Below are 47,861 nucleotides of genomic sequence, written 5' to 3' on the forward strand. Positions count from 1 at the left end.
AACAGAACCGTCAGGTCGCCGCCGGTGCCCTGGGTGCTCCGCCTGCCCCCAATGCGTCCAGCTTCCAGCTGTCGGTCAACACCCAGGGCCGTCTGGTCACTGAAGAAGAGTTCGAAAACATCATCATCCGCGCAGGGGATGATGGCCAGATCACTCGCCTCAAAGACATTGCCAGGATCGAACTGGGCTCCAGCCAGTACGCGCTGCGCTCGCTGCTGAACAACCAGCCGGCGGTGGCGATCCCGATCTTCCAGCGCCCCGGCTCCAATGCGATCCAGATCTCCAATGACGTTCGCGCCAAGATGGCCGAGCTGAAGAAGGGCTTCCCCGAAGGCATGGACTTCGACATTGTCTACGACCCGACGATCTTCGTTCGTGGTTCGATTGAGGCGGTGGTCCATACCCTGTTTGAAGCACTGATCCTGGTTGTACTGGTTGTTATCCTGTTTCTGCAAACCTGGCGCGCTTCGATTATCCCGCTGGTCGCTGTGCCTGTATCGCTGATCGGTACGTTCGCAGTGATGCACATGTTTGGCTTTTCGCTCAACGCGTTGTCGCTGTTCGGTCTGGTACTAGCCATCGGGATCGTGGTGGACGATGCGATTGTGGTGGTGGAAAACGTCGAGCGAAATATCGAGCTGGGGCTCAACCCCGTGGACGCTACCAAGCGGGCCATGCGCGAAGTGACCGGCCCGATCATCGCCACTGCCCTGGTGCTGTGCGCGGTGTTTATTCCGGCTGCATTTATCTCGGGCCTGACCGGCCAGTTCTATAAGCAGTTCGCCCTGACCATTGCCATTTCCACAGTCATCTCGGCCTTTAACTCGCTGACGCTGTCCCCGGCACTGGCCGCGGTATTGCTCAAAGGGCATCACGCACCCAAAGACCGCTTTACCCGCGTGCTGGATCGCCTGTTCGGCAGCTGGCTGTTTGGTCCGTTCAACCGTTTCTTCGTCAAGGCCAGTAACGGCTATGTGGGCACGGTGCGCCGGATCATTCGTGGCAGCGGTATCGCCATGCTGGTGTATGCAGGCCTGATGGCGCTGACCTGGGCAGGTTTTGCCCACACGCCGACCGGCTTTGTACCGCCGCAAGACAAGCAATACCTGGTGGCCTTCGCGCAACTGCCGGACGCTGCAAGCCTGGATCGCAGTGAAGAAGTGATCAAGCGCATGTCGGAGCTGGCCCTCAAGCAGCCTGGCGTTGCCAACTCGATCGCCTTCCCTGGCCTGTCGATCAACGGCTTCACCAACAGCCCGAACAGCGGCATCGTGTTTGTTGCGCTCAAGGACTTTGATCAACGCAAAGACCCGAGCCAGTCCGCCGCTGCCATTGCCGCCACGTTGAACGCAGAGTTTGCCGACATCCAGGAAGCCTACATCGCCATCTTCCCGCCGCCTCCGGTACAGGGGCTGGGCACCATTGGCGGTTTCCGCCTGCAAGTCGAGGACCGCGCAGGTCTGGGCTATGACGAGCTGTACAAAGAAGTGCAGAACGTGATCACCAAGAGCCGCAGCGTGCCGGAACTGGCCGGGTTGTTCACCAGCTATCAGGTCAACGTACCGCAAGTCGATGCTGCCATCGACCGTGAAAAAGCCAAGACCCACGGCGTGGCCATCAGCGACATCTTCGACACCCTGCAAATCTATCTGGGTTCGCTGTATGCCAACGATTTCAACCGCTTCGGTCGTACTTATCAGGTCAACGTGCAAGCCGAGCAGCAGTTCCGCCTGGAGCCCGAGCAGATCGGCCAGCTGAAAGTGCGTAACAACAAGGGCGAGATGATCCCGCTGGCGACCTTTATCAAGGTCAGCGATACCGCCGGGCCCGATCGCGTGATGCACTACAACGGCTTTGTCACCGCAGAAATCAACGGCGGCGCGGCACCGGGCTACAGCTCGGGCCAGGCAGAAGCAGCGATGGAAAAACTGCTGAAGGAAGAGCTGCCCAACGGCATGACCTTCGAGTGGACGGAGCTGACGTATCAGCAAATCCTCTCGGGCAATACCGCGCTGTTCGTGTTCCCGCTCTGTGTTCTGCTGGCGTTCCTGGTACTGGCCGCCCAATACGAAAGCTGGAGCCTGCCACTGGCGGTGATCCTGATTGTGCCCATGACCCTGCTGTCAGCCATTACCGGTGTGATTCTGTCGGGGGGTGACAACAACATCTTCACCCAGATCGGATTGATCGTCCTGGTGGGGTTGGCGTGCAAGAACGCGATCTTGATTGTGGAGTTTGCCAAGGACAAACAGGAAGAAGGCATGAGCCCGCTGGATGCGGTACTTGAAGCCTGCCGCCTGCGTCTGCGGCCGATCCTGATGACCTCTTTCGCTTTCATCATGGGCGTGGTGCCTCTGGTGCTGTCCAGCGGTGCAGGTGCAGAAATGCGCCACGCCATGGGTGTTGCGGTGTTCTCCGGGATGCTCGGGGTGACCTTCTTCGGCCTGCTGCTGACGCCTGTGTTCTATGTCTTGATCCGCCGTTATGTGGAGCGCAGTGAAGCGCGCAAAGCGGCCAAGCACCTCAAGCTGGAGTCGCAACAATGAGCGTGAAAGTTTTTCTGCCGAGTCTGTTGGTGCTGGCCTTGAGCGCTTGCGCCGTAGGCCCGGACTACAAGACCCCGGCCACAGAGCCTGCCCATATCAGTGCCGATAACCTGAAGGGCTTTGACCGGGCGCATTTTGAAGGGATCTGGTGGCAGCAGTTCGACGACCCGACCCTCAACCAGCTGGTGACTCAGTCACTGGCCGGCAACCGCGAGTTGCGCGTGGCCTTTGCCCGCCTGCGGGCAGCCCGGGCGATTCGTGATGACGTCAGCAATGACATCATGCCGACCATCACCAGCCGTGCCAGCAGCGATGTCGGCAAGGGCCAGATTCCGGGCCAGACCGAAAAGCGGGTCAACAGTGAACGCTATGACCTGGGCCTGGACATGGCCTGGGAAGTCGACCTGTTTGGTCGTATCCAGCGTGAATTGGAGGCCAGCGACGCCGACGAGCAAGTGGCTGCAGCGGATCTCTACCAGCTGCAAGTGACCATGATTGCCGAACTGGTGGATGCCTACGGTGAATTGCGCGGCGCCCAACTGCGTGAGCGGATTGCCCTGGCCAACTTGAAGAACCAGCAGGACTCCAAGGCGATTACCGAAAGCCTGCGTGACGCAGGTGTTGGCGATCAACTGGACGTCATGCGTGCCGACGCCCGCCTGGCCGCGGTTGAGGCCAGCGTGCCGCAACTGCAGGCCGAGCAGGTGCGTGAGCGCAATCGCATCGCCACTCTGCTGGGCCAGCGCCCTGAGCAGCTCAGCGTTGACTTGAGCCCGGCGCAGTTGCCGGCCATTGCCAAGGCACTGAACATCGGCAACCCCGGCGATTTGCTGCAGCGCCGGCCCGACATCCTGAGTGCCGAGCGCAAGCTGGCAGCCGCCACTGCCCGGATCGGGGTGGCCAAGGCCGATTTGTTCCCTCGGGTCAGCCTGAGTGGTTTTCTCGGTTTTACCGCCGGACGCGGCTCGCAAATAGGCTCGGCTGCAGCCAATGCCTGGGCGCTGGGCCCGCGCATTACCTGGCCGGCGTTTGACCTGGGCAGCGTGCGTGCGCGTCTGCGCGGTGCCGGTGCAGAGGCTGATGGCGCACTGGCCAGTTACGAGCAGCAGGTGCTGTTGGCGCTGGAAGAGTCCGAAAACGCATTCAGCGATTACGGCAAGCGCCAGCAACGTCTGGTCTCGTTGATTCGTCAAAGCGAATCCAGCCGGATCGCAGCGGATCTGGCTGCTATTCGCTATCGCGAAGGCACGGTGGACTTTCTGGTGCTGCTCGACGCCCAACGGGAGCGCCTGGCCGCAGAAGACAGCCAGGCCCAGGCCGAGGTTGAGCTGTATCGCGGCGTAGTAGCGATTTACAAAGCACTGGGTGGTGGCTGGCAAGCCGAGACCGTCGCCAGCGCACACTGATTCAAGAGCTCCTTTGGTTGGCCGCAACCAACCAATTTTTAGCCCCGCGCTCATTCGGTCGCGGGGCTTTTTTTTGGTTCTTCACGGATTACCGGGAAAGATGCTCTTGATCTTCATGAAAAAGAATTCGCTGTCCCGGTAACCGTACGCCATCCGCTTAATGACCTTTATTCGATTGTTTATGCCTTCCAACTGACCGGTGTGCATTGGCCAGCGAACCCGGCTGACGATGCCTCTCCAGTAACCCTTTAATCGCTTTGCAAACTGGATCAGAGCCGGTATTTCACTTTCTTGAGCATGGCGTAGCCATTGCTTCCAGGCTGATCGCCAGCTCCAGGCGGTGCTTGGCGTCCAAAGCGTTTTGAGTTCAGCCTTCATCAAGTAGACCGTCATCAATGCTTGGTTGGCCGCCAGCAGATCCTCCAAACGGACCTGTTGCTCGGGCGTTTTCAGATTCTGCGGATTACGCAGCAACAACCATCGCGCTTGCTTGATGACCTTACGTGCAGGCTTGTCGTGACGTAGCCGATTAGCTTCGTCGACGCGGACGCGATCGATGACCTCCCGGCCATATTTGGCCACCACATGAAAGAGGTCGTAGATCACTCGCGCGTTCGGACAGTGTTGGCGAACCTCCAGATCAAAAGCGGTGTTCATGTCCATCGCCACCGCTTCGATGCGAGCACAACCTTCTGGCCCCAGCTCTTCGAAAAATGGCCTGACCGCCGCCCGGCTGCGGCCTTCGCCGATCCACAGCACGCGTCGTGTATCGGCATCCAGCACGACACTGGCATAGCGATGCCCTTTGAACAGCGCAAATTCGTCCATCACCAAGCGCCGTGGCTGCGCCTTCGGCAAAACACTCAAAGCCGTTTGTAAGGCTCGACGTTCCAGCAACCGAACGGTGTCCCAATGCAGCCCAAACATCTGGGCCACGTGCAGGGTTGGGAGGCGCTCACAGGACTGAATGACCGCATCGGCCAAGCGGCGCGTCATGCGGGCATAGCGATCCAGCCAACTGACGGCCTCCATGCGTTTGCCGCAGTCACGGCAGCCAACACGCCTGAGCAAAACGCTGAGGCGTACAGCGCGACCGAGAATGGGAAGATCCCGAACGGTTCGCTCGCAATACTCATGTGTGGTTGAACAAGGTCTTTGGCAGCCACCACAGGAAGGGAATCGAGTGGCGTGGGGAATCAGATCGATCTTTAGGGCGTCACCATCAGGCTTGATCGTGACGACAGAAAAGCCCTCCCAAAAAGGAAGGAAAGTATTAATATCACGCATAAGAACGCCGGTTTGTTAGATGTGTTTGCTCGCACGAACATCATCAATCAAATCGGCGTTCTTGTTTCTGTGTTTCCCGGGATTCCGTGAAGAACCTTTTTTTTACCCGTAGTAGCTGCCGAAGGCTGCGTTCGGCGACGCAGTCGTCGTAAACCCTGGCAACCGGGGTTGACTGACACACCGAAGTGTCTGATTTTGCGACGGCTACGCCGCCGAACGCAGCCTTCGGCAGCTGCTACAGGGTCTGCGTTTGACTCCAGCCCCCGACTCACCCACTCTTGCACCCCATACGCACGCATGCTTCTGGATATTGGATGACCCAGCCTCGCCGCTACCTCGCAATCAGCTTTCTGTCAGCGCTTATCGCTGCCGGTCTTTGGTATTCGATGCGCCCTGATCCAGCCGTTCCCACGCAATCCGTCAGTCAACGATTCTCCATCGCCCTGGACATGGCCCAAAACGGCAAGCCCGGCGCCGCCCGTGTGCTCTATCAGCAACTGGCCCGCAAGGACTTGTCGGATACCCGGCGCGCCAGCCTGCATGCCGAGCTGCCCAATTACCCAAGCCCGCTGGCACTGAAACTGGCAGACGCTGACTTGCATAACCCCTCGCCCCTGGTACGCATAGCCGCGATCCAGAGCATTGTCGGCCTGGTGCCCAACGCCCAGCGCACGTTACTGCTGGGCCCGCTACTGGATGACACCGAACAGAGCGTGCGCTTTGCCGCCGCCAATGCCCTGCTCGGCCTGTCGCCCGACGAACAGGGGCTGTACTTCGGCCCGTTGCAGCAAGTGATCGACGAATTCGAGCGCGACCTCAAAACCAGGCCCGACGACCCGCAGGCACAGGGTCAACTCGCCCGTCTGTATTTGCACGAAGGTCAACTGGACGAAGCCCAGGCCGCACTGGAGCAAGTCACCCGCCTGGACCCGGACAACCTCAAGGCAGTCGTCGCGCAGGTCGAGCTTCTGGAAAAACGCGGCAAGGCCGAGCAGGCGCGACAGATGCTGGCCAGGCAGCTTGAAGCCCATCCCTATTCCGCGTACCTGCAACATGCCCTGGGGATCTGGCTGCTTAACCATGGCCAGACGGAATACGCCCTTCTGGGCCTGGCCAAGGCCGTTGAGCTGGAACCGGACAACAGTGATTACCGGTACAAGCTGGCGACCGCCCTCCATGACCTGGACCAGCTTGAAGCCGCGCAACGCCAGCTCGAAGAGCTGCTGCAACGCCAACCGGCCAATCGCAAGGCGCGCGTATTGCTGATCGGCTACTGGAAAGAAGCCGGGCAATTGCAGAATGTGCAGGTGCTGCTGGCGCAGCTTGAGCAGATGAACCCTGATGACCCGTCGTTGCAGCAGGGTTTGTGATTCATATCACCTGTGGGAGCGGGCTTGCTCGCGATGGCATCACGTCGGTCTGGCTGAATGACCGAGTCGCCTGCATCGCGAGCAAGCCCGCTCCCACAAGATTTGGGCATTCAGGCCAATAGTTTCTGGATCTGCTCTTGCAGGGTATCGAGGTCGAACGGCTTGGCCAGGATCGGCGCCGTCAAGGTGATCGGGCTGCCCGTATCACGGATCTCGGCAGGGTAGCCGCTGATAAAAATAACTTTCAGGTCAGGCCGCAGCTTCAACGCTGGCTCGGCAATCTGCACCCCGGAAATTCCGCCCGGCAGGCGGAAGTCGGTCACCATAAGGTCCAGATGCGGCTTGCTCGCCAGAATCTCGAACGCCTGTTCGCCGTTTTCGGCCTGCAATACCCGGTAGCCTTCGCCGGACAGGTAGGCGCTGAGGACCATCAGGATCGAGGGGTCATCTTCGACAATCAAAACAACATCTTGCGCATCTTCACTCATGGGAAACCTTAATTCATGCCGTCGCTGCCAGTATGACCCCGAGCGCGGTCATAGGTTGCGCCGAGTTTAAGTCTTTTGTGCAAGCGGCAGGCAAACCCTGAACAAGGCGCCCTCACCCAGTTCGCTCTGCACGCTGATGGTGCCGCTGTGTGCCGCGACAATCTGTTCCGAGATAAACAACCCCAAACCAAGCCCGGCAGCCACCTGACTGGCTGAAACCCGCTCAAATTGCTGGAACACCCGCTGCTGGTTTTCCTGGCTGATGCCGATGCCCTGATCGCGCACATCCACCACAGCTTGATCGCCGTCTATGTAAACAGACACATCAATGGGCTTTTTAGCACCGTAACGCAAGGCATTGGTCAGCAGATTGGAAATCACTTGCTCAATTCTGAACTCGTCCCACTGCCCCACTACGGGTTTTTGTGCAGTGAAGCTGACACTCGATTGCGCAGCGCTGATCTGGGCCGTGAAATTCTCCAGCAATTGCCCGACTGTACGGGCCAAATCAAACTCGGCAGGCCTGATCGACAGCTTGCCGGTGCGGATACGCGACACGTCGAGCATGTCTTCGATCAGGCGGATCAGGCTCTGGATCTGGCGCTCATCACGATCGACCATGGCGTGCATCTTTTCCAGGGTGAACGCCGCCGCGTTGTCGCGGGCCAGGTGCATCTTGCGCAACTGGGTTTCCAGGATCAGCCCGTTGAGCGGCGTGCGCACCTCATGGGAGACGATCGACATAAAGTCGTCACGCATGCGCACCGCGCGCTCAAGCTCGACCTGGGTCAGTTGCAACTGCGCAAGCAAAGTCTCCTGCTCGCGACGGCTCTGCTCCAGGGCCTCGACCTGCTGCTTCATGGCCTTGCTCTGGCGATAAAGCTCGACGAAGACATTGACCTTGCTTTTGACCGCGTGGATATCCAGCGGTTTGTGCAGAAAGTCCACCGCACCGCTTTCATAGCCCTTGAAGGCATAGTTCATCTCGCGCCCTGCGGCACTGACAAACACGATGGGGATGTTTTTGGTCTTGGCGGTGCCGCGCATCAGCTCGGCCAGTTCAAAACCGTTCATGCCGGGCATTTGCACGTCAAGAATGGCCATCGCAAACTCATGCTGCAACAGCAACGACAGCGCCTCATCCGCAGACAAGGCCTTGTACACGATGCGATCTTCGCGCTTGATCAGTGCTTCGAGCGCCAGCAGGTTTTCCGGCAGGTCATCGACGATCAGCAGCTTGGCTTGAATTTCGTTTAGTAGCATTGGCTATGTTCCAGCTCGACAAGCAGACGGCCAATGCCGCGCAATGGAAGAATGCAATCCGGTTGAAAAAGGTCCAGTGCCGCACGGGGCATGGTTGCAACCTGTGCCTCGTCAGGATCCTGCACAATGGTCAGACCGCCCGACTGCTGGACCACGCTCAGCCCCTGGGCACCATCCCGATTGGCGCCCGTCAGCAAAATGGCAGCCAGACGCTGTTGATACACATCGGCTGCGGATTCGAACAGGTAGTCAATGGCAGGTCGCGAGTAATGCACCGGCTCCTCCTGGCTCAAGGAAAAACTGTGATCCTGCTCAATCGAAACGTGATACCCGGGACCTGCAAAGTACAGGGTGCCCGGCACAATCGGCTGTTTGTCCTGAACCTCCCTGACCGCCAATGGCAAGCGCCGGGCAAACACCTCGGCCAACTGGCTGCGTCGCTCTTCAGGCAAGTGCAGCACCACGATAATCGGCAGCCGGAAGCCAGGCTTGAGCTCGGAAAAAATAGTCAGCAACGCTTCAACCCCGCCCGCAGACGCACCGATCACCACCGCCTCGACAGGTCTGGGATCGGTCAGGTAACGGTCATGGTTTTTCATAGCTTGCGGTAGATCCGTTCTTGCTTGAGCACGGGGGAAAACTGTTTGCTGTAGTCCGAAAAATCCAGCGTCTCCTTGCTTCCAAGCATCAGAAATCCGCGATGACACAACGATTCCTCGAACAGACCAAAGGCTCTGTTTTGAAGATTTTTATTGAAATAAATCAATACGTTACGGCATGAAATTAAATTGGTTTCTGAGAACACGCTATCCGTCGCCAGGCTGTGATCGGCGAAGGTCACGTTCTCGCGCAGCGTCTTGTCAAAAATCGCGTAGTCATAGGCGGCGGTGTAGTAATCGGCAAACGAACGCTGACCACCGGCCTTTTGGTAGTTGTGGGTATAGGTCCGGATATTGTCCAGGGAGAAAATCCCCTGCTTGGCCTTTTCCAGAGAGCGCGGATTGATATCGGTCGCATAGATGATGGTGCGATCCAGCAGGCCTTCTTCACGCAACAGGATGGCCATTGAATACACCTCCTCGCCGGTGCTGCACCCCGCAATCCAGATCTTGAGCGACGGGTAGGTCTTGAGGATCGGCACCACCTCCTGGCGAATGGCCAGAAAATGCTCCGGGTCGCGAAACATCTCGCTCACTGGAATGGTCAGGAACTGCAGCAACTGCATAAAGGCCGTCGGGTCATGGAGGATGCGCTCCTGAAGGGCCGAAATGGTGCTGCAGTCAAACTGACGCAATGCATGATTGACCCGGCGCTTGATCGAGGCGCCGGAGTAATCGCGAAAGTCATAACTGTATTTGAGATAGATCGCTTCGATCAGCAGCCTTAACTCGATGTCAGTGTTTCGTTGCACTTAGAGTCGTTCCATTTTCGGTAGCCAGACCCGGATCAACGAAAACAGTCGATCCAGATCAATCGGTTTGGCCAGGTAGTCATTGGAACCTGCCTGCAGGCAGCGCTCCTGATCGTCCTTCATTGCCTTGGCCGTGACCGCAATGATCGGCAGCTTGCGCCAGCGCGGGTTTTTGCGGATTTCGACGGTCGCTTCGTAGCCATCCATCTCGGGCATCATCACGTCCATCAACACCAGGTCGATATCTTCCACTTCGTCCAGGCGCTCGATGGCTTCGCGTCCATTGCGACCGATGACCACAATCGCGCCCTTCTGCTCCAGCGCACTGGTCAGGGCAAAGATGTTTCGTACATCGTCATCCACCAGCAAAATCTTGCGGCCCTCGAACACCTTGTCGCGGCTGCGAGCGGTCTTGAGCATCGTTTGCCGATCATGGGACAACTGAGATTCGACTTTGTGCAGAAATAATGTCACTTCATCGAGCAACCGCTCGGGTGAGCGGGCGCCCTTGATGATGATGGAGCGCGAATACTTGCGCAGCTCGGCTTCTTCATCCCGGGTCAGATTGCGCCCGGTGTAGACGATCACCGGCGGGAACGAGCAGATATCTTCGGTCGACATGCGCTTGAGCAGGTCGTTGCCCAGCATGTCGGGCAACTTGAGGTCGATGATCATGCAGTCGTAAACAGTGGTGCGCAGCAGGTCGAGCGCCTCCTGGGCATAGCCGACCGCGGTGATCTCGATGTCATCGTCGCCGATCAGGCGGGCAATGCTGTCGCGCTGCAAGTCATCATCCTCGACCAGCAGCACCCGCTTGACCTTCTGCGTCAGCTTGGCCTCCAGGCGAGCGAACACATTTCTCAGCTCTTCACGGGTCGTCGGCTTCAAGGCGTACCCCACCGCCCCCATGTGCATCGCGGCCTCAACCCGGTCTTCAGCGGAAATCACGTGAACCGGTATATGCCGCGTCGACGCCATAGCCTTCAGGCGCTGCAACACCGTGAGCCCCGGATGGTCCGGCAAGCGGATGTCCAGCAGGATTGCATCGGGAATGAACTGCACCGCGAGGCTGAAACCTTCGTCCGCACCATGGGCAACCAGGCAGCGATAGCCCAATTCATGTGCAAGATCGAAGAGGATCTGCGCAAAGTTTGGCTCATCTTCAATCACCAAAATACAGCGCGTGGTAAATGGCGCCTGCTCGCGGTCATCCATGAAGCGCTCAATCACCGCCGCAGACTCAACGGCAAGCAGCGGCCGGGGCTCAGGTACCCGCACTGCAACCCGTGGCGCGGGGCCAACAGGCAGTTGCACGGGTTCTTCGCCGTGCTCCACATACTGCTGCGGCAGGATCAGGGTAAAGATACTGCCCTTGCCCGGCTCGCTGCTGACATCGATCGAACCGCCCAGCAATGTCGCCAGATCACGGGAGATCGACAGGCCCAGCCCTGTGCCGCCATAGCGGCGGTTGGTGGTGCCGTCGGCCTGACGGAAAGCTTCGAAGATGGAGTCTTGTTGCTCCTCGGAAATGCCGATCCCGGAATCGCTCACGGTAAAGGCAATCCCTTCGCCCGGCTGACAGGATACCGTCAGGCTGACCTGGCCTTGCTCCGTGAACTTGACCGCGTTGGACAGCAAATTCTTGAGGATCTGCTCCAGACGCTGGCTGTCGGTGTAGATCATGGGCGGCGTGCCGGGCTGCAACTGGACCTCAAAGCCCAGGGACTTGTCGCCCGCCAGCGGCTGGAACATGTTGCGCAACCCTTCGACCACCCGTGCCACGCTGGTGTGCTCGGGGCGCACTTCGAGCTTGCCGGCTTCTACCTTGGAAATGTCCAGGATGTCGTTGATCAGGTTAAGCAGGTCATTGCCCGCCGAGTAAATAGACTCGGCAAACTTGACCTGTTCTGCGCTGAGGTTCTGCTGCGGGTTTTCGGACAGCAACTTGGCCAGGATCAAGGAGCTGTTCAGCGGCGTGCGCAGCTCGTGGGACATGTTGGCCAGGAATTCGGACTTGTACTTGCTGGAGCGTTGCAGCTCTTCAGCCCGTTCTTCAAGTTGCACCTGGGCCTGGTTGAGTTCGGTGTTCTTGCGGTCCATTGCATCCCGCTGGCCGGCCAACTCTTCGTTGGTCTGCTCCAGCTCGGCCTGCTGGGTTTCGAGGCTGGTCTGGGACTCTTTGAGAATGCGCGACTGCTCTTCGAGTTCCTCGTTGGCGGTCTTGAGTTCCTCCTGCTGCACCTGCAGTTGCTCATTGAGCTGCTGGGTTTCGGCCAGCACCTCTTGCAGGCGCTGGCGATAGCGCGCCGCTTCAATCGACATGCCGATGTTGTCGGCGATCAATTCGAACAGCTCTACGTCCCGCTCGCTCAGGGGCCTGAGGAAGCCCAGCTCAATGACCCCGTTGACGCGATCATCATCACTGGTGGGCACCACCAGCACACTGCGCGGGCTGCCTTCGCCCAGCCCGGAGCTGACTTTGGAGAAATAGTCGGCGGGTACGTTGTCCAGTCGAATCAACTTATCCTGCTTGACTGCCTGCCCGATAATCCCTTCGCCGTTGCGAATCAGTTGGCCCTGCGCCTCTTGCTCGCGGGAAAACCCATAACTGGCCACACGCTTGAGATCGCCGTGATCTTCACGCACATAGACGGCCGCCACCACGGATCCCAGGTACTGGGCACAGAACTGCAGGATGTTGTGGCCCAACATGTTGAGCGTCAGGCGCCCCAGCACCTGTTCAGCCAGCTCGGTCTGGCCGTTGCGCAACCAGGCCTGTTGTTCCAGACGCTGAGCAGTCTTGATCTGCGACTCGAAGGCATTGTTGTAACTCTTTGAAAGTTCAAGTAAATCGCGACGACCGATATAGGCCAAAAAGCCGCTCAAACCCAGTACGAAAATCAGGTACAGGCCAATACTGATGATCGTTGTACGACTGACCTCTTCGCTGCGAGCCACTCGCAGCTGCTGCTCCATCTGAATGAAGTCTTGATATTCTTTGCGAATTTCGTCCGCCAGGCGTTTGCCCCGCCCCGCCTGTATGGCCGCACGGTAATCACCGTCCTGACGGCGCAGATCGACCATCGACTGGGCGTAGGCATTCCACTCATTTTGCAGCGCCTCAAGGCGTTTCAGCCGGTCGACCTGCTGCGGGTTGTCGCTGACCAGCTCCTGCAACCCCTTCAACTGGAGCGCAATTTGCGGCTTGGCGACGGCATAGGGGTCCAGAAAATGCTCATCGCCGGTAATCAGGAACCCGCGCATGCCGCTTTCAAGATCCACCGTCAGCCGCACGGCGTCGTTGGTATTACTGATAACCCGGTCGCTGTGCTCCACCCACCTGATCACTGATAACAAATAGCTGACCATGATCACGAATAACGCGGCACTGAGCACGCCGACAGCCAGGGGCAAGCCAACGTTGCGACTCAGAAGCTTGCGAAAGCTTCGCTCATCAATTGATACAGGTGAGTTCATTTTCAGGCCTGTGGGCAGTCTTAAAAAACTGGAGTTTGCCGGATTACCGAGCAATAGTTCTATTTTCTTACCCAACAATGAACATTTTCGTACAAAGAGGCACATTCAAATGCTGGGCAAGGCTATCCTTGCTGCAGCGAGACCCACGCTTACATTTTTTATCGAGATCATGATTATGTCCGCTACACCCTCCACCATCCTGGTGGTCGAAGACGACGCCATTGTTCGGATGCTGATCGTAGACGTGCTCCAAGAACTGGACTTCAGCGTGCTTGAAGCAGACGGCAGCGAGCAGGCCATGGAACTGCTGGAGAATGCGGCCCAGCCCATTGACCTGCTGATGACCGACGTCGGGTTGCCGGGCATGGACGGCCGGGAGCTGGCAGCCAAGGCCCGCCAATTGCGCGAGAAAATGCCCATCCTGTTTGCCAGCGGCTATGCCGAAACCCTTGAGGTCGCAGAAGGCATGGCGGTGATTGGCAAACCTTTCTCCATTGATCAGTTGCGCGACAAAGTCAAAAGCCTGCTGACCGCCTGACGTGTAGTCGCTGCCGCAGGCTGCGAGGGCTGCGTAGCGGCCCCGCTTTTTGAAGGTCCTGCGGCCCTTATCGCAGCCTGCGGCAGCGACTACACCCCCCCCTTTAAATTGACGACTCTCCTGGGCTGTGGTTTCCTACACATCTTGTATCAGGTGCCCTTCACAGGGTGAAACGGGAAACCGGTGCGTCAGGCGTTAGTCCTGGCAAGTCCGGCGCTGCCCCCGCAACGGTAAGCGAGAGAAACATCAAATCCACTGTGCCGAGTGCATGGGAAGGAGATGTTTGCAGGCTCAACGCTTGAGCCCCTCGCAAGCCCGGAGACCGGCCTGGTTATTTTTCAATAACAAACCCGCGGTGGGCGGGCGCTGTTAAACCCTGCGGGCTTCGTTCGCGGGGTTTTCTTGCGCTTTGCTGCCCGTCGTCCGACCTGAGGCAAGCGCCATGTCTATCAGCACCAGCCGTACCCATTCCGCCGCGACCACTGCCACCCAAAGCCAACGCATTGTGGCGGCTGTCGGTGCTGCGGTACTGGGGGCTTTTCTCGTTTACTTCGCCGGGTTCTCCCATATCGATGCGGTTCACAATGCGGCCCATGACACCCGTCACAGCTCCGCCTTCCCGTGCCATTGAGACTGCCTGCCATGATTAAGCGTATCGCCCAAACCGCAGGCTTCACCGGCTTGCTGGCCGCCCTGCTGCTGACCCTGCTGCAAAGCCTGTGGGTGTCGCCACTCATTTTGCAGGCCGAAACCTACGAAAAACCTGCTGCCACTGAAGTGCACGAGCATGCCGACATGGCCATGCCAGCCCACGAGCACGACGCCGAGGCCTGGGAGCCGGAAGATGGCTGGCAGCGCGTGCTGTCTACCACGGGCGGCAATCTGGTGGTTGCTGTGGGTTTTGCCTTGATGCTGGCCGGCCTTTACACCTTGCGTGCCCCGACGCGCACTTCCCAGGGCCTGCTCTGGGGCCTTGCCGGTTATGCGGTGTTCTGCCTGGCGCCGACCCTGGGCCTGCCACCCGAGTTGCCGGGCACTGCAGCGGCAGATTTGCTGCAGCGTCAAATCTGGTGGGTCAGCACCGCAGCTTCGACCGCAGTGGCCATCGCACTGATGGTATTTGGCAAGCACTGGGCGCTGAAAGTGCTGGGCGTGGCGATTCTGGTGGTTCCGCATATTTTTGGCGCACCCCAGCCACTGGTGCATTCAAGCCTGGCCCCGGCCGAGCTGGAGTCGCAGTTCAAGATTGCTTCGCAACTGACCAACTTCGCCTTTTGGCTGGCCCTGGGCGTGATCAGCGCCTGGCTGTTTCGCCGCAAGTCTGAAGGCCAGTACTCGGCATGACGGCAACCGGCACAGCGCCAATCCTGGTGATTGGCCTGGGCTGTCGCCAGGATTGCACCGCGGCAGAGCTGTTGAGTCTGATCGAACGCTCTCTGGCCCGGGCCGGGATCCCGCTGAATGCGGTCCGTGCCCTGGCCAGTGTCGATCTCAAGCGCCAGGAACCCGGACTGCTGCAACTGGCAGCTCGACTGGAACTGGAGCTTGAGGTCTTCAGTGCGCAACAGCTTGCCCCGTACGCCCCTCAGCTGAGTCACCGGTCGAACCTTGTGTTCGAGAAAACCGGGTGTTTCGGGATTGCCGAAAGTGCTGCGCTGGCCCTGGCCGAGCGGTTCGCCGGCGCACCCGCTACCTTGCTGATTACGCGACAAAAATCACCAGGCGCCACCTTTGCGTTGGCCTGTTTCGAGCAAAACCCGCGATAATCCCCCGCCTCACTATGAGCGTTGTTCAAGAACAGCTCTATCTCAACCCCTTCAAGAGACTGCCATGACTGTTTATTTCATCGGCGCCGGACCCGGCGATCCTGAGCTGATTACCGTCAAGGGCCAGCGCCTGATTCGCAGTTGCCCGGTGATCATTTACGCGGGTTCGCTGGTCCCCGAGGCCGTGCTGCAAGGCCATCAGGCTGAGCAGGTGATCAACAGTGCGCAACTGCACCTTGAGCAGATCATCACCCTGATCAAGGCCGCCGACGCCAAAGGCCAGGACGTGGCCCGCGTACATTCCGGCGACCCCAGCTTGTACGGGGCCATTGGCGAACAGATCCGCTGCTTGCGTGAGCTGGGCATTGCCTTTGAGATCATTCCGGGAGTGACTGCCACCGCGGCCTGTGCGGCCATTCTGGGGGCCGAACTGACGTTGCCCGATATTTCGCAAACCGTGATTCTGACCCGTTACGCCGAAAAAACCGTTATGCCAGCCGGAGAAGAACTGGCCAGCCTGGCGCAGCACAAGGCGACCATGGCCATTCATCTGGGGGTCAAGAACCTTGAAAACATCGTTGCCGAACTGATCCCGCACTACGGCAGTGATTGCCCGATTGCCGTGATTCATCGCGCCAGCTGGCCTGACCAGGACTGGGTGCAAGGGACGCTTGCAGACATCGCGATCAAGGTCCAGGCCAAGGGATTCAGGCGTACGGCGCTGATCCTGGTGGGCCGGGTGCTGGCCAGTGACAGTTTTGGGGACTCGTCGCTGTACCGTGCGGGGCATGCGCATCTGTATCGGCCTTGAACGCTCTCCCCCTGTGGGAGCGGGCTTGCTCGCGATACGGACGGCGTGGCCTGTCAGGTAGATCCCATTAGGTTCTGCTGCGCCCGCACAATCCGAATCGCGCAGCCATAAAAAAACGGTGCTCACGGGGCACCGTTTTTTCTTCAGCTTCGCAGCGAACGCCCTGTTAGTAGTAGGCGTTTTCTTTCTGCGAGTGGTCGGTCACGTCACGTACGCCCTTGAGCTCCGGCACACGCTCAAGCAGGGTGCGCTCGATGCCTTCACGCAACGTCACGTCCGCCTGGCCGCAGCCCTGGCAACCGCCACCGAACTTGAGCACCGCGATACCGTCTTCAACCACTTCAATCAGGCTGACCTGACCGCCGTGGCTGGCCAAACCGGGATTGATCTCGGTTTGCAGGTAGTAGTTGATGCGCTCGTTGATCGGGCTGTCGGCATTGACCATCGGCACTTTGGCGTTTGGCGCCTTGATGGTCAGCTGACCACCCATGCGATCGGTGGCGTAGTCCACCACGGCATCGTCAAGGAAGGGTTCGCTGAACGAATCGATCCAGGCCGTGAAGCTTTTAAGGCCGATGGCGGTATCTTCAGATTTGACTTCAGCCGGCTTGCAGTAAGCAATGCAGGTTTCGGCGTACTGGGTACCGGGTTGGGTGATAAAGACGCGGATGCCGATACCCGGGGTGTTCTGCTTTGACAGCAGATCAGCCAGGTAATCGTGGGCAGCGTCGGTAATCGTTATGGCGCTCATGGAATCTCCTCGCAGACATGGGACGCAGTTTACGCCAATCGGCGCGCCTGACAAAGTCCTAGTGTTTTTGTCAGGAAAGCCACACCCCATGTATCAAATTCTAGTGGCTGATTACAGGTTTTCGTAGCGGTTCATATCCAGCACACCGGCCTCTACCGGGTCGGTTTCGCTGATGTACTGGCCAATATCGTGAAAGTACTGCCAGAACTGTGGATGGCTACGGCGAATCCCCCAGCGCTCGACAATGGTGTCAAAGGTCTCTTGATCCTTGCATTGCTCCATCGCTTCAACAAAGGCCTCAACCTGCCCCGTCGGGATATTGAACATGAAGTTCGGGTAGCTGCTGAGCACCCCGGGGTAGATGGCCAGGGTGTCCAGCCCAGGCTCCAGCCGGTATTCCTCGCCCAGCATGAAGGCCACGTTGGTGTGCGCGCGATTGCGCAGCATGCTGTACATCTCGCGTTTGCCGTCACGTCCCTCGATCCGCAGCATGCTGGCTTCTGGCAATTGACTGATGACCGACAGCCCCGCCGCAGGGCGCGAGGTCAGACGGCTCAGTGCCTGCTCGGCGTATTTGAACTCTTGCGGGATGTCGGGGCGTGAACAGTAAGCACCGACGCAACGGTTGATCGGGTCGGGCCGTGCATTCAGGGTGCCGGCGCGTTCAATCAGCTTGAGCGCAAAGTCACGCTTGGGGTCGGCCGGATCGAGCTTCATGCCGCTCGGCGTGCCGGTGTCGATCTTCTGGTAGTCCATCCACATCTTCAGCTTGCCGCTGTTCTGATACCAGCTGCTCAAGATGCCCGAACGGGCGTCGGCCGGCATCAAGCGCAGGAAGTTGACCTCGGCGCCGTTGCGGATCAAGTCAAAGTACAAGCGTGTCTGGGCCTGATGGGAAACGTTGCCGAACACATCGAAGTTGACCGCCAACTGGTAGTAGGTGCGCTCCAGCAACGGGTAGTCGAACAGCCACAGGGTTTGCGGGATTTCGCCGATCAGGCCCTTGCTGACACTGGCGCTGTCGAAGTGACGGAAAACGGTCAACAAGGCGTTGTCGTTGCCTGCCCACAGGGTCGACCAGCTCGGTGGCGGCATGTCGGCATAGGCTTGCTGGCGCAACTTCTCATAGTCATTGCGCTTGTTGCGATAGCGGTGCCACAACGAAATAACACTGCCAACGTCGTCGATCTGGCCGGGCATTGCCAGCAACGGCGTCGCTTCGCCACGATAGGCGGCGTCGGTGACATAGCGGTCATGGGCAGGCTCCTGGAACACGGTCCAGAAGTTGTCGCGAATCACGTCAGTCGCAATCTGCCCACGGCACACCGGCCCACGAATAAAGGTGCGTACGAAATACTCGGCGTTGTCGAGCATGAACTGGTAACGCGCCACCGCCGGAATCGCTTCAAAGACTTCGAACGGGTTGGCCCGACCTCGAGGCCCGTAGCCCGGCAAGCTGGTGGCATGCCAGTCACCGCTGTAGAACAGCTCTTTGACCCGCGCCAGCTTGTGCTCGCCCATCGGATAGGTGATATGGGTTTTGTGCACGATCACGCCCTGAACGGGTATCAACCGATAGTAAAACGTGGTGCCGGGGTCGTCGTTCGGGCGGCGGGTAGCAATCAGGTCAACCGGCTGACCGCTTGGGGTGCGCGAACGCACCCACTGGAAGAAGTGCCCTGGCACGCCGTTGTCGAAGTAGGTATGGGCCAGAAACAAATGCTCGTACAACCAGCGCGCCACCAGGGCTTCGGTTGAACCTGGACGGTTGAGCAATTCTTCCCATTCGCTGATCTGTGCCGCTTCGACCGCAGTCGGCTTGATTGCGTGCTGGTCAACCTTCGCGCCCTGGGCCAGCCAGGTTTGTACGGTGTGGTATTGCTGGTTGGTCAATCCGGTCACGGCCAGCGGCATGCCTTCTTTTGGATGGCGTTGGGCGTAAGCGTCGAACTCCCCCGGCGCCGGACAGACGTTTTCGCGGTTGATGCCCAGGACAATTTCCTCGGGCAATTTGGCATTTGGGGTCAACGGGGTGCTGTGGCCCAGCTCCAGCATGCGCGCCATCAAGGACGCCTGCGCGCCCTGGGCATCGACTACCGGGTAGAACCCTTTAAGCCTCCACTCCTGCGGGCCATCGGCATCGAAGAAAATCCGCGTCGGGGCAACGGCATCGACACGATCTCCTTTATAGACCGGCACCTTGCTGGCACCGCGGGTCGCACCCTCCGCGCTGCCCAGGTTCAACTGGCAGGCTGCGTCGTTGCACGCGTGGCAGGCAACGCACTTTTCGGTGAGGATCGGCTGAATATCCCTGGTGTAGGAAATGACCGGACTAACCAACGGGGCCTGTGCCAACGCTGTACTGCACGCCACCAGCGTCACGGCGCTGGCGAGTAGGCGAAAAAACATGTGCCAGTGTCCTGATATCAAAAATATGTCGCGATTCTACCTGTCGCCGCCCTGCCACAACATGAATGAAATTCATGTAAATCAGCGAGCGCTCAAATCCCACGCAGGTTTGTTATGATTTCCCATCTTTTGCATGGCTCTAACAGGTAGTCCTATGTCTGACCGCAGCGCTCGTCTCCAAGCACTTCAGCAAGCCCTCAAAGAGCGCATTCTGATTCTCGATGGCGGCATGGGCACTATGATCCAAAGCTACCGCCTAGAGGAACACGACTATCGTGGCACACGCTTCGCCGACTGGCCGAGCGACGTCAAAGGCAACAACGACCTTTTGATCCTCAGCCGCCCCGATGTGATCGGAGCCATTGAAAAGGCGTATCTGGACTCTGGTGCCGACATTCTCGAAACCAACACGTTCAACGCCACCCAGGTTTCACAGGCCGACTACGGCATGCAGGCGCTGGCCTACGAACTAAACGTAGAAGGCGCACGCCTTGCGCGCAAGGTGGCCGACGCCAAGACCCTGGAGACCCCGGACAAACCACGCTTTGTTGCAGGCGTGCTCGGCCCTACCAGCCGTACCTGCTCGCTGTCGCCGGATGTCAACAACCCGGGTTATCGCAACGTCACCTTCGATGAACTGGTGGAGAACTACACCGAGGCCACCAGAGGCCTGATCGAAGGCGGCTGCGACCTGATCCTGATCGAGACCATTTTCGACACGCTCAATGCCAAAGCCGCGATTTTCGCCGTACAGGGCGTGTTCGAAGAGCTGGGAGTCGAGTTGCCGATCATGATTTCCGGCACCATCACCGACGCCTCTGGCCGTACCCTGTCGGGCCAGACCACCGAAGCGTTCTGGAACTCCGTGAGCCATGCCAAACCGATCTCGGTCGGTTTGAACTGCGCCCTGGGCGCCAGCGAGTTGCGTCCTTATCTCGAAGAGCTGTCGAACAAGGCCAGCACCTACGTCTCGGCTCACCCGAACGCGGGCCTGCCCAACGAGTTCGGCGAGTACGACGAACTGCCGAGCGAAACAGCCAAGGTCATTGAAGAGTTCGCTCAAAGCGGCTTCCTGAACATTGTCGGCGGTTGCTGCGGCACCACGCCGGGCCATATCCAGGCCATCGCCAATGCCGTGGCCGGTTACGCCCCGCGCCAGATTCCGGACATTCCCAAGGCCTGCCGCCTCTCCGGGCTGGAGCCGTTCACCATCGACCGCAGCTCGTTGTTCGTCAACGTCGGTGAACGTACCAACATCACAGGTTCCGCCCGCTTCGCCCGCCTGATCCGCGAAGACAACTACACCGAAGCCCTGGAAGTGGCGCTGCAACAGGTTGAGGCCGGTGCGCAGATCATCGACATCAACATGGACGAGGGCATGCTGGATTCGAAGAAGGCCATGGTGACCTTCCTCAACCTGATCGCTGGCGAGCCGGACATCTCTCGCGTACCGATCATGATCGATTCTTCCAAGTGGGAAGTGATCGAGGCGGGCCTCAAGTGCATCCAGGGCAAGGGCATCGTCAACTCGATCAGCATGAAAGAAGGCGTCGAGCAGTTCAAACATCACGCCAAACTGTGCAAGCGCTATGGCGCCGCCGTGGTGGTGATGGCCTTCGACGAAGCGGGCCAGGCCGACACCGAAGCCCGTAAAAAGGAAATCTGCAAACGTTCCTACGACATTCTGGTCAATGAAGTGGGCTTCCCGCCGGAAGACATCATCTTCGACCCGAACATCTTCGCCGTGGCCACTGGCATTGAAGAACACAACAACTACGCTGTGGACTTCATCAACGCGTGCGCCTATATCCGCGACGAGCTGCCCTATGCACTGACGTCGGGCGGCGTGTCCAACGTGTCGTTCTCGTTCCGTGGCAACAACCCGGTACGTGAAGCGATCCACTCGGTGTTTTTGCTGTACGCGATCCGTAATGGCCTGACCATGGGTATCGTCAACGCCGGCCAACTGGAGATCTACGACCAGATCCCGACTGAACTGCGCGACGCGGTAGAAGACGTGGTGCTCAACCGCACCCCCGATGCCACCGACAACCTGCTGGCCATTGCCGACAAGTACAAGGGCGATGGCAGCGTCAAGGAAGCCGAAACTGAAGAGTGGCGCAGCTGGGACGTGAACAAGCGTCTGGAGCACGCACTGGTCAAGGGCATCACCACCCATATCGTTGAAGACACTGAAGAGTCGCGCCTGTCCTTCAAGCGCCCGATCGAAGTGATCGAAGGCCCGTTGATGTCGGGCATGAACATCGTCGGCGACCTGTTTGGCGCGGGCAAGATGTTCCTGCCCCAGGTGGTTAAATCCGCCCGCGTGATGAAACAGGCCGTGGCGCATTTGATCCCGTTTATCGAGCTGGAAAAAGGCGACAAGCCGGAAGCCAAGGGCAAGATCCTGATGGCGACCGTGAAAGGTGACGTACACGATATCGGCAAGAACATCGTCGGCGTGGTGCTGGGCTGCAACGGCTACGACATCGTTGACCTTGGCGTGATGGTGCCCGCGGAGAAAATCCTTCAGGTGGCCAAGGAGCAGAAGTGCGACATCATCGGTCTCTCGGGACTGATCACGCCGTCACTGGACGAGATGGTGCATGTTGCCCGTGAAATGCAGCGCCAGAACTTCCATCTGCCCCTGATGATCGGCGGCGCCACGACGTCCAAGGCACACACCGCGGTCAAGATCGAACCCAAGTATCAGAACGATGCGGTGATCTATGTCACTGACGCCTCCCGCGCCGTGGGTGTGGCCACGCAGTTGCTGTCCAAAGAGCTGAAACCGGCCTTTGTCCAGAAGACCCGCGAAGAGTACGTTGAAGTGCGCGAGCGCACCGCCAACCGCAGCGCCCGCACCGAGCGCTTGAGCTACCCCGCCGCCATCGCCAAGAAACCACAGTTCGACTGGGCTGGCTACCAGCCGGTCAAGCCGACCTTTACCGGTGCCAAGGTGCTGGACAACATCGATCTCAAGGTCTTGGCCGAGTACATCGACTGGACGCCGTTCTTCATCTCCTGGGACCTGGCGGGCAAGTTCCCGCGCATTCTGACCGACGATGTGGTCGGCGAAGCGGCAACGGCACTATACGCCGACGCCCAGGAAATGCTTGCCAAGCTGATCGACGAAAAGCTGATCAGCGCCCGTGCTGTGTTCGGTTTCTGGCCGGCCAATCAGGTCAACGATGACGACCTGGAGCTGTACGGCGACGATGGCCAGCCATTGGCCAAACTCCATCACCTGCGCCAGCAGATCATCAAGACCGACGGCAAGCCGAACTTCTCCCTGGCCGACTTCGTCGCACCCAAAGACAGCGGCGTGACCGACTACGTGGGCGGCTTTATCACCACCGCCGGGATCGGCGCCGAAGAGGTGGCCAAGGCTTACCAGGACGCGGGCGACGATTACAACTCGATCATGGTCAAGGCCCTGGCCGACCGTCTGGCCGAAGCCTGCGCCGAGTGGCTGCACCAGCAGGTGCGGACAAACTACTGGGGCTACGCCAAGGATGAAAAGCTCGGCAATGAAGAGCTGATCAAGGAGCAATACAGCGGTATCCGCCCTGCCCCCGGCTACCCGGCGTGCCCGGATCACACCGAAAAAGGCACCTTGTTCCAGTTGCTCGACCCCGAAGCCGAAGAAATGCGCGCAGGCAAAAGCGGGGTGTTCCTCACCGAACACTACGCCATGTTCCCGGCGGCAGCGGTCAGTGGCTGGTACTTCGCTCACCCGCAAGCGCAATACTTTGCCGTAGGCAAGGTCGACAAGGACCAGATCGCCAGCTACACGGCACGCAAGGGTCAGGACCTGAGCGTGACCGAACGCTGGCTGGCACCCAACCTGGGCTATGACAACTGAGTCACCCGGCGACAGACAGCTCCCGCCGGGGCTGTCTGTCACATCGGCACACTCTCGCCGCGCTCACGCTGCGACAGGCGCATCAGTAACGCCCGTCGCTCGCTCGCCTTCTTATGCCCCATGGCTTCGATTTCGCGACTGTAGGCTTCGCCCAATTCCGGGTGAAGATCCTGCAGGGCTTCGGCCTCCAGCTCAAAGCGCTGCTCCAGCGCCGAGAAGTCCGCTTCGTAGGTGCGCTTCAGGTAGTTGACCCAGTAATCCTGGGCGATCAGTTGCTCCATATAGGCCGGACTGTCCTGGGCGGCAAGCACCCTGGTGAACGCCGTTTCGATATCGTCTGCAGTCACCTGCGCCGCGTTCCTGTACAGCATGTCCCTGGGCTGGCTGGGCAGGTCCAGGCGACCGGCCAGGCTGATGCGATAGGCCAGGCGAATTTCCGCAGGATCAATATCAGGATGCAGGCTGATGGCCGCAGCGGCTATTTCTTCCACTTGCCCCAAGCGGAACAGGCTGGTGGCCAGGCGCAGCAGCACCTTGCCTTCTTCGCCCGGCAGCACGGCATGCAGCGCATTGAACTCATGGACTTTCACTTCCAGATCGCTGAACAGCAGAATGCGTCCATCCCCGCAGGTCATGGGTGAATGGGCGATGACAAACACGTCGCGGCACAGGGCCGGATCGGAATCGGCCGCCTGTAAAACATCCCAGACCCGTCGCGTCAGATCAGCCTTGTCCTGAATAAAGTCGCGGGTGTACTTCAACTGCGCGAGCAAATGAAACAACCCTTCGCTGCCCTCCCGGGCACGCAGGTCGGCCCAGATGGCATGCTTTGGCGAAAGATCGGGCACAGTGTCAAACCAGCGTTCCTTTTGCAGATTCTCTGGCTCCGAGCCCGGGTGCACCAGATCCTCATCCGACACATCGGAGGAGCTGGCCGCTGTGTCCGTGTCCTCCAGCGCCAGCTCAATGTCCTCACGGGTAAAACCAAGGCTGTTGCCCGAAAACTCCATGTAGTCCCTCAGCGTGCTGTAACTGACGCTGGACAGCAGGTTATCGGACAGGTTGGTGTGGGCCATCAGCCCGTCGTTATTGCCTTCGAACAGCTCCGAGGGGATGTAGTCAATGTGGTTATTGCTCAGGTCCAGGGCGCCAAGGGCTGGGCTGGTGAGCGCACACACAGGCCAGCGCTCCAGGTTATTGCCGCGCAAATTGAGGGTTTGCAGTTGGTTCAGGCCGGTAAGGTCAAAACTGTCGAGGCCGTTATAACTCAGGTCCAGCCACTGCAAATGGGCCAGCGATTGCAATTGGCGCTGCAGGTGCTCGCCGCTTTCAAGCAGGTTGTAGGAAGCCTCAAGGCGGGTCAGGTTGTCCAGTGAACCCAGTGCTTCGGGCAAGCGGGTCAGCCTGTTGTTGTTAAGCCGCAAGGTATTCAAGGCCGGGAACTCACTGATAAACCCGGAACTGCCGTGTGCACCAAGCCTTACGCCACTGAGGTCAAGGGTGGTGACATGATCCAGCGAGGCATTCAACGGTGCGATATCACCCAGGCACAGATCCGAGAAATCCAGGCTATGGATATTGCCCACGTCATCCGTGGCAGAAGCACCCCGCACATGACGCCACGCATGCAGCACCCTGTCAGCCGCCCGCCTGCGGTCGATCGCACTCACCCAGCGCCCTCCCTCTCGACGACCAGGGACATCAATCCAGGTGTTGAGACGCTGGATCAGCCCATCGTACTGATGATTCCACTGTGCCAGCCGAGCCTCGATGTCCAGCGCACCCAGCCCTTGGGTTCGCCATTGCTCGATGCACGCGATGGCGTCCGCAAGCCCCATGTCAGGATGGATCCTGAGCAGCAAGGCACCAGGATCGGTCAGCGGCTGATCAGGGTCGAGCGCCGGAGCGGCCACGAGCAACAGATCCGGGTTGTCGGATACGTCCTCGGGAAAAAACTCGGGCGTGCCACCGGTTTTGCCTGATGCCAGCAAAAAGGGGCTGATATCCCCGGCGCTCTCGCGCCCGGTACGGCGTGCATAGGCCAGCAAATCGGCACAGCTGGCAGGGGTTAACCGGCATCCGCGCAGGTGTGTGCCGAGCATCAATTGATCATGCCCCTGCAATGCCGCTCGAGGGACTTCGCTGATGGCGCTGCGGTTCAGGTTCAATTGGCGCAACAGCGGTAACTGCAACGCCCCCGTGGGCCACAACCTGATCCCCGAGTCACTGAGGTCAAGTGACTCGAGCCGGGTCAGGGTACTGACGTCCAGGGCTATGATGCGATTGCCCTGCAAGTTCAGTTTCTGCAACTCGGTCAAATGGTTCAGCCGGCCCTGCATCGTGGGGCTGAGCGTCAATTCGTTAAACGCCAGGTTGAGGTCAGTGATCTGCCTCAGTTCACCGAGGGCCGCGGGCAATGAGGTCAGATTGCTGCGGCTCAGGGTCAAGGTCTTGACGTGGGTGAACACGCCCAGAAAGCGGTCCAGCTCATCGTGGGGAACTCTCAGGTTACTCATGTCCAGACTATGCACATGACCAAAACCGTTCGCGGGCAGTGCTGGCAAGTCATGCACCCCGCCTCCCGACAGATCAAGAGAACCGCTTCTTGAAGCCTGCCGCCACGAGGGGCCCGGGCTGGCTTCTTGTACCTCCAGACGGGCAGCAACACCCTGGCTCCAGCACTGCTGAAGCCTGTCGGCCACTTGCCTGCGAAAAAACATGTCGGCGGTGGGTGGCTGCTTGTCTATCCACCGGTCTATCGCCACAGTGAGTGCATCCTGCTCTGCATGCAGCGCATTCACTCGCACCAGCAGGTCAGGCAACGCCTGGTACCGGCCTGCGTATTGAGTCAGCACCGTGTCGCGAAAATGCACATCCTGGGGTACAAAACGCTTGATACATCCCCGGCAGTAATCCGCTATCCACTGCTGCGCATCCATCGGATGCGCCGGGTTGTCACGCACGTACTCGTAGGCCCTCATCACCGTCGCCGGGTCAATGCCAGACCAGTTCAGGTGCATACCCCGCCAGAGCCGCAAATGCCCGGAAAATAAAGGCTCAGGCAAGGTCTTGAGGGTGGTGCCTGACAGATCAAGGGTTTCGAGATGCTCAAGGTCGAGCAGGCCGCCGGGCCAGTGTCCGAGGTTCCCGTGTACCCGCAATGCCCTCAACCCGGGCCAGCCACTGACGTCCAGGGTATCCAGCGCCCCCACCAGGGACAGGCGCTCGATCTGGGTGACAGCGCGCAGTTGTTCGATAAAGGCCCGGGAGAAACCCTGCCATCGGGCCTCAAGGGAAAGATCCGTGATCCAGGACAGTTGCGCCAAGCCTTGGGGCACCGCCAACAGTTCTGCATGCTCAACATTCACCTCAAGGCGCTGCACGCCGGGAAAACGCCGCACAAAGCCCATGCCGGGCTCACTCATCAGCAAGTCGGCATCCAGCTTCAGCGTCCTGACATGGGAGAAATCGGCTTGCAGTGCCGGCAGGCCAGTGATCCAGTCCAGGTCGAATTCCAGATTGAGGTAAGACGAAGGCTCACCGTTGCGGTAGAGCCCCTCGCGCCAACACGCGACCAGGCGGTCGCTGACGTGCTGGCGCATGGCCTGATGGAGCGGCTCTCTGGCAGCAACCTTCCATTGCTGCAGTGTCTGGCGCAACCCGTCCAGTTCGCGCTGCCGGGTCATGAGAAAGTGATATACCTGCTGATCTGACTGACCTTCTCGCAGGCGGTTACTGACATAGCTGATCACCTCCTCATCGGTCATGTTCGGATAAACCTCGCGCATGCGGGCAATCAGCGACGCTGACACCTCCCCCGCTTGAGCCCTGCCCGACAGGGGGTAGCCGATCCGGCTGTTGATTTTTTGCAGCCGGGGCCTGGACCTCGGGACGTGGAGATTCAGACAGCGGGCCATTTCATCGCGGTGCGCGGTCCCATAGTCCCCCAGTGCTCGTTGCAGTTCGGCGCCCTGAGTCGCCAGGGGTATGGTCGACAAATGCTCCCGGCAATACAGGGCCAGCCGGGCCGTGTCCCGTGTCGCCTGAGCCGGTAAGTACAGGCCCGCCAATGCCCGGTTAAGACGGCTTTGCTGGGCCAGGGTGCGCGCCAGATCGTCCATTGCCGGTGGCACCTGACGGGTCTCGCCCATACGGGCCAACTCGCGATACCCGGTCTGTTCCAGCAGTTCCTGGGCCACCCGCTCGGAAAGCATGGGATAGCGACGGCGCAGCCAGTCGACATCCGGATTGTGCTGCTTGCCCGGGCCGCCCATTTGGGCCCCGCCGGCAAACTGCTCCAGGGTGTCCATCAACATGGCCGGGACAGGCAGGCCATCGACATGGATCTTGCGCAGCGCATCGTCACTGATGCCGCATACATCGCCAATCTGGCCTAGGGTCCGGTCATCAAACCTGTCAGTCTCGTGCCCCAGCCGACGCAGCAAAGTTTCGCGCGACCACTGCAAGGGCCGCTCATGATGGTGCCGCCAAGCACCGCCATGGTTATGTTCGAGCAACGGTTGATAGGCCGCGTTGTCCGCCGGGTGCTTGACCCGCCAGGCATTGAGCGCCGGGTCGAACACCTGCTCATAGAAGTACCGGTCGATCTGCACATAGGTCTTGCCATCGACCCGATACTGGCCCAACGCATTGGGCCTGACGTGTGGCTGAAACAACGGATCACATCGATAAGGCACAAGGTCCGGATTCCACAGCCTGGCCTCACCCCCGGGCAGGACGATTTGCGTGAGATGGTCGACCCACTTCGCCAGGCTACCGTCTGCCACCTTGCCGAACGCATAACCGCCGCCGCTCATGGTCGCGGCCAGCGCCACGTTGATGGCCACTGCCTGCAGGCTCGCCCAGGCACCGTCAACATCGCCAGCTGTCCAGGCTTCGACGCCGTGATAGACCTGCGCGCCCATTTGCAACGCCATGACCGCCATCATCACCTCGCCTGCGCCGGGGATAAAAAACGCGGCCACATTCACTGCATCCATCCCCAGGCCCAGCCAGTAATCCAGACGCTCTTGCAGCAGCTTGCTGTCGGCATCGGCGGTTGGCACCGCGAGCTTGCGCGCATTGGCTTTCAACCGTTCCAGGTGCAGGCTGTACAGCCCGTTAAACAACTGGCCGGGGGGCGTATCCAGGTAGACCTGGCCAAGCTTGAGGTCGACTTCATCCACATAGACCGCAGGCTCAATCCCCTTGGGGTCAGCCGCGCGCTTGTACAGCTGGTGGTTGAGCCGCGAGAGAAATGCCTGGGCCTCGCCCTGGGGCATCAGGTTGGCAAACAACCGCTGATACTGCGGTGTGCGCAGGTTCAGGCCCAGCTCATACTGGAAGGCTTCCAGGGACGGGTATTGCTTGAGTGGCGCCACCGGATCACCGGGGATATAGACCACCAGGGGTTCCATATCGGTTTTTTTCATCACCGGCACCTGGAACCCAAAGCCGCTGTCCTGCCACTCGGTCACCGGTAGAGTTGAGCGCCAGGGACCGATCAGCAACACCTCGGCCACGGTCAATCCATACAACTGCAATTGACTGAAGACCACCGGCTTGCCATTTAGCCTGGGCTGCGGGTCGTCTTCGAGCACGCCGCGCAACATGTCATAGGCCGTTGCTGACACCTGCTTTTGCATCAAAGCGGTATGCAAGCGCACAGCCAGCAGCTCTTTTTGTGCGCGGATCATCTGGCGCCGCACCAAAGGTGCCCGACCAGGGGCATCAAACACCGCGCCCAGATGCGCCTGATACTGCTGCCCCAGATCCAGGGCCCGGCAGATCTGCGAGAACACCTGGGGGGACATGTCCAGTTTTTCCCGATAGCTGAAGCCAGGCACGGGCTTGAGATTGTCCAGCGCCTCCTCAAACAGGCTGACCACAGGCCCGGTACCGTGCAGTAACCCGTCAGCGACCGTGGCATAGATGTCCGGGGGTTGCGCCGCATTCGTCATGCCCAGGGGCAAAGCCCCTGCCGGGGCCAGTGCACTGACCTGCCCTTTGACCACCAGGGAAAACGCCTCATTGCCTTCAAAGTTCATCAACGCGGCTTGCAACAGGCTTTGATGTTGCACCGGCTGATTGCGTCGCAGATAAAACAGCCGGTTCCTGTTGATATCCATCCCCTGGCTGGAGGCACTGTGACTGTGCAGCGCCTCCTTGAGCCTGGGCTCGGCAAACTGGGTGATGCCTTGCAGGTCCTTGAGGGTTTTGGCCAATTCGACATAGGCCCGTTGGCTGCGGTCCTGACTGACCATCAGCGCCTGGCGCAACCAGGACGGTGCATTCGTGAACCAGGGCGGTGGCTCGACCGCAGACACCTGGCCCTTCCACAAACCCGGTTCAAGACGCTTGATATCGGCCACATGGCTGTGTTTGATCCAGCCCGGCAGCTGGCGTTTGATAAAAGCCGCGTGCGGCCCCAGCCCATTGCGTATGTATAGATTGTCCATAGTGGGAACTTCCAGAGACTCGTTTGAATGAGCCTCACTACTACGAAAGTTCCAAATCGGCGGGTGGTAGTCCGTTAGCGCACCGGGAAATACCCGCTCCCAGCCCCAGGTCTTGGCTACGCTGTATCGAGCGGGTGCGAACAACAGAGGAGAGGCAAATGGACGATCCTGCGGACAACAAGCCACCGACCTTCTGGCAAATGCTGCACAGCGTGATGGCCGCTGCGTTTGGCGTACAGAGCGGAAAAAACCGGACCCGGGATTTCACCCACGGCAAACCCGCCCATTTTTTGCTGTTGGGCCTGTTATTTACCGCGGTGTTTGCCTTGATCCTGTTCGGGATCGTCAAGCTGGTGCTGCATCTGGCGGGGGTATAACGAACCCGGACTTCATCACCCATCCCGCGTGTAGTCGCTGACGAGTGGAACGAGGCTGCGATAGATCGCGAAGCGGTCGTAAAGCCGGTACACGCGGCTTGCCTGATTAACCGTGGAAGCTGATTTACGACGGCTGCGTCGGGGTGCCGCATCACGCCGATCGCAGCCTCGCACGGCTCGTCAGCGACTACAGGGCGGCTACTGATGACTCACCCAAAACACCGCCGTGGCAACCACCAGAATGATCAGGAAAAAAATAGCCCACGCATCAACCTTGCTGTCGTTTTTGCGCGCTTTCACGGGAGTACTCATCGCATCGCCTCTTTTCGGTTTTATGGGTGATTGCTTGAAGACTTCTGCTCAGTTAAGTCCAGCAATGCCCCGACCACAAGTAAGGGATTGAGAATCAACCTCTTATAGTCGTTTTGGTTCTTTGCATATGCTTAAACATCACTTTTGCGCATAACTACAAACTGGTATCGTGCCCCGCTCCGTGGGGAGTGCGCGGCCGTGCGCGCAGATAAGCTGTTAGCAGCCTGAGAACAGGACCTATATGTACGTATATGACGAGTACGATCAGCGGATCATCGAGGACCGCGTAAAGCAGTTCCGGGATCAGACCCGACGCTATCTGGCAGGTGAGCTGAGCGAAGAAGAGTTCCGCCCCCTGCGCCTGCAAAATGGCCTTTATGTTCAACGTTTTGCCCCGATGCTGCGAGTTGCGGTGCCGTATGGTCAACTGACTTCGCGCCAGGCGCGAATGATGGCCAAAATCGCTCGCGACTATGACAAGGGCTATGCCCACATCAGTACCCGCCAGAACGTGCAGTTCAACTGGCCCGCGCTGGAAGATATTCCGGACATTCTGGAAGAGCTGGCAACCGTGCAGATGCACGCCATTCAGACCAGCGGTAACTGCCTGCGCAACGTCACCACCGACCAGTTCGCCGGTGTCGCTGCCGATGAACTGATCGATTCGCGCCCTTGGTGCGAAATCGTGCGTCAGTGGACGACCTTCCACCCGGAATTCGCCTACCTGCCACGCAAATTCAAAATTGCAATCAACGGCTCGACATCCGACCGTGCTGCAATCGAAGTCCATGACATTGGTCTTGAGCCCGTATTCAACGAAGCCGGCGATCTGGGCTTTCGCGTACTCGTGGGTGGCGGCCTGGGCCGTACGCCGGTCATCGGCGCGTTCATCAACGAGTTCTTGCCGTGGCAAGACCTGCTGAGCTACCTCGAAGCCATCCTGCGGGTTTACAACCGCTATGGCCGTCGTGACAACAAGTACAAGGCGCGGATCAAGATTCTGGTCAAGGCCCTGACGCCTGAAGTGTTTGCAGAGCGCGTTGAAGCCGAAATGGTTCACCTGCGCGGTGGCTCGAATACCCTGACCGAAGCTGAAGTACAGCGTATCGCCAAGCACTTCGTGGACCCGGACTACAAAGCCCTGCCTGACTTCGGCGCTGAACTGGCCGAACTCGACAAGCAGCACCCGGGCTTCGCCCGTTGGCGTACCCGCAATACCCTGGCCCATAAAAAGCCGGGTTATGTCGCTGTTACCCTGTCGCTGAAGCCTACCGGCGTCGCACCGGGCGATGTGACCGACAAACAGTGGGACGCAATCGCCGACATGGCCGACCGCTTCAGCTTTGGCCAGCTGCGCACCTCCCACGAACAGAACATCATTCTTGCCGATGTGGAAGAGAACCAGTTGTTCACCATGTGGGGCGAGTTGCGCGAAAATGGCTTTGCCACGCCGAACATTGGCTTGCTGACCGACATGATCTGCTGCCCGGGCGGCGATTTCTGCTCCCTGGCCAACGCCAAGTCGATCCCGATCGCCGAATCGATCCAGCGTCGTTTCGAAGACCTGGACTACCTGTTCGACATCGGCGAGCTGGACCTGAACATCTCCGGTTGCATGAACGCCTGTGGTCACCACCACGTCGGTCACATCGGGATTCTGGGTGTCGACAAGAAAGGCGCCGAGTTCTATCAGGTGTCCCTGGGTGGCAGCGCCAGCCGTGACGCAAGTCTGGGCAAAATCCTCGGTCCTTCGTTCGCACAAGACGCCATGCCGGATGTGATTGAAAAGCTGATCGACGTCTATGTTGAAAAACGTACCGAAGACGAGCGCTTCATCGACACCTATCAACGTATCGGCATTGACCCTTTCAAGGAGCGCGTCTATGCAGCGAATCATTAAGAACAATCAGGTCATCGACGAAACCTGGCACTTGCTGCCCAAGGAAACCACCTTTGACGAAATCTCCAACTGCGACGATCTCATCGTCCCGTTGGTGATGTGGCGCGAGCACGGCCATGCACTCAAGGCCCGTGATGGCGGCCTGGGTGTGTGGCTGGACAGCGATGAAGAAGCCGAGGAACTGGGCGAAGACGTGGCGCATTTTCAGGTCATTGCCCTGAACTTCCCGGCCTTCACCGATGGTCGCAGCTACTCCAATGCCCGCTTGCTGCGTGACCGTTATGGTTACAAAGGCGAATTGCGCGCCATTGGCGATGTGCTGCGCGACCAGTTGTTCTATCTGCATCGCTGCGGTTTTGACGCGTTCGCCATTCGCGCCGATAAAGACCCGTACGAAGCACTGGAAGGCTTGAAGGATTTTTCGGTGACCTACCAGTCGTCGAGCGACGAGCCGATGCCGCTGTTCCGCCGTCGTTAAGTGTGTGGCTGGCCTTGGGTTCACCCAAGGCCAGCCCATCTTCAAGGTTTATTCAGGCGCCGCGCCAGGCTAAACCTGCATAAACGGATGTTCTGCTATTTCTTCCCGGGTCAATCGGCTGATGATGACCTCTCTCGCTTGGCGACGACTTTCCCCTACCTCCCCTGTTTGCTCAACATAGTCCTGACTGGACATGCTCTCGCGCCCGACATATAGCGACTGCATGCGCTCATGCAATGGAGAATCCGCTGACTGAAACACCGCAGGGTACTTCTTCTCCAGAAACGCTTCCCAGAACGCCTGTTTTTCAATGAAGGCAATCCGCTTGGCCAGCGTGTCCTCACTCAACACATAGTATTTTGCAGCCTCCAGTTCCTCCGGGGTTACGTTGGCCAACCGTTCAAAGATCATGCTCCTGGGCCGTGCGGGCAAACCAAGTTCCTCGGCTAACCTGACCTGATAAAACATCTGTACTTCCAACGGTTCGATCCGTTCGAGCCGAAGCTGCAAGTCAACAGGGCTGAGCCTCTGCGCCAACTGCATGGCTTGCGGCGTTGCCAGCCGATAAGCAATACCTTGCTGCTCCTGCGGGGTCATGTCCGCCAGGGGCTGATCCAGCTCAACCGTACCCGCAGCATCAACCAGGCGCTGCAACTGCTGGACGTAATTTCGCTGATCGGTATGGACCTGGGCAATTCGCGATTCAATGACCCCTTGCACATGGGTGTCCAGCAACTCGATGCGAAACAGCCCATAACTCAGTCGCAGGAGTTTTTCTTCGGCATTGGCTGCGCCTTGAGCCGTCATGATCTGGTGTCGAAGTTCCAGGTCCGCAAAGATCATCGGAATGCCATCGGCACAGGTATTCGGATTGGCCGATACGTCAAATAACTGCTCTCGCAACTCACTGTTGCCGTGCATTCCGTCAAGCATGCTCCAAACGCGCGTCGTTAAATTTTCACGCCCGCGCAAATACTGGGATGACGCGCTGAGGTCCTCCAGGACGCGGAAAAAATCAGTCGAGCGACCAATGCCTCTCAGATCACTCCAGACGCCAAGTTGTTCGGCCGTAGGCTCTGGCGCCCAATGAAAAATCCCGCGTACGGGTTCGACATGTTGACGACGTGGCCTGATGCCAAAGGTGATGCCGTGCTCGCGCCAGTAATTTTCCAGGCGGCGCAAAGAGTCCGCACTCAACGGGTTGTCATGCAAGAACGTGACTCGATTAACCGCAGCCCTGCCGGCAGTCAGCACCTCTGGCGGTATGCGACTGATGCTGTTGTCACGCAGATCAAGGGTTTGCAGGCGCCTGAGTGACAGCACACCCTCAGGCCAGGTTTGCAGGCCGGTATAGCGCAGCTTGAGTTGTTCAAGATCCACCATGCGCTGAACAGAGATGCGCCTGCCCAGAGGGTTGCCCACCAGATCAAGGGATTTGAGCCTGGTCAGCCCCGACAGCAGGGTGGCTGCACTCTCGTTTAACACAATCTGATTGCCACGCAGATTCAGTTCGAGCAGTTCAGGCATGCTGGAAAGCGCCGCAGGCAGTTCGGCAAGCTGGCTGTTGACCAGGGACACTATTCGCAGATGAGGGAACTGCTCCAGAAACCTGTCGGGGAATTGACCGTTTGGCGAGTTGTGCAAGCGCAATGAGCTGACATGGCTGAAATCCGCCGACAGATCCGGCAGGCAATCAACCGGCCATGCATTGAGATCCAGGACATACCCGCTGTGCCCTTCCAGATGCACACTCTCGCCCAGCCTGCGCCAGGTGCGAATCAGGGTCTGGCTGATCCCGCGCTTGACCTGGGCCGATACCTGCACCCGCGGCCCCACCGTCGGCTGGCTCCACACCGTGCTGCCCACCCAATGGTCAAGATCGTTGCGCAGTGTCTGCAACTGCGCCTTGAGCTGGGTCAGGGCCTGGGCAGCCAATTGCGGACTAAGCCTCAATCGGTACAAAAACTGCCCCACCTGTGCCTCGCTCATGGTCGGGAACAGTTCTCTGGCCAGGTCCTTGAGCTGCCTGGGGCTTTGCTCTTCCAGCAAGCGTCCCGAGCGCCCGCCCAGGGTGTATCCCACACGGCCATCAGCCAGGCGCAACGGAGATCTGAACCAGGGTTTAATGGGTTGCATACCCATCAACTGGGCACTGCGCGCCCGATTGCGTGCCGCCGCGTCGGCAATCTTGCGACCAAGCACTGCCCCGGCATCGACCACGGGAAGGCCCAGTACGCTGCGCTCCGCAGGCGTCAGCGTATAAGCCACACAGTTCAACAGATCGGCACTGCGATAAGCCCTTCTCTGAACAGTTCCAGAAATCTCGTACTCGCCATCACCCTTGAGAAACTCCCGGGTATTCGTGGCCGTGGCATTGCCCACGGAGTGCAGCACTTCACCGGTACGCTTGTCACGAATCACAAGGCGCAAATACGCGGGCCAGCCCGGAAAATCCGCCAGGGCCAACAAGGCCAGCGAGTTGCTGTCGGCGTTGCGCAAGGCTTCAAAGTAGAGCCCCTCTATCGAGCGATTCAAGCGCACAACCTGGGCGTAACGGCGCGCCTCCTCCAGAACATGCAGCTGCAGACGTTCGCCACTGCCGAGGGCATCAAGTTCTTCAGGGGACAAGTGGCTGATCAACTCTTCCAGCACGGGCACCGGCAAGCCGGGAAACTGTCTTCTAAGCCTGTGTGCCAGCCTTGGCACAACCTCGCCACCGCTGTACAGCCGCGAGAGCAGCTCGGCTTTGCTCACCTGGGCAAGCTCACCCAACATGCGCGAAAGAGCTTGAACCTGCGCCTCCAGCCCCCTGACAGGCTGCCCCAGCAATCTGTCGACTTGACGGGATGACAGGCATTCCAGGGTCACTTTCAACAGATCGCCGTTCCTGACCTGGCTTTCAGCAATTTGCAGTCGCGGATGGGTTTCCACCCGATCAGGGCCATATTCCTCCAGCACCACCCCCTCCCTGTCGACCAGGCGCAGCACTCGATCCGCAGGCCAACCCGGCAATCGGGTCAGCAGTTGCAGTTGCAACGACGCATTGTCTACGGAGCGATTGATGCCCTGTTTCATCTGCTCGATAAAACTCTCGATCATTTCACTTAACCGTACGCGCTTGATGCTGTCCGCCAGCATGGCCGGTGGCGGCAGGTGATCCATGTACAGCTTGCGCAGCAGCCCCTCACCGGTATTGGTCACCTTCAAAATCAGCTCGGCCGTTGCCTGTGACACCCCTTTCACCTCAGGACCGAGGCGGCTGAACAACTGCGCACGCGACCATTGCATGGGGGTCTCCAGTTCATGCACCCATGCCCCGCAACCGTTATGTTCGAGCCGGGGCGTATAGGCCCCGGCGTCCGTGGGATGCTGGATAAAGCCCTGCCGCGCGCCGGCAACCGGCATCACCCGGAACACACGACCTTCAAGCTGGATAAATTGCCTGCCGCCCACGCTGTGCAGCCCTTGCGCATCGGGGACGACTCCGGTCAACGAGACGTCCTTGAACACATAGGGCTCAAGGTCCGGGCGCCACAAACGCAACTGGCCTGTGACCGTGCGCACAGGCACCAGCGCATCCACCACGGGCAATGGACGCAATGTGGATGCAGCCCCGGCAGAACCGGCCGCCAGGGCAACGTTTTGTGCGATATCGAACAAGTGCTCCAGGGCCGCGACGCGATCATTGCGTTGCCAGGCCTTGATCCCGTCATACACATCGACACCCAGCTGAATCACACTGGTTACCAGCAAAATCTCACCCAGAACAGGCACAAACCCCAGCGCCAATGTGAGCAGGCTGAGCCCGGTATTCAGAAAGGTTGCCTGACGTTCCAGGCGGGTCTTGGAATCTTCGTCTTCAGTGGGCACGACCAGCAATCTGGCATCGTCCTTGATTTTCGCCAGTTGCAAACGCCAGGCCACGACACAGGGGGCTTCTGTCTGGGGCAGATGCACGCTCTCGGACATCAGGGCCGGCTCATTGATAATGGGCGGGCGGCGCAGCAACAGCGAATCCCAGGTCACATGCTTCATGTCCGTACGCCGCATGAACTCGGCGCGGTGACGCAGCGGCACCCGTTCAAAGAAGTAACGAGCAAACACCTGGCCCTTCAACCACTCGCGCAATGTCGCCTTGAGCATTTCAAAAGATTCAAATGCGTGAAAATCCCGATCAGGACTGTTCGGCAGATAAAGTACGCACGCCTGTACTTGCTGCACGGGCTGTTGCTCGGGCCAAAAGACCATCACCCCCGGCACTTCAAAGCCCATGATCTGCAACGTGCTATGGCCAGGCAGCATGCCCGCCAATCGATTCCCGGGGGCCGACAACAGATTGAGCACAAAAGCGTAATGCGCCGTCATGACCTCCCTCTTCATATGCGCCATGTGCAGGGCCGACAAGACTTCGCAGCGTATGTTCCGGCTGAACAACCGATTTAATTTGGAAACTCTGGAATTGACATTCTCCGGCGCCAAGTTGCCATCGACCGGTTCAAACACATCAGCCAAATGCCTCTGGTACTGCATACCCAGGTTCAAGTCGCGGCATATAAGTGCAAAGTGTTGCGGCTTCAGGGTCGCGTGTTCAACCTGCCTTCGGCCAACAACTTCATAAATACAACTATCCGAATCAAAGCCGTCACTGCGGGTTTCTGGAACTTCAAAGTTCTGCAACGCCGCTTGCAAAAAACTGTGGTCAGTGGTGCTGGCTACCAGATCAAGCTCCAGTGACTCGGGGTGCAGGATATCGGGCAAGGTTAACCTGATCAGCGTGTCCACCAGCTTGACTTGCTGACGGGCAAAGAACAGCGTCAGGTTACTCAACAGACGAACATGCTTGATCCCGTAGGCTCTGGGGTTCACCTGGCCCCAGCCGCGACCCGCCAGCGCGGCCTTGAGCAGCGGTTCAGCAAACTGTTCGATGGGTTGCAACCCGGCCAGGACAGCGCCTACCGCGCGCTGGGCCTCCTGGCCCTGGATAAAGCTGTTGCGCAATGCCTCACGCAAGCCGGGGTCTGCCTGAATAAACCAGGGCGCCAACAAGGCAGCTATATAATCACCATGTTGATTATCGGCCCGCGTATTGGCCAGTTGGCTGGCGCGTTCAATAACGGAGTGTTCTGTCTGTGATGCACTAGTGTGTGTCATGGCTCAAGCTCGGCATAGGTGTGATACCGCCAGCTTATAGAGCGCACATTAATAAAGTCCGTTAATTACTTGATCACACTGTTAGCAACTCAGTTAAAAACAGGTTTAAAACAATTAATAATTACCGCACTTAAAAACCAGAACAAGTTCCAAACAAATGGCACTGCTGCAACTGCAACAGTGCCGGGGGTTATTACCAGAAACGCTGTTGAGTCAAACGTGCCCAGAGTGAATCAACCACCTTTTCAGCCGACGTGCTGGCCGCCAGCCCCACTCGCTCCTGCAAGCTTTTACGCTGGGCATAGTGCAGGTGATAAAGCTGGGCATCCCTGGCCCGCTCGGACAGGTACTCGTCGCTGGTCTTGAGCTCATCGACCAGTTGCATGTCGACCGCGGCAACACCCAACCAGACTTCGCCGGTGGCCACTTCATCGATTGCCAGTTGCGGACGATACTTGGCCACAAAGTTCTTGAACAACTGATGGGTAATGTCCAGGTCCTGCTGGAACTTCTCGCGGCCTTTTTCGGTGTTTTCACCAAACACCGTCAGCGTGCGCTTGTACTCGCCTGCCGTCAGCACTTCGTAGTCGATGTCGTGCTTTTTCAACAGACGGTTGACGTTGGGTAACTGCGCAACGACGCCAATGGAGCCGAGAATCGCAAACGGTGCGCTGATAATTTTCTGCCCGATGCACGCCATCATATAACCGCCACTGGCGGCGACTTTATCGATGCAGACAGTCAGCGGGATGCCTGCCTGGCGAATACGCGCCAGTTGCGACGATGCCAGGCCATAGCTGTGCACCATGCCGCCACCGCTTTCCAGGCGCACGACCACTTCATCAGTCGGCTTTGCGAGGGTCAGCAACGCAGTGATTTCGTGACGCAGGCTTTCAGTGGCAGAAGCCTTGATGTCACCGACAAAGTCCAGAACAAAGACCCGAGGTTTGTCATCCGGCTGTTTTTTCTGCTTTTTGTCCGCTTTACCGGTCTGCTTGTGCAGTGCCTTGAGCTGGCTCTTGGACAACAACGACTGCTCAAGACGCTCACGCAGGCCTTTGTAAAAGTCATTGAGCTTGATCACCTGTAATTGCCCCGTGGCCCGGCGCCCCTTGCCACGCAATGCCGCAAGGGTCACGAGGACCACCACTATGGCAACCACCAGGGTCACGGTCTTGGCCAGAAAACTGGCGTACTCGGCAAGAAATTCCACAGCCTCTCCTTAAAACGTCTGCAGCCCTCGGGTCAGGGCTGCGCAATGGCAACCAGCATACCGGCGCCAACCGGGGCCTGCCAGCCGTGAAACGCCTCGCATTCAGTCTCAGGAGGAATTCAAACAAGCGTATGTTTTTTCATTGACAGCCACTTGCCATCCTCCTAACCTCGCCTGACTTTCAGCGGACCGGAATGACGCGGACGTGGGCAGCATCTATTTGATACGACATGGCCAGGCCTCCTTCGGTGCAGACGACTACGACGTGCTGTCACCCCTGGGCGTGCTGCAGGCACAAATTGCCGGTCGGCATCTGGCCGACCTGGGCCTGCGCTTTGACCGTTGCCTGTCAGGCGACCTGTCACGCCAGCAGGACACCGCGCGCCATGCCCTGGCACAGATCAATGCAGCCGGGCTGCCCATCCCTGAACTTGAAACCGACGCCTCATTCAACGAATTCGATGCATTCGCCATACTCGAAGCCCTGCTTCCCGGCTTGCTGCCAGAGGAGCCTGAGGCGCTGGCGATCATGAGCGATGCCGCGTGCAACCCGGCCGAGTTCCAGCGCATCTTTGAACGGATCATCGACCGCTGGCTCAGCGGTAGCTGGGACACCCCCGGTCTGGAAACCTGGATGGGGTTTGTCGAGCGGGTTCAAGCGGGGCTCAACCGCATTCTTGAACTTGCCAAAAGCCAGCAGAACATTGTCGTGTTCACGTCTGCCGGCACCATTACCGCCCTGATCCACAGCCTGACCCGCATTGCGCCCACCGATGCTTTCAAGCTCGGCTGGCAAATTGTCAATACCTCGCTCAGCCAGCTCAAGTTCCATGGCAACGAGGCAACCCTGGCTTCCTTCAACAGTCATGTGCATTTGCAACTGTTGAAGACGCCGTCACTCATCACCTATCGATGAGCGTCGGCAACCGCGGCCCTCGGGCCGCTGTAAACCACCCTATATAAGGATCGAACCATGACTTCTGTAGCTGATGCCGTTCAAGCAATGAAAGCCAAATTCAACCCAGCCGCTGCTGCAGGCCTGGACCTGGTATTTGGTTTTCGCATTGATGAAGACAAACACTTCTCGCTGATCGTCAAAGACAGCACCTGTGAACTGAAGGAAGGCGAAAACCCGGACGCCCAGGTCACTCTGGTCATGGACGGCGAAACCCTGGAAGGCATCGTCAGCGGCGAAACCGACGGCATGCAAGCTTTCATGGGCGGCAAGCTGCGCGCTGAAGGCGACATGATGCTGGCCATGAAGCTGAGCGAACTGTTCCCGGCCTAAGCCACCGGCAACACCCAGAACCGAAGCCCACGCGCTTCGGTTTTTTTTGTCCTGTGCTTCACTCAGGCAATGGTTATCAAGGGAGCTGATCCCCCATTAACACCCGTGCCTATTAAGGCTGCGCCTGCCCTGGTTGCCCATTAAATTAACGAATGTTGTCAGGCCACAAATATAAGCAGAAGAGATAAACATGGCGCTTACCGACTCGTCCACCCGCATCCGCCCTGGCGAAGAACTCGACGCCAACCGCATTGATCCTTACCTCAAGGCCCAGATCCCGGACCTTGAGGGGACACCCACGATCAGCCAGTTCCCCGGCGGTGCTTCCAACCTGACCTACCTGATTGACTACCCGGGCAAAGAGCTGGTGCTGCGCCGCCCGCCCTTTGGGCACAAAGCCAAGTCTGCCCACGACATGGGCCGCGAGTTTCGCATCCTTATTCAGCTCAAGGACGCCTTCCCCTACTGCCCCAAGGCCTATGCCCATTGCACCGACGAAAACCTGATCGGCTCCGAGTTCTATGTCATGGAGCGGGTCAAGGGCATCATCCTGCGCTCTGATCTGCCCCAGGAACTGGCATTGGATGCCGACGCCACCCGAACACTGTGCAAGCGTTTTATCGACACGCTGGTCGAATTGCATCGCGTTGATTACAACGCCTGTGGCCTGGGTGATCTGGGTAAGCCCCAGGGCTACGTGCAACGTCAGATCAGCGGCTGGAGCGAGCGCTACGAAAAAGCCCTGACCCCCGATGCGCCGCGCTGGGAGGCGGTCAAGGACTGGTTGCAGACCAACATGCCAGCCGATCACCCGACCCCAGGCATCATCCACAACGACTACCGCTTCGATAACGTGATCCTCGATCCCGCCGACCCGATGCAGATCATCGGCGTGCTGGACTGGGAACTGACCACCCTGGGTGATCCGCTGATGGACCTGGGCAACACCCTCGCCTACTGGATTGAAGCCGACGACCCGGCCCCGATCCAACAAATGCGGCGCCAGCCGAGCAACGCCCCCGGTATGTTGACCCGCCGCGAGTTCGTTGATTACTACGCTGAGCGCTCGGGAATCGAGATCGACAACTACGATTTCTACTACACCTACGGCCTGTTCCGTCTGGCGGGTATCGTCCAGCAGATCTACTACCGCTACTTCCACGGCCAGACCCGGGACAAACGTTTCGCGCAATTCGTACAGATGAACGCCCTGCTTGAGCACATGAGCCTCAACGTCATTGGCCGCTCCAGCCTCTAAGCCCGAGATCACAAGGAATCAGCATGTCCAGGACTCAACTGTTCGACCTTGATGGAAAAATCGCTTTTGTTTCCGGTGCCAGCCGCGGTATCGGCGAGGCCATTGCCCGGCTGCTGGCCCAGCAAGGTGCCCACGTCATTGTCTCCAGCCGCAAACTCGAAGGCTGCCAGCCTGTAGCCGACGGAATCATCGCCGATGGCGGCAAGGCAACAGCCATTGCCTGCCATATCGGCGAAATGGAACACATCACCCGCACCTTTGCGCGCATCCGCGAAGATTTTGGGCGCATCGATATCCTGGTCAACAACGCCGCCACCAACCCGCAGTTCTGCCACGTACTGGACACCGACCCGGTGGCCTTCCAGAAAACCGTCGACGTGAACATTCGGGGTTATTTCTTCATGTCGGTCGAGGCCGGCAAGCTGATGCGCGAGCACGGCGGTGGCAGCATCATCAACGTGGCCTCGATCAACGGCGTCACACCGGGTGAGTTCCAGGGGGTGTACTCGATGACCAAGGCCGCGGTGATCAACATGACCAAAGTGTTTGCCAAGGAATGTGCCGCCTACGGTATCCGCTGCAACGCACTGCTGCCGGGCCTGACCGACACCAAATTTGCTTCGGCACTGGTCAGCAATGACGCCATCCTCAAGTCAGTCCTGCAACATATCCCGCTCAAACGCGTTGCCGCCCCCAGTGAAATGGCCGGTGCAGTGCTGTACCTGGCCAGCGATGCCTCGAGCTACACCACCGGGGTTTCGCTGAATGTGGATGGCGGGTTTCTGTCCTGACCCCTGTGGGAGCCGGCTTGCTCGCGATGGCATCCACCCAGCTTGCCTGCCAGAACGCAGCGCCTGCATCGCAGGCAAGCCAGGCTCCCACAGGTTGTGTCACTCAACGCTGATACCGGTCGCCCAATCCCTTATGACGCATGTTTACCGCCATCAGGCAGCGCTCCGCCTCTTGCACCATCTCGTCGATCAGGTCCTGGCAGCTTTTCAGATCGCCAATCGCCGCCGCTACTTGCCCGCACGGCAGAATCCCTTCATCCGGTACGCCATCCACCATCGAGCGCTGCAGCAGTACCGGCTGGTTGGCCGCCATCACGGTTTGCGACAGGGCACCGGGGTCTTCCTTCACCGACTGGACGAACACGCCAAGCATATGCCCCAGGCTCATGCCGGTCTGTTGCTTCCAGTGCCAGGCACTGCCCAGGGCAATTCGAAGACGGCCAAAGGCGCTGGCCTTTTCCAGACGATTGATGAACGCGTTCTCGATCATCCGGTGGCGCATGCCGTCCACCGCGGTGGTGACGCGGATACGTTGGGGATCGGCGACTTTTACATAGCGCTCCAGGGTGGCAAGGGGCGTGGGCGATTCCTGGGTCATCAGGAAGCGCGTGCCCATTGCAATCCCGGCCGCACCGCTGGCCAGGGCGCCTGCCAGTCCGCGCCCGGTGGAGTAGCCACCCGCCGCAATCACCGGTACCCGCACCGCATCCAGCACTTGCGGCAGCAAAATGGTGCTCGGCACGCCTCCGGTATGCCCGCCGCCTTCGCCGCCCTGCACGGTGATCATGTCCGCGCCCAATTCAACGGCTTTGATCGCGTGCTTGAGCGCGCCCACGGTCGGGATACACAGCACCCCGGCCTTTTTGAAACGGTCGATGGTCTGGCGGTCCGGACCACGCCCATAACTGACAGCGCGCAAGCGGTACTCAATGGCCAGGTCCACGCACTGCGCGGCGTTTTCCTGGAACATATGGAAATTGAGACCGAAGTTACTGCCCCCGGTGGCCTCGATCACCCGCTTGATTTCAGCCTCCAGCTGATCCGCAGCAAGGGTCGCACCCGCCAAAAACCCGAAGGCTCCGGCCCGGGTACTGGCGATCACCAGATTGGCGTCTGCCACCCAGCCCATCGCGGTTTGCACGATGGGGTAGCGACAGCCCAACCCATCGGTCAACGCCGTTTTCAGGTACTCGCTCATCGACCCTCTCCCGCAGCCGTCTTGTTCGCTTCGATCATGGCCTTGGCGTCGTAGCCCCCAAGCTTGTCACCCGACAGCAACTCGTTATGACTATGGGCAAAGTGATGCCAGGCAAACACCGCATCCATCGCCGTGCGCTTGCCTTGCAAATCTTCAACGTGATTGATCGCCTGCTTGGTCAGCGCCAGGCCCATGCGCGGCTGCCTGGCAATCGCCGCTGCCAGCGCATAGGTGCCCGTTTCCAGTGCTTCGCGGGCAAAGAGGCGATTGACCATGCCCATCTGATAGGCACGCTCGGCGCTCATGCGATCCCCGGTGAACAAAAATTCCTTGGCTATTCGCGGATTGAGTTCGTAGGGATGGGCAAAATACTCCACCCCCGGAATGCCCATGCGCACCACCGGATCCTGAAAGAAGGCATCGTCACTGGCCACGATCAAATCGCAGACCCACGCCAGCATCAAACCACCGGCAATGCACGCACCCTGGACCATGGCGATGGTCGGCTTGGGCAATTCGCGCCAGCGCCGACACATGCCCAGGTACACCTCCTGCTCCCGGGCATACAGGTACTCGCCACCCGGTTTGTTGGTGTGATCCCACCACAGGCTGGCGCGGTCGAACTGTTTGTTGATATCGCGCCCGGGGGTGCCGATGTCATGCCCCGCCGAGAAGTGCTTGCCATTGCCGCGCAGCACGATGACCTTCACCGCGTCGTCATTCACGGCGCGGCGAAAGGCATCGTCCAGGGCATAGGTCATCTGCGAGTTTTGCGCATTGTTCACGGTGGGCCGGTTCATGGTCAGCGTGGCAATACCATCGGCCACTCCATAAAGCACCGGCTCTTCGGTTTCATACACAGCGGTATCAGCCCGCTGTACAAATTCGCTGTCGCGGCTCATGTGAGTTCCTTGCCTTCAGGCCTGACGAATGCCGGGCGGATTGCCCTTGAGCGCGGCTGCGCGATAGTCATGGGGGTCCAGGCGGCGGATCAGGGCCAGTTGCTCCGTCGTGGGCGCCACGGTTTGCTTGATATCGGCGGCCTTGAGCAGCGGGAAACCGGTTTTTTCCTGCACTTCTTCAAAGCTCACACCCGGGTGCAGGGAGCGCACCTGCACGGCGCGATCCGGTCCGCCGAAGTCCATCACGCACAGATCGGTCACGATCAGGCGAATGTCCATCAGGTCGCGGCGCATGCCCTCTTCCCAGCGTTCAGGCTTGAAGCCGACACCCGAGACCATGTCCACTTCACCCGACACAAATGCCCGGGTGTTATGGGCCGGAACAAAAAACGAGTTGATATGGTTGATGCTGTTGCCCGGCAAGCCGCGCACCCCCAGCATCGCCACCTTGGGCTTCTGATAGTCGCCAATGCACGACAGGTTGGTCTGGCCCCAGCGATCGATCTGGGTCGGGCCGATCATGGCGTGGCGGCGTCCGCCCCATACGCATTCGAACACCCGCTCAAACGACAGGTAGCCCGAGTAGCGCGGTACATAATCACCACGCGGCCCCAGCGGGATAGGCTCTTCCAGCAGGAATGCCTCGCTGTCGGTCATCAACAGTTCAGGGCTGTGGGTCAGTTTGGCCAGGCTCGCCCCCAGGCGCGGAATCACGCCCAGGCCCGAAGCAATCACTTCGCCGTTGCCACGCCAGGCTTCACAGGCAGCCACGATCAACAATTCAGCCAGGGTAAATTCGTTAGTAGCAGTCATGTCCAAGCTCCTTAAAACACGGGCAGCGGCAAAGCGCTCAATCGATCGACACCGCCATTGCTGGCCTGATAGGCACTTTCGCCCGGGGTCACAAACTCGGCTACATAGCCTTCCCAGCCACCTTCCTCGGCGGCACTGGCGCTGTAGCGTTTCAAATGGCTCATGTCCCAGCCGTAATCGGACGGGCACGACGTCGGGTGCGCACCAAAGGGTGCATGCACCACACCGCTGACCAGATAGCGTTCGAAGGTATTGAAGCGGGCCAGGGCAGCATCCAGGCTCAAGCGCTGCTCAATCCGCTCGCACGACACAAAGCACTGCTTGGCGGCACGGGCGAACAGATGGTCGAAATACGGATCGGGACCGGTGACCAGGGTATTGCCCAGGCGGTCGGCAACGTTGACATGCAAGAAGGCGATGTCCAGATTCAGCGCCGGCATCGCCAGCAGCACCTCACCATCGTCATACGGCGACTGCACCTGTTTGATCTCGGGGTTCAGGCGGCTGACATCGGTGGCCAGACCGCATCGGGTCGGCAAAAACGGCAAGCGCATGCCGGCGGCGCGCAGGCCCCATTGCAGCATGCCCTCGTCCAGCTCCATCAGCTCCAGCTCACCGGCCTCGCGAGCCTTGCGAAAATAGGCTTCGAGGGGGATCGCATCGAGGGTGGCAAAGCCGAAAACCAGTTTCTTGACCTTACCGGCAGCGCAGAGCATGCCGACTTCCGGGCCGCCATAGGCCACCACGGTCAGGTCCTTGACGTCCGAGCGCAGGATCTCGCGCACAATCGCCATGGGTTTGCGTCGTGGCCCCCAGCCGCCAAAGCCGATGGTCATGCCGTCACGCAATTGGCCGACCACGTCTGCCGCTGTCATTTGCTTGTTCATCTAGTGCTCCTTACTGCTGCTGGCCGACGGAAAAGTCATGGCCCCACAGACTGACCCGGGTGAATTCAAAAGCGCTGTGTTCCTGCCAATCCACCAGCAAGCCCCCATAGCCGTATTCCAGGTCAAAACCTGAAGGGGTCTTCATGTAAAACGACGTCATGCGGTCGTTCAGATGCTGGCCAAGGGTGGCCGACAGCTGCACGTCGTGGGCCAGATGCCGGTCGTGGGCGCGGCCCACTTCGGTCATGGACTCGACCTCGACCATCACATGCACGCAGCCTGATGGCACCGGGTATTCGGCCAGGGCCAGGCTGTGGTGGCGGCTGTTTTTGCAATGCAGAAAGTGAATGCGAATCGGCGGTGCCGAAGGGTCGGGGCGAAAATTGAAAATATCCGACAACTCAAAGCCCAGCACATCCTTGGCAAACGCCAGGGTGGCGTCGAAATTCGGCGCGGGCAGCACCGTGTGCCCCAGGCCCATGTCGCCGGTGATAAAGCCCGGCACGCCTTGAGGCGAGACAAAGGGTTGGCAATCTGAGCGATGGCCCCAGCTCAATTCGTGGCGATTGCCCGAAGGGTCGGTCACGTGCAGCAGCGCTTGTACCCCGCGCTGATCACACTGCTCGACCGTACCGTGGCGCCAGCTCACGTCGGCCTGATCCAGTACCTGGATGGCCGCATTGAATGCCTTTTCGCTGGCCAGTTCCCAACCGGAGGCCAGATAGCGCGACTCGCCGCCAGGCACGATCAGCATGCGAAACGGACGCTCATCCATTTTCACGTACATGCCGCCGCCGGGGGCTTCGCTGACCATCATCCCGAGCACGTCCTCGGCGTAACGCTGCCATTGAACGGGATCTGCAGACTCTGCAACGAAGTAGCTCAAACCACGAATGTCGATCATGTGCCTGCTCCTCAATGCCTGTATTTATTGGCTGAGGGCAGTATGGGAAGGAAGGGGGCGGGGCTCATCGTCCGTTGAGACTAAAGCGTGTCACCACCGAAATGCTGTAGATACTCTGTTGCCAGCCGGACTGTTTAAAGAAATGAGCTTCGCTAAAAAGGTCGGCCTGTAGGCCGCCTCGGCGGGAAGTTGATCTTGTTTTTGCAGTGGTTTTTGATCTACCCGCCCCTCGGGAGGCCGAGAGGAGGTTCTGCGTAGTGGGTCGACCGGCATGGATGCCGGGAGAGCCGTGTTGGGCCATGGATGGCCCGTCACGGCGTGCCCACGGAGCGGGACCGGAACGAGGGACACCTGAGCGAAGCGAGGGCCGTACGCTGGGGCAAGGCCTTTTTGGGTACTTTTGTGGCTGTTTGACAAATCGGCATAGGGGACGGCCATCTGGCCGCGCCCCTGCCACACCACCCGGCATGCGGGTCCGCACCGGGCGGTTCGAGAAGTTGAGGTCAGCAGAGTCGAGGTAGACCCAACCGGTCGGACCACGCC

Annotated in this window: 32 protein-coding genes and 1 riboswitch (1 of these 33 only partly in view); of the genes, 16 read left to right on the forward strand and 16 right to left on the reverse strand. The window is 59.2% G+C overall.

Annotated features, from left to right (window positions below):
* Both AC19YQ_RS16105 and AC19YQ_RS16110 read left to right on the forward strand, forming a co-directional pair.
* Positions 1–2,546: the 3' portion of an efflux RND transporter permease subunit gene (locus AC19YQ_RS16105; RefSeq protein WP_133076862.1), read on the forward strand. 634 nt of this gene lie to the left of the window's left edge; 2,546 of the gene's 3,180 nt are visible here — the last part of the coding sequence; the start codon falls outside the window, past its left edge; its stop codon occupies positions 2,544–2,546.
* Positions 2,543–3,952, forward strand: a complete 1,410-nt coding sequence (locus AC19YQ_RS16110; RefSeq protein ID WP_219263054.1) for an efflux transporter outer membrane subunit — start codon at positions 2,543–2,545, stop codon at positions 3,950–3,952. Before AC19YQ_RS16105 ends, AC19YQ_RS16110 begins: the two co-directional genes overlap by 4 nt.
* 81 nt (positions 3,953–4,033) lie before the next feature.
* On the opposite strand, the gene AC19YQ_RS16115 is transcribed toward AC19YQ_RS16110, so the two are convergent.
* Entirely contained in the window at positions 4,034–5,239 is a 1,206-nt protein-coding gene (locus tag AC19YQ_RS16115; protein ID WP_500595486.1) for an ISL3 family transposase, read from the reverse strand.
* Between the two features lie 314 nt (positions 5,240–5,553).
* Here AC19YQ_RS16115 and AC19YQ_RS16120 point away from each other — a divergent pair, with 314 nt between their 5' ends.
* Positions 5,554–6,609, forward strand: a complete 1,056-nt coding sequence (locus AC19YQ_RS16120) for a tetratricopeptide repeat protein (RefSeq protein WP_500595487.1) — start codon at positions 5,554–5,556, stop codon at positions 6,607–6,609.
* A gap of 110 nt (positions 6,610–6,719) precedes the next feature.
* On the opposite strand, the gene AC19YQ_RS16125 is transcribed toward AC19YQ_RS16120, so the two are convergent.
* From AC19YQ_RS16125 to AC19YQ_RS16145, 5 genes are all read right to left on the reverse strand, one after another.
* Positions 6,720–7,097 carry a response regulator gene (locus AC19YQ_RS16125; RefSeq protein WP_003445176.1) on the reverse strand — a complete coding sequence of 126 codons (378 nt, stop codon included), beginning with the start codon at positions 7,095–7,097 and terminating at the stop codon, positions 6,720–6,722.
* Positions 7,098–7,163: 66 nt separating this feature from the next.
* On the reverse strand, positions 7,164–8,360 hold the full coding sequence (locus tag AC19YQ_RS16130) for an ATP-binding protein (RefSeq protein ID WP_133076866.1): 1,197 nt from the start codon (positions 8,358–8,360) through the stop codon (positions 7,164–7,166).
* Positions 8,351–8,959 (reverse strand): chemotaxis protein CheB, encoded by a 609-nt coding sequence (locus tag AC19YQ_RS16135; RefSeq protein ID WP_133076867.1) that lies wholly within the window; start codon positions 8,957–8,959, stop codon positions 8,351–8,353. The genes AC19YQ_RS16130 and AC19YQ_RS16135 overlap by 10 nt, the downstream gene beginning before the upstream one ends.
* Positions 8,956–9,771, reverse strand: coding sequence for a CheR family methyltransferase (locus tag AC19YQ_RS16140; protein ID WP_133076868.1), 816 nt, complete (start codon positions 9,769–9,771; stop codon positions 8,956–8,958). Before AC19YQ_RS16140 ends, AC19YQ_RS16135 begins: the two co-directional genes overlap by 4 nt.
* On the reverse strand, positions 9,772–13,248 hold the full coding sequence (locus tag AC19YQ_RS16145; protein ID WP_133076869.1) for a response regulator: 3,477 nt from the start codon (positions 13,246–13,248) through the stop codon (positions 9,772–9,774). It lies immediately after the preceding gene.
* A gap of 175 nt (positions 13,249–13,423) precedes the next feature.
* On the opposite strand from AC19YQ_RS16145, the gene AC19YQ_RS16150 reads away from it, so the two are divergent.
* The 5 genes from AC19YQ_RS16150 (at position 13,424) to cobM (ending at position 16,363) form a co-directional block, all read left to right on the forward strand.
* Positions 13,424–13,786, forward strand: a complete 363-nt coding sequence (locus tag AC19YQ_RS16150; protein ID WP_133076870.1) for a response regulator — start codon at positions 13,424–13,426, stop codon at positions 13,784–13,786.
* Positions 13,787–13,920: 134 nt separating this feature from the next.
* Positions 13,921–14,131, forward strand: a riboswitch (cobalamin riboswitch).
* 97 nt (positions 14,132–14,228) lie between these two features.
* Positions 14,229–14,417 (forward strand): CbtB domain-containing protein, encoded by a 189-nt coding sequence (locus AC19YQ_RS16155; protein WP_019827274.1) that lies wholly within the window; start codon positions 14,229–14,231, stop codon positions 14,415–14,417.
* Positions 14,418–14,428: 11 nt separating this feature from the next.
* Positions 14,429–15,130, forward strand: coding sequence for a CbtA family protein (locus AC19YQ_RS16160; RefSeq protein ID WP_133076871.1), 702 nt, complete (start codon positions 14,429–14,431; stop codon positions 15,128–15,130).
* On the forward strand, positions 15,127–15,552 hold the full coding sequence (locus AC19YQ_RS16165; protein ID WP_133076872.1) for a cobalamin biosynthesis protein: 426 nt from the start codon (positions 15,127–15,129) through the stop codon (positions 15,550–15,552). Before AC19YQ_RS16160 ends, AC19YQ_RS16165 begins: the two co-directional genes overlap by 4 nt.
* A 64-nt stretch (positions 15,553–15,616) precedes the next feature.
* Positions 15,617–16,363 carry a precorrin-4 C(11)-methyltransferase gene (gene cobM / locus AC19YQ_RS16170; protein ID WP_133076873.1) on the forward strand — a complete coding sequence of 249 codons (747 nt, stop codon included), beginning with the start codon at positions 15,617–15,619 and terminating at the stop codon, positions 16,361–16,363.
* A gap of 166 nt (positions 16,364–16,529) precedes the next feature.
* Here cobM and nfuA read toward each other — a convergent pair whose 3' ends face one another.
* Positions 16,530–17,114 (reverse strand): Fe-S biogenesis protein NfuA, encoded by a 585-nt coding sequence (gene nfuA, locus AC19YQ_RS16175; protein ID WP_019827280.1) that lies wholly within the window; start codon positions 17,112–17,114, stop codon positions 16,530–16,532.
* Between the two features lie 111 nt (positions 17,115–17,225).
* Positions 17,226–19,523 carry a fatty acid cis/trans isomerase gene (locus AC19YQ_RS16180; RefSeq protein ID WP_133076874.1) on the reverse strand — a complete coding sequence of 766 codons (2,298 nt, stop codon included), beginning with the start codon at positions 19,521–19,523 and terminating at the stop codon, positions 17,226–17,228.
* 154 nt (positions 19,524–19,677) lie between these two features.
* Here AC19YQ_RS16180 and metH point away from each other — a divergent pair, with 154 nt between their 5' ends.
* Positions 19,678–23,388 (forward strand): methionine synthase, encoded by a 3,711-nt coding sequence (gene metH, locus AC19YQ_RS16185; protein ID WP_326397957.1) that lies wholly within the window; start codon positions 19,678–19,680, stop codon positions 23,386–23,388.
* Positions 23,389–23,426: 38 nt separating this feature from the next.
* On the opposite strand, the gene AC19YQ_RS16190 is transcribed toward metH, so the two are convergent.
* Positions 23,427–29,846 carry an NEL-type E3 ubiquitin ligase domain-containing protein gene (locus AC19YQ_RS16190; RefSeq protein WP_500595489.1) on the reverse strand — a complete coding sequence of 2,140 codons (6,420 nt, stop codon included), beginning with the start codon at positions 29,844–29,846 and terminating at the stop codon, positions 23,427–23,429.
* A gap of 158 nt (positions 29,847–30,004) precedes the next feature.
* On the opposite strand from AC19YQ_RS16190, the gene AC19YQ_RS16195 reads away from it, so the two are divergent.
* The 3 genes from AC19YQ_RS16195 to AC19YQ_RS16205 all read left to right on the forward strand — a co-directional run bounded on the left by AC19YQ_RS16195 (position 30,005) and on the right by AC19YQ_RS16205 (position 32,913).
* Positions 30,005–30,223 (forward strand): DUF2970 domain-containing protein, encoded by a 219-nt coding sequence (locus AC19YQ_RS16195; protein ID WP_133076877.1) that lies wholly within the window; start codon positions 30,005–30,007, stop codon positions 30,221–30,223.
* Positions 30,224–30,776: 553 nt separating this feature from the next.
* The gene (locus tag AC19YQ_RS16200) at positions 30,777–32,435 is read left to right on the forward strand and encodes a nitrite/sulfite reductase (RefSeq protein ID WP_133076878.1); all 1,659 of its coding nucleotides are present in this window, start codon (positions 30,777–30,779) and stop codon (positions 32,433–32,435) included.
* Positions 32,419–32,913 carry a DUF934 domain-containing protein gene (locus AC19YQ_RS16205; protein WP_133076879.1) on the forward strand — a complete coding sequence of 165 codons (495 nt, stop codon included), beginning with the start codon at positions 32,419–32,421 and terminating at the stop codon, positions 32,911–32,913. Before AC19YQ_RS16200 ends, AC19YQ_RS16205 begins: the two co-directional genes overlap by 17 nt.
* 69 nt (positions 32,914–32,982) lie before the next feature.
* Here the strand turns inward: AC19YQ_RS16205 and AC19YQ_RS16210 are convergent, their stop codons facing one another.
* Positions 32,983–38,064 carry an NEL-type E3 ubiquitin ligase domain-containing protein gene (locus AC19YQ_RS16210; protein WP_500595490.1) on the reverse strand — a complete coding sequence of 1,694 codons (5,082 nt, stop codon included), beginning with the start codon at positions 38,062–38,064 and terminating at the stop codon, positions 32,983–32,985.
* A gap of 193 nt (positions 38,065–38,257) precedes the next feature.
* On the reverse strand, positions 38,258–39,277 hold the full coding sequence (sohB, locus tag AC19YQ_RS16215; RefSeq protein ID WP_133076881.1) for a protease SohB: 1,020 nt from the start codon (positions 39,275–39,277) through the stop codon (positions 38,258–38,260).
* A 205-nt stretch (positions 39,278–39,482) separates the two neighbouring features.
* On the opposite strand from sohB, the gene AC19YQ_RS16220 reads away from it, so the two are divergent.
* From AC19YQ_RS16220 to AC19YQ_RS16235, 4 genes are all read left to right on the forward strand, one after another.
* On the forward strand, positions 39,483–40,193 hold the full coding sequence (locus AC19YQ_RS16220; RefSeq protein ID WP_133076882.1) for a histidine phosphatase family protein: 711 nt from the start codon (positions 39,483–39,485) through the stop codon (positions 40,191–40,193).
* A 57-nt stretch (positions 40,194–40,250) separates the two neighbouring features.
* Positions 40,251–40,565: an SCP2 sterol-binding domain-containing protein gene (locus AC19YQ_RS16225; RefSeq protein WP_095000408.1), complete on the forward strand. Its 315-nt coding sequence runs from the start codon at positions 40,251–40,253 to the stop codon at positions 40,563–40,565.
* 190 nt (positions 40,566–40,755) lie between these two features.
* Complete coding sequence (locus AC19YQ_RS16230; protein WP_133076883.1) at positions 40,756–41,823, forward strand: phosphotransferase family protein; 1,068 nt, start codon at positions 40,756–40,758, stop codon at positions 41,821–41,823.
* A gap of 23 nt (positions 41,824–41,846) precedes the next feature.
* On the forward strand, positions 41,847–42,614 hold the full coding sequence (locus AC19YQ_RS16235; RefSeq protein ID WP_326397961.1) for an SDR family oxidoreductase: 768 nt from the start codon (positions 41,847–41,849) through the stop codon (positions 42,612–42,614).
* A gap of 103 nt (positions 42,615–42,717) precedes the next feature.
* Here AC19YQ_RS16235 and AC19YQ_RS16240 read toward each other — a convergent pair whose 3' ends face one another.
* From AC19YQ_RS16240 to AC19YQ_RS16260, 5 genes are read right to left on the reverse strand one after another with little or no spacing between them, the layout of a single operon-like run.
* Positions 42,718–43,812 carry an NAD(P)H-dependent flavin oxidoreductase gene (locus tag AC19YQ_RS16240; RefSeq protein WP_133076884.1) on the reverse strand — a complete coding sequence of 365 codons (1,095 nt, stop codon included), beginning with the start codon at positions 43,810–43,812 and terminating at the stop codon, positions 42,718–42,720.
* Positions 43,809–44,714, reverse strand: a complete 906-nt coding sequence (locus tag AC19YQ_RS16245; RefSeq protein ID WP_133076885.1) for an enoyl-CoA hydratase — start codon at positions 44,712–44,714, stop codon at positions 43,809–43,811. Before AC19YQ_RS16245 ends, AC19YQ_RS16240 begins: the two co-directional genes overlap by 4 nt.
* Positions 44,715–44,729: 15 nt before the next feature.
* Positions 44,730–45,527, reverse strand: a complete 798-nt coding sequence (locus AC19YQ_RS16250) for a CoA-transferase subunit beta (protein ID WP_500595491.1) — start codon at positions 45,525–45,527, stop codon at positions 44,730–44,732.
* Between the two features lie 11 nt (positions 45,528–45,538).
* Complete coding sequence (locus tag AC19YQ_RS16255) at positions 45,539–46,414, reverse strand: CoA transferase subunit A (protein WP_133076887.1); 876 nt, start codon at positions 46,412–46,414, stop codon at positions 45,539–45,541.
* Between the two features lie 10 nt (positions 46,415–46,424).
* A complete protein-coding gene (locus AC19YQ_RS16260; RefSeq protein ID WP_133076888.1) occupies positions 46,425–47,318 on the reverse strand; it encodes a VOC family protein in 894 nt (297 codons plus the stop codon).
* Positions 47,319–47,861 lie beyond the last annotated feature (543 nt).

Source organism: Pseudomonas sp. MF06569 (assembly GCF_059862735.1).

What these genes read in the sequence shown, in the direction of transcription:
- AC19YQ_RS16150 (WP_133076870.1), top strand. Translation starts at nt 13,424, where the DNA reads ATGTCCGCTACACCCTCCACCATCCTGGTGGTCGAAGACGACGCCATT.
- AC19YQ_RS16240 (WP_133076884.1), bottom strand. Translation starts at nt 43,812, where the DNA reads ATGAGCGAGTACCTGAAAACGGCGTTGACCGATGGGTTGGGCTGTCGC.
- nfuA (WP_019827280.1), bottom strand. Translation starts at nt 17,114, where the DNA reads ATGAGCGCCATAACGATTACCGACGCTGCCCACGATTACCTGGCTGAT.
- AC19YQ_RS16155 (WP_019827274.1), top strand. Translation starts at nt 14,229, where the DNA reads ATGTCTATCAGCACCAGCCGTACCCATTCCGCCGCGACCACTGCCACC.
- AC19YQ_RS16165 (WP_133076872.1), top strand. Translation starts at nt 15,127, where the DNA reads ATGACGGCAACCGGCACAGCGCCAATCCTGGTGATTGGCCTGGGCTGT.
- AC19YQ_RS16255 (WP_133076887.1), bottom strand. Translation starts at nt 46,414, where the DNA reads ATGAACAAGCAAATGACAGCGGCAGACGTGGTCGGCCAATTGCGTGAC.
- AC19YQ_RS16205 (WP_133076879.1), top strand. Translation starts at nt 32,419, where the DNA reads ATGCAGCGAATCATTAAGAACAATCAGGTCATCGACGAAACCTGGCAC.
- AC19YQ_RS16250 (WP_500595491.1), bottom strand. Translation starts at nt 45,527, where the DNA reads ATGACTGCTACTAACGAATTTACCCTGGCTGAATTGTTGATCGTGGCT.
- AC19YQ_RS16200 (WP_133076878.1), top strand. Translation starts at nt 30,777, where the DNA reads ATGTACGTATATGACGAGTACGATCAGCGGATCATCGAGGACCGCGTA.
- AC19YQ_RS16135 (WP_133076867.1), bottom strand. Translation starts at nt 8,959, where the DNA reads ATGAAAAACCATGACCGTTACCTGACCGATCCCAGACCTGTCGAGGCG.
- cobM (WP_133076873.1), top strand. Translation starts at nt 15,617, where the DNA reads ATGACTGTTTATTTCATCGGCGCCGGACCCGGCGATCCTGAGCTGATT.
- AC19YQ_RS16195 (WP_133076877.1), top strand. Translation starts at nt 30,005, where the DNA reads ATGGACGATCCTGCGGACAACAAGCCACCGACCTTCTGGCAAATGCTG.
- AC19YQ_RS16120 (WP_500595487.1), top strand. Translation starts at nt 5,554, where the DNA reads ATGACCCAGCCTCGCCGCTACCTCGCAATCAGCTTTCTGTCAGCGCTT.
- AC19YQ_RS16260 (WP_133076888.1), bottom strand. Translation starts at nt 47,318, where the DNA reads ATGATCGACATTCGTGGTTTGAGCTACTTCGTTGCAGAGTCTGCAGAT.
- AC19YQ_RS16160 (WP_133076871.1), top strand. Translation starts at nt 14,429, where the DNA reads ATGATTAAGCGTATCGCCCAAACCGCAGGCTTCACCGGCTTGCTGGCC.
- AC19YQ_RS16115 (WP_500595486.1), bottom strand. Translation starts at nt 5,239, where the DNA reads ATGCGTGATATTAATACTTTCCTTCCTTTTTGGGAGGGCTTTTCTGTC.
- AC19YQ_RS16190 (WP_500595489.1), bottom strand. Translation starts at nt 29,846, where the DNA reads ATGGACAATCTATACATACGCAATGGGCTGGGGCCGCACGCGGCTTTT.
- AC19YQ_RS16145 (WP_133076869.1), bottom strand. Translation starts at nt 13,248, where the DNA reads ATGAACTCACCTGTATCAATTGATGAGCGAAGCTTTCGCAAGCTTCTG.
- AC19YQ_RS16230 (WP_133076883.1), top strand. Translation starts at nt 40,756, where the DNA reads ATGGCGCTTACCGACTCGTCCACCCGCATCCGCCCTGGCGAAGAACTC.
- AC19YQ_RS16210 (WP_500595490.1), bottom strand. Translation starts at nt 38,064, where the DNA reads ATGACACACACTAGTGCATCACAGACAGAACACTCCGTTATTGAACGC.
- AC19YQ_RS16225 (WP_095000408.1), top strand. Translation starts at nt 40,251, where the DNA reads ATGACTTCTGTAGCTGATGCCGTTCAAGCAATGAAAGCCAAATTCAAC.
- AC19YQ_RS16235 (WP_326397961.1), top strand. Translation starts at nt 41,847, where the DNA reads ATGTCCAGGACTCAACTGTTCGACCTTGATGGAAAAATCGCTTTTGTT.
- metH (WP_326397957.1), top strand. Translation starts at nt 19,678, where the DNA reads ATGTCTGACCGCAGCGCTCGTCTCCAAGCACTTCAGCAAGCCCTCAAA.
- AC19YQ_RS16125 (WP_003445176.1), bottom strand. Translation starts at nt 7,097, where the DNA reads ATGAGTGAAGATGCGCAAGATGTTGTTTTGATTGTCGAAGATGACCCC.
- AC19YQ_RS16130 (WP_133076866.1), bottom strand. Translation starts at nt 8,360, where the DNA reads ATGCTACTAAACGAAATTCAAGCCAAGCTGCTGATCGTCGATGACCTG.
- AC19YQ_RS16180 (WP_133076874.1), bottom strand. Translation starts at nt 19,523, where the DNA reads ATGTTTTTTCGCCTACTCGCCAGCGCCGTGACGCTGGTGGCGTGCAGT.
- AC19YQ_RS16110 (WP_219263054.1), top strand. Translation starts at nt 2,543, where the DNA reads ATGAGCGTGAAAGTTTTTCTGCCGAGTCTGTTGGTGCTGGCCTTGAGC.
- AC19YQ_RS16245 (WP_133076885.1), bottom strand. Translation starts at nt 44,714, where the DNA reads ATGAGCCGCGACAGCGAATTTGTACAGCGGGCTGATACCGCTGTGTAT.